Origin of the sequence: Streptomyces sp. NPDC047315, assembly GCF_040643215.1 — a bacterium.
In the GTDB taxonomy this organism is placed as follows: Bacteria; Actinomycetota; Actinomycetes; order Streptomycetales; family Streptomycetaceae; genus Streptomyces.
In genome coordinates this window covers 1-56,798 of record NZ_JBEYTZ010000009.1, presented here as the reverse complement: position 1 = coordinate 56,798, position 56,798 = coordinate 1, and the positions used below count along the sequence as shown (strand labels likewise).

The window sequence follows — 56,798 nt, the reverse complement described above, 5'->3', positions numbered from 1 at the left end:
GCAGGTCTCGTACGAGGTCAGGTCGCACGGACTGACCCTGCGCGGCCCCGACGGCGCCGGCCTGACCGCCGCCGCGCCCTGACGCCCGCGGCGCGTGGTCGAAGGCGTTCCCCGGCCACCCGCGCACTGCCGGGCCCATCCCCAATTCGGACCAGTGGTCGATCTCGCCTACACTCGGTGCCGTGCCACGTGGTGACGGTCGACTCAATCACGATCTGCTCCCCGGTGAGAAAGGCCCCCAGGACGCGTGTGGCGTCTTCGGGGTCTGGGCTCCCGGAGAAGAGGTCGCAAAGCTCACGTACTTCGGGCTCTACGCCCTCCAACATCGGGGCCAGGAATCCGCGGGCATCGCGGTGAGCAACGGCTCCCAGATCCTCGTCTTCAAGGACATGGGCCTGGTCTCCCAAGTCTTCGACGAAACTTCGCTCGGCTCCCTCAAAGGACACATCGCCGTCGGTCACGCGCGGTACTCGACGACCGGCGCCTCCGTCTGGGAGAACGCCCAGCCCACCTTCCGGGCCACGGCCAACGGCTCCATCGCCCTCGGCCACAACGGCAACCTGGTCAACACCGCCGAACTGGCGAAGCTCGTCGCCGAGCTGCCCCGCCAGGACGGGCGGGCCACCCAGGTCGCCGCGACCAACGACACCGACCTGGTGACCGCCCTGCTCGCGGGCCAGGTCGACGACGACGGCAAGCCGCTGTCGATCGAAGCCGCCGCCGCCCGGGTCCTCCCGGACGTCCAGGGCGCCTTCTCGCTCGTCTTCATGGACGAGGGCACCCTCTACGCGGCCCGCGACCCCCAGGGCATCCGCCCGCTGGTCCTCGGCCGCCTGGACCGGGGCTGGGTCGTCGCCAGCGAGAGCGCCGCCCTCGACATCTGCGGCGCCTCGTACGTGCGCGAGATCGAGCCGGGCGAGCTGATCGCCATCGACGAGAACGGCCTGCGCACCTCCCGATTCGCAGAAGCGAAGCCGAAGGGCTGCGTCTTCGAGTACGTCTACCTGGCGCGCCCGGACACCGACATCGCCGGCCGGAACGTCTATCTCTCCCGGGTGGAGATGGGCCGAAAACTGGCCAAGGAAGCCCCCGCCGACGCCGACCTGGTGATAGCGACACCGGAGTCCGGCACCCCCGCCGCCATCGGCTACGCCGAGGCCAGCGGCATCCCGTACGGCTCCGGTCTCGTCAAGAACGCCTACGTCGGCCGCACCTTCATCCAGCCCTCCCAGACCATCCGCCAGCTGGGCATCCGGCTGAAGCTGAACCCCCTCAAGGAAGTCATCCGGGGCAAGCGCCTGGTGGTCGTGGACGACTCGATCGTCCGCGGCAACACCCAGCGCGCCCTGGTCAAGATGCTCCGTGAGGCCGGCGCCGCCGAGGTCCACGTACGGATCTCGTCCCCGCCGGTGAAGTGGCCCTGCTTCTTCGGCATCGACTTCGCCACCCGCGCGGAGCTGATCGCCAACGGCATGACCATCGAGGAGATCGGCACCTCCCTGGGTGCGGACTCGCTCGCGTACATCTCCATCGACGGCATGATCGAGGCGACCACGATCGCCAAGCCGAACCTCTGCAGGGCCTGCTTCGACGGCGAGTACCCGATGGCGCTGCCCGACCCCGAGCTGCTCGGCAAGCAGCTCCTCGAAACCGAGCTCGCGGGCGGCGCCGACGCCGCCGACGCACTCCGCCGTCCGTGAAGAAACGGGCCAACGTGCCGAAGAGGCGCCGTGCCGAAGAGGCGACGTGCCGACGAGCGGACGGCCCCGCGCCGACCGCGCCGATCAGAAAGTCCTTCCCGTCATGACCACTGAGTCCACCGGTGCCAGCTACGCGTCCGCGGGCGTCGACATCGAGGCCGGCGACCGCGCCGTCGAGCTGATGAAGGAGTGGGTCAAGAAGGCCCGCCGCCCCGAGGTCCTGGGCGGCATCGGCGGCTTCGCCGGGCTCTTCGACGCCTCCGCCCTCAAGCGGTACGAGCGCCCGCTGCTGGCCTCCGCCACGGACGGCGTCGGCACCAAGGTCGACCTCGCCCGCAAGCTGGGCGTGTACGACACCATCGGGCACGACCTGGTCGGCATGGTCGTGGACGACATCGTCGTGTGCGGCGCCGAGCCGCTGTTCATGACCGACTACATCTGCGTCGGCAAGGTCCACCCCGAGCGGGTCGCCGCGATCGTCAAGGGCATCGCCGAGGGCTGCGTCCTGGCCGGCTGCGCCCTCGTCGGCGGCGAGACCGCCGAACACCCCGGCCTGCTCGGCGAGGACGACTTCGACGTCGCCGGCGCCGGCACGGGCGTGGTGGAGGCCGACCGCGTCCTGGGCGCCGATCGCATCCGTACGGGTGACGCGGTGATCGCCATGGCCTCCTCCGGGCTTCACTCCAACGGGTACTCGCTGGTCCGGCACGTGCTGCTGGACCGCGCCGGCATGGCGCTCGAACAGCACGTCGACGAACTCGGCCGCACCCTCGGCGAGGAGCTGCTGGAGCCCACCAGGATCTACTCGTTGGACTGCCTGGCGCTGATCAGGACCGCCGAGACGCACGCCTTCAGCCACGTCACCGGCGGCGGCCTGGCGAACAACCTCGCCCGGGTCGTCCCGGACGGGCTGCACGCCGTCGTCGACCGCTCCACCTGGACGCCGTCCCCGGTCTTCGACCTCGTCGGCCGGGCCGGTCGGGTCGAGCGCCTGGAGCTGGAGAAGACCCTGAACATGGGCGTCGGCATGATCGCCGTCGTACCGCAGGACTCGGTGGACGCCGCGCTCACCCTGCTCGCCGACCGCGGCGTGGACTCCTGGGTGGCGGGCGAGATCACCGAACGCGGCGAGCACACCACGGGCGCCGAACTCGTCGGCGACTACGCGGCCTGACGGCACGGCGGACGGCGGAACGGCAGCGAGCGGCGGGCCGGCGGTGAGCACGGTGGCGCGGGCGGTCGGGGCGGCGGTCGCCGACGGCCGCCCCCGGAGCCGTCCGGCTCCGGCCAGCCGCTCGGACAGCACAGAAACCCGGTCCGGGGGCTCACCCCGGGACCGGGTCGGTGGTCGTCGTCAGTGCGACGTCAAAGGGTCAGGACCACGTCAAGCGCCGCGGCGCTGCTGCGACGCGGGGCCGGACTCTTCGTCCTCGTCCCCGTCGTCGTTGTACAGGTCCGCGTACCGTGCGTACGGGTCGTCTTCCTCATCGTCCTCGAACGGCTCCGGATTCGGAGGTTGGCTCGAAGTCGATGCGCCCAGCTCATTGGCCAGTCGCGACAGGTCAGTGCTCGCGCCGCTGTTGTACTTCAGCTGGCGGGCGACCTTTGCTTGCTTGGCCTTGGCCCGGCCGCGCCCCATGGCTCGACCCCCTCGGTGACGGGGCTCGACGGCCCCAGAGTCTTGACACGCGTTCATGATGCGGAACGGACTCTCGTCGGAGAGATCCGGCCCGTAGGGCTTCAACGGTACCTGCTTCCGCGGCCATACGGTACGCCGCCCGCATGACGTGCCACGTCACAGGACCTGCGAGGCGCCCCGTCCTCGCTGGTCACCTGCGATATTAACCTCTTCTTGGCCCGCGCCCCGCCTTCCGGGTGAGTCTCGTCTCGCCGGAAGGCGGAGGATGCGCGCCGTCCCGGCCCGGGCCCTTCTAGATCTCGGCCGTCCGTCGCGCTTCCGACATGCGCTGCTCGGCGATCCGGTCGGCCGCGACGGCCGGTGGAACGCCCTCTTCATTTGCACGTGCGAATATTGTCAGCGTGGTGTCGAAGATCTTGGCGGCCTTCGCCTTGCACCGGTCGAAGTCGAAACCGTGGAGTTCGTCGGCTACCTGGATCACGCCGCCGGAGTTCACCACGTAGTCCGGGGCGTACAGGATCCCGCGGTCCTCCAGGTCCTTCTCGACGCCGGCGTGCGCGAGCTGGTTGTTGGCCGCGCCGCACACCACGGCGGCCGTGAGCACGGGCACGGTCGCGTCGTCCAGCGCCCCGCCGAGCGCACACGGCGCGTACACGTCCAGACCCTCGGTCCGGATCAGCGCCGCCGTGTCCGGGACGGCGGTCACTTCGGGGTGGCGCTCCAGGATCCGCCGCACGGCATCGGCCCGCACGTCCGTGACCACGACCTCCGCGCCGTCCTCCAGGAGGTGGTTCACCAGGTGATGACCCACCTTGCCGACGCCCGCGATCCCGACCCGGCGCCCGCGCAGCTCCGGGCTGGCCCACAGGTGCTGCGCGCTGGCGCGCATGCCCTGGAAGACGCCGTACGCGGTGAGCACGGAGGAGTCGCCGGCGCCGCCGTTCTCCGGGGAGCGGCCGGTGGCCCAGCGGGTGGCGCGGGCGACCACGTCCATGTCGGCGACGTACGTGCCGACGTCGCAGGCGGTGACGTAGCGCCCGCCGAGCGAGTCCACGAACCGGCCGTAGGCGAGCAGCAGCTCGTCGGACTTCAGCGTCTGCGGGTCACCGATGATGACCGCCTTGCCGCCGCCGTGGTCGAGGCCGGCCATGGCGTTCTTGTACGACATGCCCCGCGAGAGGTTCAGCGCGTCGGCGACGGCCTCCTCCTCCGAGGCGTACGGGTAGAAGCGGGTGCCGCCGAGGGCCGGGCCGAGGGCGGTCGAGTGGATGGCGATAACGGCCTTGAGGCCGGACGCACGGTCCTGGCAGAGCACTACCTGCTCGTGGCCGCCCTGGTCCGATCGGAAGAGGGTGTGCAGCACGTGAGCGGAGGCGCCGGTCAAGTCGGTCACTGTGGTGACTCCCGAGTACGAAGCGGCGGGTGGACTTCCCGGGGGTGGGGGAAGTCCCCCAGTGTGGGACGAGCGTAAGTCCTGGACGGGCGAAGATCAGGCCCAGTGCCCAGGATCACCCGGCTGAGGGGTGCGCGGCGCCCGCCGCGTGGAAGGATTCCCGGTATGCCTGCGGTGTCCTCGATGATCGTGCCCTACGCGACCTACCTGCGGGTCTATGAGCCCCTGGCGGCCTTCCCCGAGCCCGAGCGGGCCCACTGGGCGCGCTACGCGGACCGCGGCGGGACCCTGACCGCCCAGGACGAACTGCGCCGCTCCCTGGCGGACTTGCTGCCCACCCCGCCCGTCCCCGTGCCCGTGCACGAGAGCGGGGACGCCTTCGTCGTCGTCCTGGACGGCGAGGTGTGCGTCTGCCCCTGGCGCACCCGGCTGCGCGGCTGGCTGGCCCTGGAGGAGCTGGTGACGCAGCTGCCGGCGCCGTTGCTGGACGCGGTGCTGCCGCCGGTCGTCCGCGGGCAGGCCGCGGCGGACTGGGAGCGCTGGCGCGAACAGAACCCGGACGCCCGGCCGTGGATCCGGACGGCGGTCTGGCAGGTGCCGGTGCGCTGGTTCACGCTCTTCTCGGACGAGGAGCGGGAGTACGAGCCGGCCGGCGAAGGGTCGGGCGCGCCCGTGCTGCGCTACCGCACGCCGATGGTGCAGGCGCGACGGCGGATCGCCCGGGCGCTGAAGGCGCTGCGCGACTCCGAGGACGCGGGCCCGCTGACGTCGGGGCTGGTCGACGTGGGGAAGTGGCTGGAGGAGTTCCACCCGCGCTCGCTGGTCGAGCTGGACTACGGCGGGCTGGTGCACGCGATGACCGGCGCGCAGCTCGCGGACGACCACTCGGCGGCGGACGTCGCGGCGGGCATCGCGGCCCTGCGCTCCGGCGACGACGACGGCGCGAGCGAGGCGTACGCCCGGCTCGTGGACCGCTGGCGTGCGGTGAAGGGCCTGCAGTTCGCGAACTGAGCGATTTTGTGGATGATTGAAGCCTTTCCGGGTTCGGGCCCTAGGTCCCGATCCGGGCTTTTGCGCCAAGCGTGACGGAGTGCACTATCTGGGCCCTTGCGCCCAACGCCTACCCTCGTGTCAAAATAGGACAAGGAGTCCGGGGAGGGTTCCTTCCGCCCAAGTAAGGGCGGAACGCTCGGCATTGTGCTCTATGGGGGGTCTGGTGGCTCCTGGTCGCTCTGTGACTGATCGTCACTGTGGCGTGACTGTCCGCTATGACATGGTCCATCGGGCTTCCGCCACTGATGAACACCTCGGAGGGCAATTCCAACGGTTTGGCCGACGTGGCTGGACAGATGGTGTAGTTGTAGTGCCGAGGACAACCCGTTCGTCCTATAACCGACTCGACCCGCATCCGCCATTTCGGGCAACGCGGGTCAAGGTGCAGAATTTAGAGGAATGAACCGAGAAGGTTCGGTTCTCCCGAGGAGGCCGCTCATGACCGCTCGCACCCCTGATGCTGAGCCGCTGTTGACCCCGGCTGAGGTCGCCACGATGTTCCGCGTGGACCCGAAGACGGTGACCCGCTGGGCCAAGGCAGGCAAGCTCACGTCCATCCGTACCCTCGGTGGACATCGCCGGTACCGCGAAGCAGAGGTACGCGCCCTGCTGGCGGGCATTCCGCAGCAGCGCAGCGAGGCATAAGCCTCGCGCCGGTGGGCTGGACCTCGGTCCGCTCCCGCCGGATCCGGGCGATTCCGGGACCCCCATCCTGGTGAAGCCCACCCCATAGCTCCACATGACGCTGGACCCGCCCCAACGGGTCGTGAGTCATCCATCGCGCTGGACTCCGCCGGGTCCAGCGCGATTCCTTTTGTGCGGCCGGGGAGGCGTGCGGAACGGAGTGCGAGGGGGAGTGCAATTGCACATATTAAATTGGTCGCTCGTAAGCGGGGGCTAAAAACCCGGGTAATCAAAACCTATACGGTGACACCCGTCACATGCTGCAACCCTTGCCAACGTCCAGCGTGTCACTTCGCGAACGGGATGGAATCGGCCCGAAGTCACTCAGTGACGGGACCTTCGTCCTCGGTTTGCTCCGAGGGGTCGACGGACTCGCAGGCGAGCCGCTGGAGGTGCCGACAGGCGGGACAACGGCCCGTCAGGTGCCGGTAGCCGCGGGCGCGTGCTGCGGCGGCGAGGTGCGCGCGCAGCAGTGCTTTGACTTTGCGTGCTGGTGCCGTGGTACTCGCCGCCATCCCGACCACCTCACGTAGATGGGTACCGGCGGTTCGCGTCCGCGTCAACGCCCCGCGCACCCGCGCGGCTTGTCGACCACCGTCAGCACGCCCGCAGAGCAACGGCGGGGGTGCCCCGGGTCGCGGCGATCAGCCCGGGGGTCGACCACCGGCATCAGCCAACGACGAAGGGCCCGCCGCCTCAAAGAGGTGCGGGCCCTTCACCAACTACGTGCGGTCCTGACGGGATTTGAACCCGCGGCCTCCACCTTGACAGGGTGGCGAGCACTCCAAACTGCTCCACAGGACCAGGTTTCGCAGCTCCGAATCCTGCGCTGGGCTGCGAGAAGAGACATTACAGCAGCATCGGCCCGACAGTCGAACTCGCTCAGCGTGACCGCACGGTCACCAGAGGTCCCGCGCCCAACCTCACGGCGCCGCCGCGTCGATCGCCCTCACGATCCGCTTGTCCGAGACGGGGTGCGCCGTCCCCAGCGCGTGCGCGAAGTAGCTGACCCGCAGCTCCTCGATCATCCAGCGGATGTCGCGCACGGCCTGCGGCACCGGCCGCCCCCGCGGCAGTTGCTCCAGCAGCCACGCGTACTCGTCCTGCATCTCGTGGACCTTCTCCATGCGCGTGGTGTCCCGCTGCACCCCCGACGGCATCTGCTGGAGGCGTCGGTCGACGGCGACCAGGTAGCGCATCAGGTCCGGCAGCCGGCGCAGGCCGGTCAGGGTGACGAAACCGGGCGGCACGAGCGCGTCGAGCTGGCGGCGCACGTCCTGGACGTTCGCGAGCAGAGCCGGGCTGGTGGTGGCCTTGAGCCGGCGCTCGCACGCCTGCCAGGCCGCCAGGACCTGCTGCACCTGCGCAACCGTGCGGACCGTGGTGTCGACGAGGTCGGCGCGTACGGAGTCGTACAGCTTGCGGTAGGACTCCTCGTCCCACACCGGCCCGCCGCGGTCCGCGATCAGCCGGTCCGCCGCCGCCGTCGCGCAGTCGTCGAAGAGGGCCTGGATGGAGCCGTGGGGGTTGCTGGAGAGCGCCAGCTTCTGCTGGTTGGTGAGCTTGTCGGAGGCGAACTTCGCCGGGTTCACCGGGATGTTGCGCAGGATGAGCCGGCGCGTGCCCTGCCACATCGCGGCGCGCTGCTCCGCCTCCGAGTCGAAGAGGCGTACGGAGACGGTGTCCTTCCCGGTGCCGCCGGCCGCGTCGTCCACGAGCGCCGGGTACGCCTTCACGGGCTGGCCCGCCCGCCGGGTCTCGAAGACCTTGCTCAGGGAGCCGATGGACCAGTCCGTGAGGCCCTGGCGCTCGATCGACTCGCCGGACGGCCCCGCGGTCGCCGCAGCGGCCTTGGAGAGCGCCTGACGGGCCTTGGGGCGCAGTTGGACCCGCAGGGTCTCCAGGTCCTTCGCCTCCGCGAGCTTGCGGCGCCGCTCGTCGACGATCCGGAAGGTGATCTTCAGGTGGTCGGGCACCTTCGACAGGTCGAAGTCGTCCGGGTGCACCGGCACCCCGACCATCCGGTGCAGCTCGCGCGCCAGCGTCACCGTCAGCGGCTCCTGGAGGGGCACGGCCCTCTCCAGGAACGCCCTCGCGTAGTTCGGCGCGGGCACGTAGTGCCGGCGCACCGGCTTGGGGAGGGCGCGGATCAGCTCCATGACGACCTCTTCGCGCAGACCGGGGATCTGCCAGTCGAAGCCCTCGTCCGTGACCTGGTTGAGCACCTGGAGCGGTACGTGGACGGTGACGCCGTCGGCGTCCGCGCCCGGCTCGAACTGGTACGTCACCCGGAACTTCAACCGGCCCTGTCGCCAGGAGTCCGGATAGTCGTCCTTGGTGACCGCGCCCGCCTTCTCGTTGATGAGCATCTCGCGCTCGAAGTCGAGCAGCTCGGGCTCGTCCCGGCGCTTGTGCTTCCACCAGGAGTCGAAGTGCGCGCCGGAGACGACGTGCGCGGGCACCCGCTGGTCGTAGAAGTCGAAGAGGGTCTCGTCGTCGACCAGGATGTCCCGGCGGCGGGCCCGGTGCTCCAGCTCCTCGACCTCGGTGAGCAGCTTGCGGTTGTCCGCGAAGAACTTGTGGTGGGTGCGCCAGTCGCCCTCGACCAGGGCGTTGCGAATGAAAAGGTCCCGGGAGGTCTCGGGGTCGATGCGGCCGTAGTTCACCTTGCGCTGGGCGACGATCGGCACGCCGTACAGCGTGACCCTCTCGTACGCCATCACCGCAGCCTGGTCCTTTTCCCAGTGGGGCTCGCTGTAGGTGCGCTTGACCAGGTGCTGGGCGAGGGGTTCGATCCACTCGGGTTCGATCTTGGCGTTCACCCGCGCCCACAGCCGGCTGGTCTCCACCAGCTCCGCGGACATCACCAGCCGCGGCGGCTTCTTGAAGAGCGCGGAGCCGGGGAAGACGGCGAATTTGGCGCCGCGCGCGCCCAGGTACTCGTTCTTCGCGTCCGTGTCCTTGAGGCCGACGTGCGACAGCAGCCCGGCCAGCAGCGACACGTGGACGCTGGCCTCCGGGCCGTCCTCCTCGTTGACGTGGATGCCCATGGACCGGGCGACCTGGCGCAGCTGTGCGTAGATGTCCTGCCATTCGCGGATGCGCAGGAAGTTCAGGTACTCCTGCTTGCACATCCGGCGGAAGCTGGAGGAGCCGCGCTCCTTCTGCTGCTCGCGGACGTACCGCCACAGGTTCAGGAAGGCGAGGAAGTCGGACGTCTCGTCCTTGAAGCGGGCGTGCTGCTGGTCCGCCTGGGTCTGCTTGTCCGCGGGGCGCTCGCGCGGGTCCTGGATGGAGAGCGCGGCGGCGATCACCATCACCTCGCGCACGCAGCCGTTCTTGTCCGCCTCGACGACCATCCGGGCCAGCCGCGGGTCCACCGGCAGCTGGGAGAGCTGCCGGCCGAGCTGGGTCAGCTTCTTGCGGGGATCTTTCTGCGCCGGGTCGAAGGCGCCCAGCTCCTGGAGGAGCTGTACGCCGTCGCGGATGTTGCGGTGGTCCGGCGGGTCGATGAAGGGGAACTTCTCGATGTCGCCGAGCCCGGCCGCCGTCATCTGGAGGATGACCGACGCCAGGTTCGTCCGCAGGATCTCGGCGTCCGTGAACTCGGGGCGGGCGTCGAAGTCGTCCTCCGAGTACAGCCGGATGCAGATGCCGTCCGAGGTGCGTCCGCAGCGGCCCTTGCGCTGGTTGGCGCTGGCCTGGCTGATCCGCTCGATGGGCAGCCGCTGGACCTTGGTGCGGTGGCTGTAGCGGGAGATCCGGGCGGTGCCGGGGTCGATCACGTACTTGATGCCGGGGACGGTCAGCGAGGTCTCGGCGACGTTCGTCGCCAGAACGATCCTGCGGCCGGTGTGCGGCTGGAACACCCGGTGCTGCTCGGCGTGCGAGAGCCGGGCGTACAGCGGCAGGACCTCGGTGAACCTGTACTGCTTCTTGTTGAGGGCGTCCGCGGTGTCGCGGATCTCGCGCTCGCCGGAGAGGAAGACGAGGATGTCCCCCTTGCCCTGGCCCTGGAGCTCCTCGACCGCGTCGCAGATCGCGGTGATCTGGTCCCGGTCGCTGTCGGAGGAGTCCTCCTCCAGCAGCGGTCTGTACCGCACCTCGACCGGATACGTACGGCCGCTGACCTCGACGATCGGGGCGTCGCCGAAGTGCCGGGAGAAGCGCTCCGGATCGATCGTCGCGGAGGTGATGACCACCTTCAGGTCCGGCCGTTTCGGCAGCAGTTGCGCCAGGTAGCCCAGCAGGAAGTCGATGTTCAGGGACCGCTCGTGCGCCTCGTCGATGATGATCGTGTCGTAGGCGCGCAGCTCGCGGTCGGTCTGGATCTCGGCGAGCAGGATGCCGTCCGTCATCAGCTTGACGAACGTGGCGTCCTGGTCGACCTGGTCCGTGAAGCGGACCTTCCAGCCGACGGCCTCGCCGAGCGGGGTGCGCAGCTCGTCGGCGATGCGTTCGGCGACGGTGCGGGCCGCGATCCGGCGCGGCTGGGTGTGCCCGATCATGCCGCGCACGCCACGCCCGAGTTCCAGACAGATCTTGGGGATCTGGGTGGTCTTGCCGGAGCCCGTCTCACCGGCGACGATCACGACCTGGTGGTCCCGTATCGCCGCCAGGATCTCGTCCTTCTTCTGGCTGACCGGGAGCTGCTGCGGGTACGTGACGTCGGGTACGCGGGCGGCCCGGGCGCCGGTGCGGGCCGCGGCCTTCTCCGCCTCGACGGCGATCTCGTCCAGCACGGCCTGCCGCGCCTCGGGCTTGCGGATGCGGCGGGCGCCTTCGAGACGCCGGCCCAGCCGGTGGGCGTCGCGCAGCGAGGCCCCGGCCAGCAGCGTCTGGAGGTCGGCGAAGGAAGAAGTAGACATACGGTCTTAAGCATCGCACCCCCGGGAAACCGAGGGCGAGCGCATTTCACCGGCAGACCGGTAGTGCAGTATGGAGCGGATCATCAACGCGTTCCGATGCCCGCGCGCCGACGCCCACGGCCCGGTGCCCGTGCCCGGACGCCCACAGCCCGATGCCCGTCCTTCCGCTCGAAGGGACCGCGTGCCCATGCCGCCGCCGTTCAGCCGTGACCGCAGCCGGTCCCGTCTGTCGGCGACGTCCGCGTTCGCGCTGCTCGGGCTGGTCGTGGCCGCGCTGCTGGCCTTCTGCCCGCCACCGCCGCCCGCGCACGCCGTCGGCGACGTGGCCGGGGACCGGCCGGTGCTGACCGCGCTGGAGCAGGCGCCGGGGTGCGGGAAGGGCTCGCCGGACGGCGACCGGGGCGCACAGCCCGCCGCGCCGCCGCGCGGCGCCGTCGCGTACGAGCCGCCGCCGGCGCCGTACGTCACGCACTGCGCCGCCGCGGACCGGGTCCTGACCCAGGTGGTGCCCGGGGTGCTGCCGGACGGCCGTCCGCCGCCGCCCGCGCCCCCCTCTCCGGAGGAACTGTCGATCGTGCGCGTGTAGGCCGGGAAGTCATGCCGATGAACGACCGCTTTGTCGGGTCCGTACGGGTTTCTCCCTGACGGTCCGCGCGGCCGTGCCGGCCCCCCGTCTGCCCCTTTCCGCACTCGCCACCCTTCACCACCGTCACCCGTCACCCGTTGACGTCCCTCCGCCGCACGTCATCCAGGACTCAGGAGCACCCACCCATGTCTTCGCCCAAGCGCAACCGGAAGCCGCTGTTCATCGGCGCGGGCGTGGCCGTCGCCGCGCTGCTGCTCGGCCTCGCCTCGTACACCGCCACCCGCCCGGAGGACTCCGCACCCGAGGCGTCCGGCGCGAACCCCACCGCGTCCGGCCCGGCAGCCGAGGTAACCGTGGACCCGCAGTCCGGCGCCTACCCCGAGTTGGAGAAGCTGGCCCGCCGCGACGCCAAGGACGGGCTCGCGATCGGCCGGGCGGACGCGCCCGTCGTGATGGTCGAGTACGCCGACTTCCAGTGCGGCTTCTGCGGGAAGTTCGCCCGGGACACCGAGCCCGAGCTGATCGAGAAGTACGTCGACGAGGGCACCCTGCGCATCGAGTGGCGCAACTTCCCGATCTTCGGCGAGCCCTCCGAGAACGCGGCGCGCGGTGCCTGGGCGGCGGCCCAGCAGGGCAAGTTCTGGCCGTTCCACGCGGCCGGCTACGCCAAGGGCGCCAAGGAGAAGGGCTTCTCCGCCGACCGGGTGAAGGCGCTGGCGAAGGAGGCCGGCGTGCCCGATCTGGAGCGGTTCGCGAAGGACATGGAGAGCGAGGCCGCGAAGGCGTCCGTCAAGCGGGACCAGGACGAGGCGTACGGGCTGGGCGCGACCTCCACGCCGTCGTTCCTGATCAACGGCCGGCCGATCGCGGGCGCCCAGCCGAAGGAGACCTTCACCGACGCCATCGACGCGGCGCTGAAGGCCGCCGGCGGCAAGAAGCCGCAGGGCGCCGACGCCGGTCCCGCAGATGCGAAGGAGCCGTCCGGGCGATGACCGAAATCGGCTACCTGGCCGCCTTCCTCGGCGGCCTCCTCGCCCTGATCAGCCCCTGTAGCGCCCTGCTGCTGCCGGCCTTCTTCGCGTACTCGCTGGACTCGACGGGCCGACTGCTGGCCCGTACCGGGATCTTCTACGCGGGGCTCGCGACCACCCTCGTCCCCCTCGGCGTCGCCGGCTCGTACGCCAGCCGCTTCTTCTACGGCAACCGCGACCTGCTGGTGTCCGTCGGCGGCTGGCTGATCATCGCCCTCGGCGTGGCCCAGGTCCTGGGGATGGGCTTCGCCTCCCGTCGCCTTTCGGCCATCTCCGGCCGCATCCGCCCGACCACCGCCGCGCCCGTCTACGCCCTCGGCCTGGTCTACGGCTTCGCCGGCTTCTGCGCCGGGCCCATCCTCGGCAGCGTCCTGACGGTCTCCGCGTTCAGCGGCAGCCCGGTCTACGGAGGGCTGTTGCTCGCGGTGTACGCGCTGGGGATGGCGGTCCCGCTGTTCTTCCTGGCGCTGCTGTGGGACCGCTTCGACCTCGGCAAGCGGCGCTGGCTGCGGGGCCGCGGCTTCGCCGTGGGCCGTCTCCAACTGCACACCACGTCCCTGCTGTCCGGCCTCTTCTTCGTCGTGCTCGGCACCCTCTTCCTCGTCTTCGACGGCGCAACGGCCCTGCCCGGGCTGGTCTCCGTCGACGACTCCTTCGCCGCCGAGCAGTGGGCGAGCGAGGTGGGCGCGGCCGTGCCCGACTGGATGCTCCTGGTGGGCGTGGTGGCCGTGGTCGCGGTGGTCCTCGCGATCCGCGGCTGGCGCCGCACCTCCCGTACCGGCGCTCCCGCCGGCGAGGAGTCCTAGGGAACGACGAAGGCCCCGTCCAGGGGACGGGGCCTTCGGGTGGTGGCTGGGGCCGGGATCGAACCGGCGACCTATCGCTTTTCAGGCGATCGCTCGTACCAACTGAGCTACCCAGCCACGCAGCTCACCGAGGTGATCTGCAGCGGTCCTGACGGGATTTGAACCCGCGGCCTCCACCTTGACAGGGTGGCGAGCACTCCAAACTGCTCCACAGGACCATATTTCGCAACGCTGTGCGAGCACTAGTCTCGCACAGGCGTAGCGTGCCCCCAACGGGATTCGAACCCGTGCTACCGCCTTGAAAGGGCGGCGTCCTGGGCCACTAGACGATGAGGGCTAAGGGCCCACCTGGGCGCTTTGTCAGCGCGTCGGGGACGTGAGAAGCATATGGGATGGCGGGAGGTATCGCCAAAACGGTTTACGGATCGGGGGAACGGGAGGCCGCGGGCGGGGGCCCGGAAGGCGGGGTCGAAGGCGGCGAGGGCGCGGGGGAGGACGCTGGGGAAGACGCGGGCGAGGACGCGGGGGAGGGGCGCGCGCCCGGCTGGTTCTCCTCCGGCAGGTGCCGGCTGACCTCGGCCGTCGTCAGCCCGAGCCCGCCCAGCGTGATCTCGTCCCACGCCTGGAGCCGTTTGGTCGTACGGTCCAGGTAGAGCACCGACGCACGGACCTTCTCCGGCTTGTCGTTCTGCACCGCCCGCAGCCCGCCGCCGCCCGTGGACCCCTCGATCTTCAGCCGGGTGCCCTGCTTCAGCACCTCCACCTCGCGCCGGTGGACGTGCCCGGCGAGCGCGAGCGGGACCGTGCCGTCCGTCTCGCGGGCCGCGACCGGATTGTGGGCGACGGCCACGTCCACCGGGGTGCCGGCGCGCTCCTGGTCGCGGATGGCGGAGGCGAGGCGGATGCCCGCCATCCGCTCGGCCGGATCGCCCTGGGCGACCACCGAGCGGTCGGGGGTGAACTGCGGGTCCCCGGTGCCGGCGATGCGCAGCCCGCCGACGGTGACCGCCCGGCCCTCGTCCAGGACGTGCGCGTTCGACATCCGCTCCAGGTACGCCTGGGTGGCGCGGGAGTCGTGGTTGCCGCGGACCCACACGTAGGGCGCGTCCAGGTCGCGTATCGGGTCCAGGAAGGCGTTCTCGGCGCCGGAGCCGTGGTCCATGGTGTCGCCGGAGTCGATGATCACGTCGATCCGGTACTGCTCCACCAGCGAGGCGACGATGTGCCAGGCGGCCGGGTTCAGGTGGATGTCGGAGACGTGCAGCACCCGGATGCTGCCGGGGTCCGGGCGGTACGCGGGCAGGCTGGACGTCGCGTCGTACAGCTTGGTGACGTTGGTGACCAGCCGCGCCAACTCCTGCTGGTACACGTCGAACTCGGTGACGATCGAGCGGGCGTTGCCGACCAGCGACGGCGCGCTGGTGAGCAGCCCGGAGAACTTCGGCTCCAGGACGGACTTGGGGTTCCAGGTGGCGAAGGCGGTCACGGCGGACGCGGCGAGCAGCGCGAGCGCGAGGCCGCCGGCCGTCAGCGCGCGGCGCGGGCGCCGGTAGACGACCAGGCCGAGCGCGGTGGCGCCGGCGACGACCGCGACGCAGGAGCGCACGGCCAGCTCGGTGGTGCCGCCGACGACGTCCCGGGCGACTTCGTCGCCGAGCCGGTTGAAGCGCTCCGGCTGCTCGACGAGCGCGGTGGAGCGGGCCGGGTCGAGCCGTTCGACGTCCACGTCGAGCCGGAGCGGCGCGGTGTGCGACGCGAGGTCGAGCGAGCCGAGCGGGGAGACGTCGATCCGGGTGCCGCCGCCCAGGTCGGGGCGGAGGGCCAGGCTGGTCTCCATCGGCCCGACCGAGGTGTGGACGCTGCCGACGACGAGCAGGCCGAGCCAGCCGCCGAGCACCACGACGGCGGCGAGGCCGAGGGCCCGCAGCCAGGGGCGGCCGGGGGGTTCCCGCAGCGTCCGCGACGGCTCCCGGCAGGGCCGGCGGCCTCGGAGCCGGTCCCGGACGCGCGGCCACAGCGCGCGGGCCCGGAGCGTCCCGGGCCGCGGCCACCGGACGCGGGCTGAGCGTGCCATTGGGCCCGTATGCCCGCGGTCGGCGATCGATATGCCGCACGGGCGTGGCGAGAGGACGCCACGATCCACGAGGCGGGCCCTTAGGGCGCGGGTGGCGTCCCGGGCGGCGTACGTGACAATGGCCGGGTGCTGGATATGACGCGCGAGGAGTTCGAGGAACTGGTCGCCGAGGCGCTGGATCGGATCCCGCCCGAGCTGACGCGGCTGATGGACAACGTCGCGGTCTTCGTGGAGGACGAGCCGTCCCCCGACGACCCCGAACTCCTCGGGCTGTACGAGGGCACTCCGCTCACCGAGCGCGGCGAGTGGTACGCGGGCGTGCTGCCGGACCGGATCACGATCTACCGCGGGCCGACGCTGCGGATGTGCGAGAGCCGCGAGGACGTCGTCGTCGAGACGGAGATCACGGTGGTGCACGAGATCGCGCACCACTTCGGCATCGACGACGAGCGGCTGCACGCGCTGGGGTACGGGTGAGCCCGTCCCCCGAGCCCGCGGAGTCCTTCTCGCACGGGCCCGCGGGCGAGGCGATCGACCCGGACGTCGACCTGCACGTGCCCGCGCAGCGGGCGGAGACGGCCGGCGTCCACCTGCTGCTGGTCCTCGCGGCCGTGTCGGCGGGCGGGGCGGCCGGAGCGGTCGCCCGGTACGCGGTGGGCCGCGCCTGGCCCGTCGACTACGCCGCGGACGGCGCCGCGGCCTTCCCCTGGGGCACCTTCGGCATCAACGTGGTCGGCTCCGCGCTCATCGGCGTGCTGATGGTGCTGGTCAGCGAGGGCGGACGGACGGCGCATCCGCTGGTGCGGCCGTTCTTCGGGGTCGGGGTGCTCGGCGGGTTCACCACCTTCTCCGCGTACGCGCTGGACTTCCGCGAACTGCTGGTGCACGGGAACAGCGGCGCCGCGTACGCCTACGCGGGCGGCACGGTCGTCGGCTGTCTCGGCGCGGTGTGGCTGGCCGCGGCGCTCACCCGGTGGGCGCTGGCGCCACGGACGGCGGTCCGGTGACCTGGCTGCTGGTCGTCCTCGGCGCGGCCGTCGGGGCGCCGCTGCGCTATCTGACGGACCGGGCCGTGCAGGCGCGACACTCGTCCGTCTTCCCCTGGGGCACCCTCGCGGTGAACGCCGCCGGCTGTCTGATCCTGGGCCTGGTGGCCGGGGCTTCGGTGTCCAGCAGTACGTACGCCCTGCTCGGCACGGGGCTGTGCGGCGCGCTCACCACGTACTCGACCTTCTCGTACGAGACGCTGCGGCTGGCCGAGCGGGGCTGGAGCGGGCTCGCGGCGGCGAACGCGGCCGTGTCGGTGCTGGTGGGGATCGGGGCGCTGGCCCTGGGGGTGGAACTGGCGCGGGCGGTCTCCGGCTGACGCGCGGGCCGGGTGCGTGTGCTGGTGGCGGGCCGGGTGCGCGCGCGGGCCGGTGGGCGCGCGGGCCGGGTGCGCGCGCAGGCCCTTGGGTGCGCGGGCGTACGACCCGGGGCGCGACCCCGCGCGCGGGCGGGCGGAGCGGTCGGACATCCGATCGGCTGCGCGGTCGTGTACTCGTCAGGGAGTTCTGCGTGTCCCCCACGGGGCACCGGGAGTTGGGCAGGGAGACCTGCACACGGGAATTGGATCCCGTGCGCGGGCGTGAAACCGGTGTTCGGGCGCGGTGGTGCGCCCGGGCGCAGATCGCGCGCTCCTGTCCCCGTCCCGCTCCGGAGGTGCCCCCCGTGCGCCAGTTGCCCGCCCTCGGCCGTACGGCCGCTCACGAACGTACGGCTCCTCGCGACCGTTCCGGCTCCTCCGGCAGGTCCGGTCGCCTGGCGGTCGCGCTCGCCGCGTCGCTGGCGATCGCGGCCACGGCGGGCTGCATGAGCGTCGGCGACGACGAGCGGGCCAAGCCCGCGCCCACCCCGTCGTCCGACCGGCCGCGCACGGAGGCGGACGTGGACGGCGGGCGAGAGGACCCCCGGGCCCGGTCAGCCGCGGGCGGCGGACGGGCCGACTCCGGGAAGTCCGGCGACCGCGGGCCCGCGCCGGACGCGTCCCCGGCGCCGAGCGGTACGGCCGACGCGTCGCCCCGGCCCACCCGGGAGCCGCACCGGCCACAGCGCCCCGGTGCGCCCGAGCCGACCGGCGACGGGCGGCCCACCCCGTCCGTACCGCCGGCGACGGAGCCGGTGGACCCGCCCGTCGAGCAGCCATCCGAGCCGCCCGCCACCCCGCAGCCGCCGGACCCGACCGAACCGCCGTCGGCGTCGTCCGCGCCCGAGGTGCGTGCGGCGGCGTTGGAGATGACGGGCGTGGAGGGGTACCTGGCGCAGGCGGAGCCCGCGGCCTCGCCGCAGTTGGGGCCGGCGTGACGGGCGGTGCCCGCTCGGGGGTGCTTCCGCGCGCGGCCACCGGGGGGCCTGTAACCGGGGTCACGCGCGAGCGGTTTGCCTCGGGCGGGGGAGGGTGCGTATGGTGGTAGATCGTTTGATCCCATTGCCCGGCGCCGTAGCAGAAGCGCGCCGTGTGGCGCGTACCTCCCTAGCCGTGGCTGACCGCATCGAGGCGGTCGAATTGCGAAATCACGGAGTTTGGGCGCGTGCCGAGACTCCGGAAGGTTTCGCATTTCGCATGTCCACTTTCAGCACTGAGCACGCCGCCATGCCCGCCGAGGGCGCTGGCGAGACCGAGGGTCCCGTGACCCTGGAGACGATCGGAGCCGCTGAGGTCACCGAGGCCGCCAAGGTCACCGAGGTCACCGAGGTTGTCGAGACCGCAGAGGTCATCGAGGTCGTAGAGGTCGCGGAGACCGCTGAGGTCGTTGACACGGCTGACGCCGCTGACGCGGCCGAAGCTCCCGAGGCTTCTGAGGCCCCCGCCGCCCCCGAGACCACCTTCGCCGACCTCGGACTCCCCGAGGGCATCGTCCGCAAGCTGGCGCAGAACGGCGTCACCGTCCCGTTCCCGATCCAGGCCGCGACCATCCCGGACGCCCTGGCCGGCAAGGACATCCTCGGCCGTGGCCGCACCGGCTCCGGCAAGACGCTCTCCTTCGGCCTCCCGCTGCTGGCCACGCTCGCCGACGGCCGTACGGAGAAGAAGAAGCCCCGCGGCGTCATCCTCACCCCCACCCGTGAGCTCGCGATGCAGGTCGCGGACGCCCTCCAGCCGTACGGCGACGTCCTCGGCCTGAAGATGAAGGTCGTCTGCGGCGGCACCTCGATGGGCAACCAGATCTACGCCCTGGAGCGCGGCGTCGACATCCTCGTCGCCACCCCGGGCCGACTGCGCGACGTCATCAACCGCGGCGCCTGCTCGCTCGACCAGGTGCAGGTCGCGATCCTCGACGAGGCCGACCAGATGTCCGACCTGGGCTTCCTGCCCGAGGTCACCGAGCTGCTGGACCAGGTGCCCGCCGGCGGTCAGCGGATGCTCTTCTCCGCGACGATGGAGAACGAGATCACCACGCTGGTGAAGCGGTACCTGAACCAGCCGGTCAGCCACGAGGTCGACAGCGCCCAGGGCAACGTCACGACCATGACGCACCACGTCCTCGTCGTGAAGCCGAAGGACAAGGCCCCGGTTACCTCCGCGATCGCCGCCCGCAAGGGCCGCACCATCATCTTCGTCCGCACCCAGCTGGGCGCGGACCGGGTCGCCGAGCAGCTGCGCGAGTCGGGCGTGAAGGCGGACGCGCTGCACGGCGGCATGACGCAGGGCGCGCGCACCCGCACGCTGGCGGACTTCAAGGACGGTTACGTGAACGTCCTCGTCGCCACCGACGTCGCCGCCCGCGGCATCCACGTCGACGGCATCGACCTGGTCCTGAACGTGGACCCGGCCGGCGACCACAAGGACTACCTGCACCGCTCGGGCCGCACCGCCCGCGCGGGCCGCTCCGGCACCGTCGTCTCGCTGTCGCTGCCGCACCAGCGCCGCCAGATCTTCCGGCTGATGGAGGACGCGGGCGTGGAGGCGTCGCGGCACATCGTGGGCGGCGCCGGCGCGTTCGACCCCGAGGTCGCCGAGATCACCGGCGCGCGTTCGCTGACCGAGGTCCAGGCGGACTCCGCGAACAACGCGGCCAAGCAGGCCGAGCGCGAGGCCGCCGACCTCGGCCGGCAGCTGGAGCGCGTCCAGCGGCGCGCCGCCGAGCTGCGTGAGGAGGCGGACCGCCTGGTGGCCCGCGCCGCACGCGAGCGCGGCGAGGACCCGGAGGCCGCGGTCGCCGAGGTGACCGAGGCCGCGGGCGCGGAGCTGGAGGCCGCGGTGGAGGCGGCGACGGCCGCGGAGCGGCGCGAGGAGCGCCGTGACGACCGTCGTGACGAGCGGGGCGGTCACGACCGTGACCGCGACCGCCGCGACGACCGGGGCAACTTCGAGCGCCGGGGCCGTTCGTACGACCGCCGTGACGACCGCCGCGATGACCGTCGTGACGACCGCGGCGGCTTCCGTGGTGGCTTCCGCCGCGACGACCGTCCGTCCGGCGGTGGCTTCCGTCGTGACGACCGGCGCGATGACCGTCGTGACGACCGCGGCGGCTTCCGTCGCGATGACCGTCGGGACGACCGTGGTGGCTTCCGCCGCGACGACCGCCCGTCCGGTGGCTTCCGTCGTGACGACCGCCGTGACGACCGTCCGTCCGGCGGTGGCTTCCGCCGCGACGACCGCCCGTCCGGCGGTGGCTTCCGTCGTGACGACCGCCCGAGCGGCCACCGCGGCAGCGACCGTCCGTTCAACCGCGACCGCCGCGACGACCGCCCCTCGGGCGGCGGTTACCGCTCCGGCTCGTCGGACCGCCCGTACGGCCGCCGCGACGACCACCGCAGCAGCAACTCCGCTCCGTACGGCCGCCGCGACGACAAGCCGCGCTGGAAGCGCAACGGCTGACGCCTGACGTCCGTCCGCTGAACCCCGCAGGGCCCGCACCTCCACCCGAGGCGCGGGCCCTGCGCCGTTCGCAACCCTGTGCGATCTCGCCCATCTGGGGCGGGAGTTGGTTCCGGCAACGTCCACGAAGCGGCACCCGTGCCGCTCCTCCCGCGCTCCCAGTCACACGGCACATTTCGCGGGCCCACCGCCGCACGCACGGTGCGAGCCCTGGGGAGGGGTTATCTGTGTGTGATCGTTTCGACGTCAGACGTACGGCATCCAAGCGCTTGGTGCCATCGGCGGTCGCGGTCGCCCTGGGTGCGGGTCTGTGCACCGCGGTGACGCCGCCGGCCGTGGCCGCGACGCCCGGGCAGGCGTCGGCCGCGTCCGACGCGGTCGTACCGCCGCAGGCGCGGTACCTGCCGCGGGAGCACGCGTTGCTGGAGGCGGGCGCCACCGGCCACCTGCACACGAGGGAGGGCCACCGGGGCCGTTCCTGGACGGACCACGCGACGGGGGAGACCCGAGCAGCACCCGCGCTGTCGTGCGCGAGGCGGACGGCAAGCTGCTGCTGACCGACTTCCACCGGGGCGCGGGCGGCGCTGTGACGACGCGCGAGTTCGCCACCGTGCCCGCGGGCGCGAAGTGGGCCGTGGACAAGTTCGGCGGTGACGTCGCGTTCACGGATGCGGAAGGGGCGATCCGGATCCGCCCGGTGAACGTGCCGCGCTCCCCGATCGCGGTCGTCGAGGGCGTCGCCGACACCACCACCGCCGGCGACGCCGCGTGGAACGCGCGCTGGCAACTCAGCTGCCCCCCGGCGTCCTGGACGGTCACCGTGAAGAACGCGACGGGCGCGACCGTACGGACCCTGACGTCCGCGGACGGCTCCGGCGCGCAGATCGAAGCGGTCTGGGACACCGAGGACACCACGGGCAAACCGGCCCCGGCGGGCTCCTACACCTGGACCCTCACCGCGACCCCGCCCGACTCCACGACCCCCGCGGTGCTGCGCACGGGCAGGACCACCGTCTCCACCACGGCCCCTCGTTGACCCCGCCCGCGGGGCGCGCCGCACCGCCGGCCCGCCCCGCGAACGGCGTGGTGCCACCCGCCCGTCCCGACGCTGATCGCCACGTAGATCGGATACCCGATCGGTGCACGCGCCCGCTCCGGCTATGCTCAGGTGTGGCATGGCCGCGGGCCGTTAGCTCAATTGGCAGAGCAGCGGACTTTTAATCCGTAGGTTGTCGGTTCGAGTCCGACACGGCCCACCGCGAGCAGGGTCCGGGTGTGCGCCCGTGACCTGCAAGGAAGCGCCCCATCCGGCTGATGTCGGGTGGGGCGCTTCGGTGTGTGAGGGGTCTGTTCGCCAGCTAAGCGTGAGCGGAAGGGCTGGCGGGGCAGCCCGTGCCTGAAGGGCACGGGCCGGTGCGGCGCGGGGCGTTACTCCGCGGGGGGCCCGTGGGGCGTGGCGGGCTTGCCGTCCGGGCCGTTTGGATCCGCTGCGCCGGGGCGGTGCTGGTACTGGTCACGGAGTTCGCGTTTGAGGATCTTGCCGGCGCTCGACATGGGCAGTGCGTCGACGAAGTCCCAACTGCGGGGGACCTTGTAGCCGGCGATCAGGGAGCGGGTGTGGTTGCGCAGCTCGGCTTCGTCTGCCGAGTGGCCCGGTCGGCGGATGACGGTCGCGTGGACGCGTTCGCCCCAGTGCGGGTCCGGCAGGCCGATGACCGCCACGGAGGCGACGGCCGGGTGACGGGCCAGGGCGTTCTCCACCTCCGCGGAGTAGACGTTCTCTCCGCCGCTGACGATCATGTCCTTGATCCGGTCGACGATGAAGAGATAGCCGGCGTCGTCCAGGTAGCCGGCGTCCCCGGTGTGCATGGTGCCGTTGCGCAGGGCTTGCCGGGTCTCGTCCGGCTTGTTCCAGTAGCCGGCCATCAGTCCCTCGCCCCGGACGACGATCTCGCCGACCTCGCCGCGGGGGAGTTCCCTGCCGTCCGGGGCCACGACCCGTACGTCGGCGTGGGCCAGTGGCCTGCCGGCCGAGCGCAGCCGGGCACCGCCCGCGAGGTGGTCCTCCATGGTGAGCACGCTGACCACGGTGGTCTCCGTCTGCCCGTAGCCCTGGCTGAACCGGACGCCGGGGAACGCCTCCAGGGCGCGTTCCAGTACGGCGACGGGTATGGCGGAGGCGCCGTAGCTGATGGCGCGCAGGCTGGTCACGTCGTACGAGGTGAGGTCGGGGTGGTCCACCAGGCTCTGGATCATCGTGGGGACCAGGGCGAGATTGGTGACGCGGTGGTCCTCGACGGCGGCGAGCACGCCCTCGGCGCTGAAGGCCGGCAGGAACACGCTGGTGCCGACCATGAGGTTCTGCCCGACCCAGTTGGCGATGGCCGCGATGTGGAACAGGGGGGCGGAGACGAGCAGGATGCCGCCGGAAAGGAGGTTGCGGCCCTGGATCTGGGTGCCGAGGGCGGAGACGACCAGGGCCCGGTGGGTGACCAGGACGCCCTTGGGCAGTCCGGTGGTGCCGCCGGTGTAGACGAGGGCGGCGGGGGTGTCGCCGCCGACGCGTAGGTCGTCGACCGGTTCCGACGTGGTCACCAGGCCCTCGTAGGACACGGTTCCGTCCGGGTGGTCCCCCTCGCCGCAGTAGATCAGGGTATGCAGCTGCGGGCACCGTGCGCGCAGCTCGGGCACGAGCGGCAGGAACGCGTCGTCGATCAGGAGCACCTCGCTGCCGGAGTCCTGGAGGGAGTACGCGATCTCCGCCGGTGACCACCGGACGTTCACCGGGTTGACCATCGCGCCGGTCCACCAGGCGGCGAAGAAGGTCTCGGGGTAGCGGTCGGAGTTCATGGCGAGGATCGCCACCCGGTCGCCCTCGGCGACGCCGAGTCCACGCAGCCCTCCTGCGAGGCGTGCCACCCGGTCGGCGACCTCGCGCGCGGTCCGGGAGCGGTCGCGGTAGACCGTCATCGGAAGATCCGGGGCTTGGAGGACCGCACGGTGCAGGGACTGCGTCAAGTACATGGGGTATCCGTCCGCGGCTGGAGGACACGCGCCGTCCCGTGGATCGGGAGGCGGGCATCAATGACGTCTCGAACACCTTGAAGTGAATCAGCAGTAACACATCCATACAAGGGTTCGTGTAGCTGCGCTCTGATGACTTTGTGAAAATGCCAAATCAACTGCGACTATTGTTTCCAAGCTTCCGCAGCAAGTAAATAGGCGATAACGTCATTTGGGGTAGTCGACGCGGTGTGTCGAACCCTCGACGACGGCGCAGGCGGCGCCCGGACGGAGGTCGCGATGGACAACGAGGACGAACGGCCCGATCTGACGCGGGTGCTGAGCTCCACGACGCCGGACGGGACCCTGGTCCTGACCCTCCACGGGCCGAAGCGGCGCAACGCGCTGTCCATGCCGACCGTGGCCGAGCTCGACGCGGCGCTCGATCGGGCCGTCCAGGACGAAGGCGTACGCGTGGTCGTCCTCACGGGCTCCGGCAGCCACTTCACCGCCGGGGTCGACCTGAAGGCGTCGTCGTTCGGCGACGACGAAGGCGGCACCGCGCCGGTCACCCCCGTCCCCGGCCTCGACGCGATCCACCGGACGCTCGACAAGCTGTATCGACTCCCCAAGCCGACCATCGCCGCCGTGGAGGGCTGCGCCGTGGGCGTCGGCTGGGGCTTCGCGCTCGCCTGCGACCTGACCATCGCTGCGAAGAGCGCCTTCTTCCAGGCGCCGTTCACCGCGATGGGGCTCGTCCCGGACGGTGGCTGCGCCTGGTTCCTCACCCAGGCGATCGGAGTGCGCCGTGCGGCGGAGCTGCTCCTGCACGCCCAGCGGCTCGACGCCACCCGCGCCGAGCACCTCGGCCTGGTCAACCGAGTGGTCGGCCCCGGGCAGGCGGCGGAGGAGGCGCGCGCCGACGCCGCGCGACTGGCGACCGGCGCGCAGGACGCGCTCCGGCTGACCAAGCACGTCCTGCGCGCGGCCGAACGCACCCCCGGCTACCGCGACTTCCTGGACGTCGAACGGGTCACCGCCGCTCTCGCCCTGCGGGGGCCCGAACCCCGCGAGGGGGTCAGGGCCTTCCGCGAGGGACGCAGGCCCGACTTCGGCGGCGCGTGACGCCCGCCGCGTCGGGGCACGGCCTCCTGGGGGAGCGCGATCGCGAAGCCGGCGCCGATCTCGTCGAACAGGCCGAAGCAGCGTGCTCAGTACGCCGGCGTCACCCGCCAGGGACGCCTCTCCCGAGGCGACGGCGTCGGCCAGTCCGGTGATGCCGCCGAGCGCGGCGGCGTACCGCTCGGCCTGCCCGGTCGGCGGGCGCTGCCACAGGTGGGCCGGGTTGCCGTCGTACCAGCCGAGGTAGCGCTGGTAGATCGCCTTCACGTTGTGGCTGATCGAGCCGTAGTAGCCCCGGACCCTCCACTGCGCACCCAACTCGCCCGGGAACTCTGCCAGTTCCTCGGCGATCTACGGTCCGGTCAGGCCGCGGTTCATCAGCCGTACGGTCTGGTCGTGGAGGTGCGCGTAGGCGTCGCGCTGCACCGCGAGCGCCGAAGTGGTCACCGTGGCCGTGGGTGTAGACGACGGCTTTGACGGCGCGCTCGCCGCGATGGCGCCGATAGAGCTCAAGGCCGGCCGCCGCGGGCTCCGCGCTGGTGAGCGGGTCGATGACGACGACACCGCTCTCGCCTTCCACCACCGTCATCACGGAGGCGTCCAGACCGCGGAGTTGGTACCCGCCCGGCACGACCTCGAACAGGCCCTGGACCGCGTTGAGCCGGCTCTGCCGCCACAGGCTGGCGTGGACGGATTCCGGCGGGTCCTCGTCGAGGAACGCCCACTGGTCGTTGTCCCACACCACCCGCCCCCGCGCGTCCCGGACGACACCGGGCTCCAGCCGGGCGATCAGCGTCCCGTCTCGGCGGCGTCGCGTTCCGACTCGCTTGGGTCGTGGGTTAGGCGGGCTTTGGTGTCGGGGTGCAGCAGGTGTCCTCGTTCTGGGAGGTCTGGGAGGTCTGGGAGGTCTGGGAGGTCTGGGAGGTCTGGGAGGTCTGGGAGTTCTCGGGGTTCTGGGGGTTCGCGGGCGGGGTGCCCTTTTCCATTCGGGCGGCGTCGGCCTTGACGACGTAGACCTCCCAGGGCTCCCGGCCGGGGCCGTGGATCCAGACCTTGTCCTGGAGGGCGTAGCAACAGGAGGTGTCGTTCTCCTCGAAGGTGGCGAGGCCGGCCTCGGTGAGGCGGGTGGTGGCTGCGGTGACCTGGGCGGTGGAGGTGACTTCGACGCCGAGGTGGTCGAGGCGGGTGTCCTGGTCGGGGTCGCCTTCGATGAGGACGAGCTTGAGCGGGGGGTCGACGACGGCGAAGTTGGCGTAGCCGGGGCGGCGCTTGGCAGGGGCGACGCCGAACAGCTTGGTGTAGAAGGTCACCGATGCTTCGAGGTCGGCGACGTTGAGCGCGAGCTGGACACGGGACACGGCGAATCTCCTCGGAAGGCCTGTATCGACGTTCATCGATGTCTTGTGCTTTCGAGCTTGCCCCTTGGATTGAAATTCGTCAACATAGAAGAATGTCGAATCAAGAGCTTGAGGTGCTCGGTCGGGACGCCGGAGCGGAGGGCTGCTGCCCGGGGCTGCTGTCCGCGCCGCTGGACGAGGAGCAGGCGGTCGTGCTGGCGAAGGTGTTCAAGGCGCTGGGGGACCCGGTGCGGCTGAGGCTGTTGTCGATGATCGCCTCCCGGGCCGGCGGGGAGGTCTGCGTATGCGATCTGACCCCGGCGTTCGACCTGTCGCAACCGACGATCTCCCACCATCTGAAGCTGCTGCGGGAGGCCGGGCTGATCGCTTCCGAGCGGCGCGGGACGTGGGTGTACTACCGGCTGCTGCCGGAGGCCACCGACCGCCTCGCCGGGATCCTGACCCGCCCCGGGGGCGAGCCCCTGCCCGCCGCCGGGGCCCGGTGCGGATCCGTCGGAGCCGACGCGTGAGCGCTTCGGCCGCGCCGGGGCAGGTGGCCGCGCGGATGTCGTTCCTGGACCGGTACCTGGCGCTGTGGATACTCGCGGCGATGGCCGCGGGGCTCGGGCTCGGGCGGCTCGTCCCCGGTCTCGGGGACGCTCTCGCCGGGGTGACGGTCGCGGGGGTGTCCCTGCCGATCGCGCTCGGGCTGCTGGTGATGATGTACCCGGTGCTGGCGAAGGTCCGCTACGACCGCCTCGACGCCGTCACCCGCGACCGGCGCCTGCTGCTGTGGTCGCTGGTGCTGAACTGGGTCGTCGGTCCGGCGTTGATGTTCGCGCTGGCGTGGATCTTCCTGCCGGACCTGCCCGAGTACCGCACCGGACTGATCGTCGTCGGCCTCGCGCGCTGCATCGCCATGGTGGTCATCTGGAACGACCTCGCCTGTGGCGACCGCGAGGCAGCAGCCGTGCTCGTCGCCCTCAACTCCGTCTTCCAGGTCCTGGCCTTCGGCCTGCTCGGCTGGTTCTACCTCGACCTGCTGCCCGGCTGGCTCGGCCTCGCCACCGGCGGACTGGACGTCTCCGTCTGGGAGATCGCCCGAGCCGTCCTGGTCTTCCTCGGCGTCCCGCTGGCCGCCGGGTACCTCACCCGCCGCATCGGCGAGAGGGCCCGGGGGCGCGACTGGTACGAGAGCCGCTTCATCCCCCGCGTCGGGCCCTTCGCCCTCTACGGGCTGCTGTTCACCGTCGTGGTCCTCTTCGCCCTCCAAGGCGACGCGATCACCTCCAAGCCGTTGGACGTCGCCCGGATCGCCCTGCCCCTGCTGGTGTACTTCGCCCTCATGTGGGCCGGGTCGATGGCGCTGGGGCGCGCGGTCGGACTCGACTACCCGCGGGCGACGACCCTGGCGTTCACCGCGGCGGGCAACAACTTCGAACTGGCCATCGCGGTCGCCATCGCCACCTTCGGAGCCGGCAGCGGACAGGCGCTCGCCGGAGTCGTCGGCCCCCTCATCGAAGTTCCCGTCCTCATCGGCCTCGTCCACGTCGCCCTCGCCGCGCGCCGCTACTTCCCCGACAGGGCGGCGACCGGCGCGGCCACCACCCCCGAGGGGAGCACCGCCCGTGCCTGACCTGACCTCCCGCAGGCCGTCCGTCCTGTTCGTCTGCGTCCACAACGCGGGCCGCTCCCAGATGGCCGCCGCCTTCCTCACCCACCTCGCCGCAGGTCGCGTCGACGTCCGCTCCGCCGGCTCGGCGCCCGCCGAGCACCTGAATCCGGCCGTCGTCGAGGCCATGGCGGAGAAGGGCATCGACCTCACCGGGCTCACCCCCAAGCTCCTCACCGTCGACGACGTCCGCGCGTCCGACGTGGTCATCACCATGGGCTGCGGCGACACCTGCCCCGTCTTCCCCGGCACCACCCATCTCGACTGGCGACTCGAGGACCCCGCCGGACGGGGCCTGGACGCCGTCCGGCCCATCCGCGACGAGATCGAGCGGCGCGTCCAGGAGTTGATGGCCGAGATCGGGTGCGGGTGACCCGGGCGGCGCGTCGCCCTGCGCTGTTCGGCGGGTCCGCCTTGCCCTGGAAATCGAACACGTTATCTAATTCAAGCCATGAGCAGGCACCTCTTTCCCGCTGACCTCCTGGAGACCCAGATCGCTTGGTACGTCGTGTACGGGCAGCTCGCCGCCGCTTCGTCGGTGTACGGCGTGGCTGCTCACCGGCGGCGGCTGCTCCAGCTGTCGTCCCGGATCGCCGGGCATCCGTACTGGCTGAGCCCGGCGGGGACGCCGGCGGCGCGGGTGGCGCTGAAGGAGGCGGCGCGGGAGCTCGCGGGTGTCGGCGGTGCGGGAGGTCCGGAGGGCCTGGGGTGCGGGAACCCCCGCTGACGGGTGTCAGCGGGGGTCTCTGCGGGGCGGGTCAGCAGCTCGTCGAACAGGAGCAGCAGTTGGCCCGTACGCGGACGTCGTCGATGACCGGGCCCCATGCGCCTCCGATGGTGCTCGCGAAGGCCAGCGTGGAGGTCGTGCCCGTGGCCACGAAGGTGAACTGTCGGTTCACGTAGCCCATGTTGGTGGTGGACTTCCCGGTGATGTCGAAGGAGAAGTCCTGGAAGTTCTGGCCGTCGACGAGGGCCCGGCCCGTCTTCAGTGCCGGGCCGGCGGCGGTGTTGCCGGCGAGTGCGTAGGAGACGGTGTACGTCGTGCCGGGCACGGTCGTGAAGGTCTGCGAGACCGTCCCGGCCGACGTGCCGTTCAGGTCGACGGACTGATCGCCCTCCGCGGCCTGCCAGAACCCCGCGCCGATCAGGTCGACCGTGCCGCCGGTGACCTGCCAGGGGCCGATGGCCTGCCCGGTGGAGTACGTCGTGAACGAATTGGCCGGCGCCTTCGGATACTCGAAGCTGCCGTCGTCGAAGCGGCTGACGGCCGCCGCGTGTGCCGGGGTCGTCAGGGCCGCGCCGACGCCGGCGAACAGGACGGCCGAGGCGACGGCGGCGGTGCAAGCGCGCAGGAGTTTCATGGGTCCTCCGTGGTCCTCCGAGAATTCTTGCCGGGGCCGGACGGCTCGGCGGGTTGAATTTCCCGTTAATCGGCCCGGAGGCCAAGCCTGATGTGACGGCGCATGATGGTGTGGCCGATGAAACGGAAGCCCCTGTGCGCCTGTTTGGTCGGCCCTTTCCCCTACCCGCGCGCCCCGGTCATAAGTCCTGGTGGGGATGGGTGTGGCGGCGGTTCGATTTCGCATTTAATGAGGTGCGGAGTTGAGAAAACGATACTCCGCTCTGATGTGCGTAAGAAATGGCAACCTTATTCGGTTGGAGAATGCGGCCCCGCCGCGCGGGGGGATCGCGGCGGAGCCTGGACTGCTTCTTGGGAAACGGAAGCGGCCCTGACGGGCTGCTGCCCCGGGTGTGCGTCGGCATGCGCTCCGAAAGCGCCTTGATCACGCCATTCCGCGGCGTGATCCTGATGGTGATACGTGCCGCGTAGTACGTGCTGCGTACTATCGCCGCCATGCGCACTCACGACGCCCAGACGCTCGTGCTCTCCGTGCTCGCCGACGGGCCCCTGCACGGTTACGCCATCAACACGGCCATCGAGAAGCTCTCCGGCAACCGCCTCGGCGCCGGCAGCCTCTACGGCGCGCTCGCCCGCCTGGAGGCCAAGCAGTTCGTGGAGGCGCTGGAGGGGGAGGGGCGTCAGCGGCCCTTCCGGCTGACCGGCCGGGGGCGGCGGGAACTGGCGCTCCAGGCGAGGTCCATGGCCCGGGTCAGCGAGCACGTCTTCGAGTCGATCGTGCCGGACGACGTCCACTACCTCGACCGGGTGGCCGCGTCCGACACCGGCCGCTCGTACAAGCGCGTCGTGCTGCACGCGCTCGGGGCGCGGCCCGGTCACACCGTGCTCGACCTCGGCTGCGGTCCGGGTACGGACCTCGGCACGCTGGCCGACGCGGTCGGCCCCGCGGGCGCGGTCGTCGGCGTCGACGCCAGCCGGGAGATGGTCGAGCGCGCGCGGGCGCGGCACGAAGGCGCTCAAGGGGCTGAAGGGGACAGAGGGGCTGAAGGGGCGGCTGGCGTCCAGGTGTTGCTGGGCGACGTCCAACGGTTGCCGCTGGCGGACGCGAGCGTCGACCTGGCGCGTACGGACCGGGTGCTCCAGCACGTCACGGACCCCGCGCAGGCGCTCGCGGAGGCGCGTCGCGTCCTGCGGCCGGGCGGGCGGCTGGTGATGGCGGAGCCCGACTGGGACTCGCTCGCGGTCGACCACCCCGACCTCGACGTCGTCCGCGCGTACACGCGGCACATCACGGACCGGATCGTCCGCAACGGCGTCATCGGGCGGCAGTTGCCGCGGCTCGCGGAGGCGGCGGGGTTCGAGGTGCCGGTGGTGGTGCCGGTGACGTCGGTCTTCCGGGAGGTCGGCGCGGCGGACGCGGTGCTGGGGCTGGAACGGAACACGCGGCGGGCGATCGCTGCGGGGTTCCTCACGGGGGCGGAGGGGCGGTCGTGGCTCGCGGCGCTCGGGGGTGCGTCCCCGTTCTTCGCGTCGGTGACGCTGTACGTGGTGGTGGCCGAGCGCGGTGGTGGCTGAGCGGCCCATTGTGCTTTGACAGCTGAGTGACGGGCAGGACATGTCCGCCGTCTCCCCGCGGGAGCGTTGGTCTCCGAGGGCCGGTGGCGGGCTTGTCGCGCAGTTCCCCGCGCCCCTCGGGGCTCATGCCTGCGGGCGCGGGGAAGCGGCGGCTTGGGGCTACGGCGCCGGGGTGAAGGTGACCTTTTGGCTGGGGCAGCCCGCTGCGAGTTGGTACAGCCTCCGCTGTTCTTCCTCGTCGATGGACAGGCCCCAGCGGAGCTTGGTCGCCAGCCATTCGGAGGTGTAGCGGCACAGGGCGTCCGCGGCCGGCGGGAGCCATTCCGCGGGGTCCTGGTCCGCCTTGGAGCGGTTGGACTTGCCCGTGACGGCGATCAGGGAGGACGCCTGGCCCTGGTCGTTGGCGTACGCCTCGCGGCGCGCCGCCGTCCAGCCGTACGCGCCGGAGTCCCACGCCTCGGCGAGCGGCACCATGTGGTCGATGTCGAGTCCGGAGGCGGCGTTCACCACGGTGTCGTCGTAGTACGACCACCAGGAGCCGCCGGTCAGGGCGCACCGCGCGCCGACCGTCGGGGCTTCGACGGCCTCCGCGATCAGGACCTCGTGGCGGGTGTTGCAGCCGTCGGTCGGGTTGAGTCCGGCGTTCCAGTGCTTGAACTTGTCGCGGGAGTAGCCGGTCCGGCTCTCCGTCGCGACGGGCAGCCGGTTGACGGCCACGGCGAGGGACAGGCTCTCGGCCGCGCGCGCAGAAGACACAGAAGACGCAGAAGGCGCCGCGGCAGGGGCGACGGAGGTGGAGGTCGAGGTGGCAGGAGCTGGCGCGGCATCAGGCGCCGCGCCCGCCGGGGCCGTCGCGGCGGCGAGGGGGAGGAGGGCGAGTGCGGTGGTCACGGTGACGCGTGTCAGGTTGATGATCACATCAATCTGACTACGCGGCGTTCGCCCTTCTGCGGTGCTATGAATCGACTCACTGGGCCGGACGGGCGTATCCGTTCACCCCAGAAACGTTCCAGCGCCCCGGGTCACCCCTCCGCACCGCCACCGCCCCCGTGACCCGCCGCCCCCCGCGGACGTTCTCCCGGCATGACCAAGACCAAGCGCATCCTCGCCGCCGTCGCCCTCGCCGCCGGCGCCTCCGCCCTCTCCGTCTCCGGTGCCAGCGCGACCGGCCACGCCGACGGGACGACCGCCACCGACGCCACTTCCCTGAGCCAGCTCGACCAGCTCGGCGAGCTGAACCAGCTCAACCAGCTGATGGAGGTCCCCAACCAGCTCGCCCCGCTGCTCGACCCCGTCACCCAGCTCGTCGGCGCCGTCCAGTCATAAGCCGCAGGTCAGAGCGGTCACGGCACCCGCACGCCGGCCGCTCAGGACCTCCCTCAGTACCTCCTCAGCACCTCGTCGGAAGAAAATCCCAGAAAATCTCCCGGGCCGTGTAGAGAACCCGTCATCGGCTCCGACGTCTCCTGTGAGAGTTGCCCACCAGGGGCAGCCGAAGGGGAAGAACCCCCGCGTCACGAGGAGCGAACATGAAGTACTTGGTGATGATCCAGGGCAACCAGGCCGCGCACGAGGCCATGACGGGCAAGCCCTCCCCCGGCTACCCCGCGTGGAACGAGCAGGACATGCAGGCCATGTTCAGCCACATGGGTGCCCTCAACGACGACCTCGCCGAGAGCGGTGAGCTCGTCGACGGCAACGGCCTCGCCGAGCCGGCCGAGACCCGTCACGTCCTGGCGGGCAAGGACGGCAAGCCCGTGATCACGGACGGTCCGTACGGGGAGACGAAGGAAGTCCTCGCCGGCTACTGGGTGCTCGACTGCGCGAGCCTGGAGCGGGTGACCGAGATCGCCGCCCGTGCCGCGGCCTGCCCCGTGCCCGAAGGAACCCTCTGCTCGCCGATCGTCATCCGGCCCATCATGGAGGCCCCGGAAGCCTGACCGCACCGCACCACCCCCGCACCGCCCCGGATGCCGGGCCGGAGTCCGGACCGGAAGCCCCCGGCCCGCCGCCCGGACGTCGCACGGCCGACCGCTGTCGGTGGCCTGTGATACGTACGACCACATGAGCAACACGAGTCGTACTCCCACGATCGAGGACCTGCTGCGCCATCACGCGCCGCAGGTCCTCGGTGCGTTGGTGCGCCGTTACGGGCACTTCGACCTCGCCGAGGACTCCGTCCAGGAAGCGTTGCTCGCCGCCGCCCAGCAGTGGCCCGACGCCGGCACCCCGGACAATCCGCGCGGCTGGCTGATCAGGGTCGCCGCCCGCCGGCTGACGGACCTGCTGCGCGCCGAGGAGGCCCGCCGCCGTCGGGAGGAGAGCGCCGCGCAGCTCGCCCCGCGCGACGCCTTCACCGCACCGCCGCCCGGCGACGACCGCGCCCCCAGCGAGGACGACACCCTCACCCTGCTCTTCCTGTGCTGCCACCCCGATCTGACGCCGGCCGCGCAGCTCGCCCTGACGCTGCGCGCCGTCGGCGGCCTGACCACCGCGGAGATCGCCCGTGCGCACCTCGTCCCCGAGGCGACGATGGCCCAGCGCATCAGCCGGGCGAAGCTGAAGGTGAAGGAGGCGCCGTTCCGTCCGCCCGGGCGCGCCGACCGCGACCAGCGGCTGGCCGCCGTGCTCCAGGTGCTGTACCTGATCTTCAACGAGGGCTACACGGCGACGTCCGGCGCCCGGCTGCACCGCTCCGACCTGGCGCAGGAGGCGATCCGGCTGACCCGACGGGTACGGCTGCTGCTGCCCCGCGAGGGCGCGGTGACCGGGCTCCTCGCGCTGATGCTGCTCACCGAGGCCCGCGCCGCGGCCCGTACCGGGCCCGACGGCGAGATCGTCCCGCTCGACGAGCAGGACCGGACGCTGTGGGACCGGGCCGCCGTCGCCGAAGGCACCGCGCTGGTCGAGGAGGCGCTGGCGCAGGGGCCGGCCGGGGTGTACCAGCTCCAGGCGGCCATCGCCGCGCTCCACGACGAGGCGGCGAGCGCGGACGCCACGGACTGGCCGCAGATCCTCGCGCTGTACAACCTGCTGGTGGAGATCGCGCCCGAGCCCATGGCCGAGCTGGGGCGCGCGGTGGCGGTGGCGATGGTGCGCGGGCCCGAGGCGGGGCTCGCCGAGGTCGAGCTGCTGGCCGACCGGCTCGGCGGACACCACCGGCTGGACGCGGTCCGCGCCCATCTGCTGGAGCGCGCGGGAGACGCGGCCGGCGCGCGCGAGGCGTACCGGCTGGCGGCGGAGCGGACCCTCAGCACGCCCGAGGCGCGCTACCTCCGGATGCGCGCCGACCGCCTCGCCCCCCTCGACACCTGACGCCGGCCAGCCGAGCCGGGGCTGCCTTTTGTCCGGCTTGACCTTTACGCAACGTCAAGTTCTACGGTTCAGGTCATGGAGTGGTCGATCCAAGAAGTCGCCCGCCGCGCCGGTACGACCAGCCGCACCCTGCGGCACTACGGGGACGTCGGGCTGCTGGAGCCGTGCCGGGTCGGTGCCAACGGCTACCGCTACTACGGCCCCGAAGAGCTGGTGCGCCTCCAGCGCATCCTGCTCCTGCGCGAGCTGGGGCTCGGGCTGCCCGCCATCGCCGAGGTGCTGGCCGGGCAGCGGGACACGGCCGCCGCGCTCCGCGCCCACCTCGGGCTGCTGGAGCTGGAGCGCGAACGCATCGGGCGACAGATCGCCTCGGTGCGGACCACCCTGCACAAGACCGAACGAGGGGAGGAACTGATGGCTGAGGACGTGCTCGACGGCTTCGACCACACGCAGTACGAGCAGGAGGTGACCGAGCGCTGGGGCACGGACGCCTGGCAGCGCAGCGACCGCACCTGGCGATCGCTGAGCGGGCAGGAGCGCCGGGACCACCAGCGCGCCCACGACGACATCGCCCGGGACTACGCGCGGGTGCTCCAGGCCGGGCACCCGGCCGACGGCGAGGTGGCGCAGGAGGTCACCCGGCGGATGTACGCGTGGCAGTCCCTGATGGGCGCCCCGTCGAAGGCGCACTTCGCCGGGCTCGGCGAGATGTTCGTCGCCGATCCGCGCTTCGGGCGCAACTACGACCGGCACGGCGAGGGCACGGCGGTCTTCGTACGGGACGCGATGGCGGCGTACGCGGAGCGACACCTCACCGACTGAGGCCCCCGTGATCACCGCCTGAGCCCCGGGGTCCCCCGCCGGCGGGGGACCCTTGGTCGCGAGCACTGCTCCGGATGGCGTAGAGTTGTGTTCACCGACGCGGGGTGGAGCAGCTCGGTAGCTCGCTGGGCTCATAACCCAGAGGTCGCAGGTTCAAATCCTGTCCCCGCTACTGAAGACCGTGGCCCGGCACTCGATCGAGTGCCGGGCCATCGTCGTTTCCCGGCCCCTTCCCGTCTCCCCGCACCCGCTCACCCACAGGAGGCGTCCCCCGGCCGGCCCAGCCGGCTCGCCGTCCCCGCCCGCCGGCCCGAGGCTGAGGGGGGAGGAGAGCATCCGTGGCGGAGGAAGAGCGGAACAGCTTCGGTGCCCGGCGCTTCGCGCGGATGCTGCCGGCGCTGATGATCATCGTCGGGGTGGTCTACGACCTGTCGACCCCGGGGAAGTTCACTGCGGTGCCGATGTTCACGGCCGCCCCGCTGATCGCCGCCCCGTTCTTCTCGTGGTCGGTCACGCTGGCGACCGGCGCCTTCGCCGTGCTGACCGAGCTGGCCCTGGACATCTACAACCACTCGATCGGGCAGACCCAGGCGTACACCGAGCTGACCACCGTCTTCACCGTCTCCGTGCTGGCGCTCTTCATCAACCGGGTCGTGGCGCGCAGCAATGAACGGCTGGCCTCCGCCCGGGTGATCGCCGAGACCGCGCAGCGCGCCGTGCTGCCCACCCCCGCCGAGGAGATCGGCGGGCTGCGGATCGCGGCCCGGTACGAGGCGGCGCTGGCGGACGCGTTCATCGGGGGCGACCTCTTCGCGGTGCAGGACACCCCGCACGGGGTGCGGCTGGTGGTCGGGGACGTACGGGGCAAGGGGCTCGGCGCGGTGGAGGCGGTGGCCGTGCTGATCGGCTCGTTCCGGGAGGCGGCCGAGCAGGAGCGCGCCCTGGAGGGGGTGGCCGAACGGCTGGAGCGGGCGCTGAACCGGGAGGCGGGGCGGCGGGGCGAGGGAGACGTGGACTCCTTCGAGGGGTTCGCGACCGTGGTCATCGCGGAGATCCCGCACGGCGGGGGCGTCGTGCGGCTGGTGAACCGCGGGCACCCGGAGCCGCTGTTGCTCCGCGACGACGGGCGGTTGGGGCGGCTGGAGCCGGGCGAGCCCGCGCTGCCGCTCGGGATGCACGCGCTGGGGCAGTGGCCGGACCGGGTGGACGAGCACCCGATGCCGCCGGGGGCGACGCTGCTGCTCTACACCGACGGGCTGTCCGAGGCGCGGGATGCGTCCGGCGCCTTCTACGAGCCGGACGCCCGGCTCGTCGGGCGCGTCTTCCCGGGCCCGGGGGAGCTGTTGGACGCGCTCATCGACGACGTCCGCCGGCACACCGGGGGCGGCTCCACGGACGACATGGCGCTGCTGGCGGTCACCCGGCCCGCCGGAGCCGCGGCGGTCGACGTCGCGTCGAGGGTCCACGCAGCGTAGTCGAACGACTGCTCGGAGCACGCCATGTGACGTACTGTCAGGGTCATGGCAGGGGCGTGGTGCGGGCTAAACCTCGTTCGGGCCGCTCAAGTCGCCCGAATCCGGCCGCTTGTGTCCCGGTTGGTTCCGCGATCATCGTTAACGATCATGGGGACCGGCTTGGAATCCGGGACCCGTGTCTATTAACGTTCGATAACGCAGCGCGGTCGTCCCAGTCGCCGTCAGGGCGACGCCGTGCGCACGCGCCGAATCCCGCAAGGGAACCGGGGAACCACCTCTTGGGGTGAATCGGATGCTTCGCAGCCTGCGAAGCGTTCCGTAGGAGACCTTCCTGCTCCGAACCCGTCAGCTAACCCGGTAGGCGAGAAGGAAGGAAAGGAGTACGCCTCAGTGGCGTCCAACAGCCCTGCCCCGGAAGCTCCTGCCGGGTCCTCCAGGACCGGTGCCTTCAGCGAAAACGGGGCCGAGCGCTCGTACGGCGAGTGGAACCCCAGCGCGGAGACCGTCCTTCCGTCCCGCGGTCGCCACCGCGTCCTGCGCCAGCAGCGCAGGGCCTTCGCCCGTAGCTCCACCGTCCTCGGCGTCGGTGTGATCGCGGCGGTCGGCGCGGGTGGCATCGCCACCGCCCAGAACAAGCCCCCGGTTTCCATCTCCCTCCCCGACGGCCTCGGGGGCGGTGACGACAAGAACGACGACCCGTCCGGCGACGACCAGTCCGGCGAGGGCGCCAACGAGCTGATGGCGATGGGCGCCACCGCCGAAGGCGGCGCCGGCGAGGCGCTCCGCTCCCGGATCCTCCAGCAGGCCGAGCAGCAGCAGGCCCAGGCCGAGGCCGCGAAGCAGGCCGCCGCCGACAAGGCCGCGAAGGAGAAGGCCGAGAAGGAAGCCCAGGCCAAGGCCAAGGCGAAGGCGGAGGCCGAGAAGAAGAAGGCCGAAGCAGAGGCCAAGGCGAAGGCGGAGGCCGAGCGCAAGGCGAAGCTCGCGAAGATGTTCGCGCTGCCGCTCTCCTCGTACAGCATCTCGGCGACGTACGGTCAGTCCGGCTCCATGTGGTCCTCCGGCCAGCACACCGGCCTCGACTTCGTCGCTTCGGCGGGCACCCCCCTGAAGGCCGTGGGCGCCGGTACGGTCAAGTTCGCGGGCTGGTCCGGCCCGGCGTACGGCTACCAGGTCATCCTGGAGCTGAACGACGGCACCGAGATCATGTACGCCCACATGCAGACGGTCGGCGTGAGCGCGGGCCAGAAGGTCGTCGCGGGCGACGGCGTCGGGCGCGTGGGCGCCACCGGCAACGTCTCCGGCGCGCACCTGCACATGGAGGTTCAGACCCCGGGCGGCGCCACCATCAACCCGGCGTCCTGGCTGCAGAGCAAGGGCCTCAGCGTCTGATCAGCAAGTCCCGCCGAGCCCTGAGCTGAGCTTTGGGCTCGACGACGGCCGCGACGACGGCCGCGACGAGCGGGTGGCGGCTTCCGCGCACTCCTGAGTTCCCGAAGTGCGGGTTCGTGCGCCCCCAGCCGCCGGTTGCCGCGGCTGCCGGCCGTGCCGTACGCCGTCATCAGCATCGTCGTCGCCGCCGTCCCCGAATCGCCGATGGCCCTGGTGTCACCCCCCGACGCCAGGGCCGTCGGTCTCTTCTTCCGGAGTGGCGTCCCCGCGTCATGCGCGGTACGGGTTGTAGCCCTCGTAGTCCCGGTACGGCGGGGGCACCCGGACCGCGCCCGTCGCGCGTGCCGCGTACGTCAGCGCGGGGCTCGCGACGTCCTTGCGCCGCCACATGTGGTGCAGCAGCTCCTGCTCCCGTGCGACGAAGTCGGGGTCGACCGTGCCGCGCTGCGCCCGGTGGCGCAGGAAGGCGAGCGAGGTCGCGAAGCGCTGGTACTCCGACACCGCGTGCGCCGCTGCCGCCCCCTGCGTGCGCCGGGCGAAGTCACGGGCCGCGGTGCGCGCCCTCATGGAGGCCAGCGCCGTGGGCTCGGCGGACGCCAGCCAGCCGGCAGCCGCGTACGCCGGCAGCGCGGTGGACACCGTGCGCAGCTCCCGCTGCCGGGACCAGATCGTCAGCCAGGTGAGCAGGGCGAAGACCGGCACCATGATCAGCGCGTACACCGCGTAGAAGCCGAACGGGCCGAGCATCGACGTCGATCCGTTCCACAGCGCGTGCATCCCCATGGCCAGGACGAGCCCCAGCAGCGGCAGGGCGGTGCGGCGGAACCTGCGCCGTCGCGCCGCCAGCGCGGCCAGCCCGAAACCGATGCCGGTGAGCACCGTGAACAGCGGATGCGCGAAGGGCGACATGACGATCCGCACGAAGAACGTCGCCGCCGTCATCGACTCGAAGCCCGCCGAGCCCGTCGACTGGTCGTCGTCGAAGGCCCGGCCGAGGTAGAGGATGTTCTCGGTGAAGGCGAAGCCGGTCGCGGTGAAGCCGGCGACCACGACGCCGTCGACCAGGCCGGTGAAGTCCCGTCTGCGGAAGAAGAAGAGCAGGAAGACCGCGGCGGCCTTGGCGCTCTCCTCGACGACCGGCGCCACCACCGTCGCACCGAGCGTGTCCGCGCTCGACGGATCGGCGGTGGCGGTGGCTATCCAGCGGGCCGCGAAGGTGTTCGCGGTGAGCGCCACCAGGGCGGCGGCGAACGCGCCCCAGGCGAACGCGAAGGCGAGGTGGCGCCAGGGGCCCGGCTCCACCCGGTCCAGCCAGCGGAACGCGGCGAGCAGCAGCGGAACGGGCAGGGTGGCGAGCCCGAGGCCGACGAGGAAGCCCCGGGTGCCCGTCTGCTCCCGCACCAGCGCGAGGATCACCAGGCCGCACAGGGCCAGCAGCGTGATCAGCCCGCCGACGCGGAGCGCCCTGCTGCGCCACAGCCGGGAGGCGCGACGGGGCGCGTAGCGCCAGCGGGAGCGCTCGGGCAGCGCGTCGAACACCGGCTGCGGCGCGTACGCGGGCAGCGGCGGCTGCGCCTCGACGGGCGCGGACCGGGGCGGGGACGACGGCTCGGACACCCGACGACCCTAGCGAGGACCACTGACAGCCGGCGACGCGGAATCGGCTCGGATCAGGCTCGGGACCGGCTTCCCGTGACCGGGAAGGGGCTTGTCAGACGGGCTCGGGGCCGGCGGTGGGCGCGGGCGTGGCGGTGGGCGCGGCGCGGCGGAAGAGGAGGTCCCGTACCACGTGCCCCTTGTCCAGGCCCTGCCCCTCGAACCGGGTACGGGGCCGGAAGTCGGGCCGCGGTGCGAATCCGTCGTCGGCGCAGGCGTTCTCGAAGTCCGGGTGCGCCGAGAGCACCTCCAACATCTGCTCCGCGTACGGCTCCCAGTCCGTGGCGCAGTGCAGCACCGCGCCGGGCTTCAGACACCGCGCGGCCAGCGTCAGGAACTCGGGCTGGATCAGCCGGCGCTTGTGGTGGCGCTTCTTCGGCCAGGGGTCGGGGAAGTACACCCGCATCCCGTCGAGCGCGCCCGGCGCGAGCTGCTCGCGCAGCAGGATGATCGCGTCGCCGTTGGCCACCCGGACGTTCGTCAGGCCCTTCCGCTCGGCGAGGGCGAGCAGATTGCCCTGGCCGGGGGTGTGCACGTCGACGGCGAGGATCCCGGTGCGGGGGTCGGCCGCGGCCATCTCGGCGGTGGCCTCGCCCATCCCGAAGCCGATCTCCAGGACGACGGGCAGCCCGTCGAACATCTCGGGGAGGTCGAGGACCTGCCGGCCGTCGATGTCCAGCCCCCAGGCGCCCCACAGCCGCCGCAGGGCGTCCTCCTGCCCCGTGGTCACCCGGCTCCGCCGCGGCTGGAAGCTCCGGATCCGCCGCTCGTGGTGCGACCCGGCGGGGTCGGCGGCGGGGCCGCCGGGAAAACGGGGCCCGCTCCGCTCGCGGGTCGGGGCGGGGGGCTGGGGCTCTGGGGTGTGATGACGCAGCTTCGACACAATGCGCCAATCCTACGACCCCCCGCGCCCTGCGCCCGTGCCGCGCCTGTGCCGCCCGCGCCCTGTGCCCTGCGGACCAGCGCCCCTGAAAGACCCGCACTCCCGCTTTGCCGAGGAACGTAGATCAGCGTCTGCGGCCTGGTCCGTGGCTTGTCGCGCAGTTCCCCGCGCCCCTGTTTCGCTTCCCCCGTCAGTCTTCTGCGGGCCGGGGCAGGAGGTTTTAGGGCGCTGGGGTCCCCCCCCACGCCCTCTGGGCGTAGGTGGGGGTGCCCCCGTGCCCGCAGGGCACAGGGGGAGGAACTGCGCGAACAGTCACAGAGGGGTCGCAGGACGCCGAACCACCGCAGTCGGCACGGCAGGGCGCGGGGTTGCAGGGGCGCGGGCCGCTACAAGTGGGCCCGGGCGCGGGTGGCTATCGCGCGGCCGATGGGGAGGGACGCCGTCGCCGCCGGCGAAGGCGCGTTCAGCACGTGCACCACCCTCCCCGACTCCCGGATCAGGAAGTCGTCCACCAGCGCCCCGTCCCGCCGCACCGCCTGCGCCCGCACCCCCGCCGGCACCCGCCGCAGCCCGCCTTCCGGCACCGCCGGCAGCAGCTCCCGCACCGCCGCCGTGAACGCCCGCTTCGACAGCGAGCGCCGCAGCTCGCCCGCCCCGTACCGCCAGTGCCGCCGGGCGATCTGCCAGCTGCCGGGCCAGGCCAAGGTGGCCGCCAGCTCGCGCGGGCGCACCACGCCCCAGCCGTACCCCTCGCGGGCGAGCGCCGGCACCGCGTTCGGGCCGACGTGGACGTGGTCGTCGAGGCCGCGGGTCAGATGGACGCCCAGGAACGGGAACGCCGGGTCCGGCACCGGATACACCAGACCCCGCACCAGCGAGGGGTCCGCCAGCTCGTAGTACTCACCCCGGAAGGGGACGATCCGCACCCCGGGGTCGTCCCCGGCCAGCAGGGCCAGTCGGTCGCTGTGCAGCCCCGCGCAGTTCACCATCACCCGGGCCCGCACGACCGCTCCGGACGCGGTGCGGACCGCGACGCCCCAGGGCCGCCGGTCCACCGCGACGACCTCCTCGCCGCACCGGATCCGGGCCCCGGCCGCCTGCGCCGCCGCGCCCAGCGCCCGGGCGACCGCGGCGAAGTCGCACACGCCCGTCGTGCCGACGTGGATCGCGGCGAGGCCGCGCACCTGCGGTTCGTACTCCGTGATCTGCGCCGGTCCCAGCTCGCGCACCGGGATGCCGTTCTCCCGGCCGCGCTGGACCAGGGCGTGCAGCCGGGGCAGCTCGTCGCGCCGGGTGGCGACGATCAGTTTGCCGGTGACCCGGTGCGGCAGGTCGTGCTCGGCGCAGAACTTCACCATCTCGGCCGCGCCGCGCGTCGCGTACCGGGCCTTGAGCGAGCCGGGGCGGTAGTAGATCCCGCTGTGGATCACGCCGCTGTTGCGGCCGGTCTGGTGGCGCGCGGTGGCCGGCTCCTTCTCCAGGACGACGACGCTGGTGCCGGGTGCCGAGCGCGTGAGGGCGTACGCCGTCGACAGCCCGACTATCCCGCCGCCGACCACCAGCACGTCGCAGTCGAAGCCGATCTCGGTCCGCCCGTTCCCCCTGGTCCTCGTAGGCACCGCGCCACCTCCCACCCCGATGGTGCACCCGACCACTGACAGTGCCGCCGGTGCGGCGGGTCGAGTGCACCCGTGACCACGCCCTGCGGACCGCGGCCCGCTACGCCGGGGCGATCAGCAGCGGGCGCGCCCGCTCCCGCAGCTCCGCCACCCGCGGCTCGTCCCCGTACGCCTCCAGCCGGTGCAGCAGGTCCCGTACGTACTCCGTGGTGCGCGCCGAGGAGATCCGGCCCGCGACCTCGACGGCCCGGGTGCCCGCGGCGCACGCCGCGTCCAGGTTGCCCGACTCCAACTCGGCGAAGGCGCCGACCACCAGCCGCAGCCCGTGCGACCTGACGAACTCGTCCGTCGGCCGCGACAGCGCCTGCTCGGTGAAGCGGCGCACCGCCCGCGGCGAGCCGAGGTCGCGGTAGCACTCGGCCGCGTCCGCAGCGAACCGGTCGTAGGTGTAGAAGCCCAGCCAGCTCGGGTCCTGGTCACCCTCGCGGGCCCGCTCAAGCCAGCCCTCCGCCGCCTTCAGGGCGGCACCCGCCGCGGGCGCGTCGTTCGCCTTGGCGTGCGCCCGCGCCTCCACCAGCCGGAAGAAGCTCATGGTGCGCGCCGTCGCGAGCCCCCGGTTGCGCTCCAGGGCGGCCTGCGCCAGGTCGACGCCCTCGTCCGCGAAGCCCCGGTAGATCGCCTGCAGCGCCATGGACGCCAGTACGTATCCCCCGAGGGGCACGTCGGCCGCCGCGCGCGCGAGGCGCAGCGCCTGGATGTAGTAGCGCTGTGCGGCCTCCTGCTGGCCGGTGTCGAAGGCCATCCACCCGGCCAGCCTGGTCAGTTCCGCGGTCGCGCCGAACAGGGCCCGGCCGACCTCGTCCGAGTACCAGCCGAGGAGCAGGGGCGCCGCGTCGACCCGTAGGCATTCGGGGACCATGGACGAACGCCAGTCGCCGCCGCCGTACTTGGAGTCCCAGCGGCGGGCGTCCTCCGCGGCCTCGCGGAGCTTGCCCACGTCGCTGTGGCCCACGCGGGTGGGCACCTCGTCCGGGGAGACCGGGCCGCCGCCCTCGACGCCCGGGGCGCCGCCCTCCGGCGGCATGCGCTCCACCGAGGCGTCGGCGGGTGTTATCAGCCAGCGGGACGTGGGGGTGGCGTAGGCGCTCACCGCGAAGGAACCGGCCAGGGACTGCCAGATCCCGCCGCTGCCGGCTCGTCTGCCGGCTAGATCCAGCCGGTAGAGGTCGGTGGCCGATTTCACGGCCGCGCGTACGTCGCGGGGGAAGGCGAGCCCGACTTCGGGGGCCGGGTCGGCGTCGGCGAGGCCGATCTCGTGCAGCGGCACGGGGCGGCCGAGCTTGGAGCCGATCGCGGCTGCGATGAGGTGGGGCGCGGCGCCCTGCGGCACCATGCCCTTCGACACCCAGCGGGCCACCGACGTCTTGTCGTAGCGCAGGGTCAGACCGCGCTGCGCCCCGAGGTCGTTGACGCGCCGGGCGAGCCCGGCGTTGCTGATTCCCGCGAGGGCGAGAACGGTGCCGAGCTTTTCGTTCGGCCCGCGTTGCTCCCTGGACATGCGCCACCCCTCGACACACAGACGGCCGCCGCGTCACCCGTCCGGCGCACGGCATTCGTACCGGGTCCTCACCCACGACCACGTCCGGAGCACGGCTGCCCACCCCGCTCCCGGGCCCGGTTGCAAAAGCGCCTGGCCGAGCCCATCGGAATATGCCCATCGGTTCAGAACATCAGTAAACCCAGCGTAGTTCGCCGGATCCCGACCGTTAAGGGGCGGTGTTCCGGATGGCGGGAAAGTTGTGCGTGGCGATTCGGGCCGGTGGGGACGCACGGTGAACACGCCACTGTTGGCGGATGGTTGCCATGGGCTTGCGGTCCTCCGGCGGACGGTGCGTGGTCGGTGGGCGGTCCGTTGGTGCTCGGTCGGCGGGCGGTGCGGCGAGCCGTGTGGCGGGCGTTGCGGCGGCGCGCCCCCGTGCCGCCTCTGCGCTACGGCCGTGCTGCCCCCGTGCCGCTGCGTGCCGTGCGCGCTCCCGCACTGCTCCGGGCGTTCGCCGTCCCGTGCCGGGCGTGCTCCCGTTGTGTGGCCGTGCGCCCGCCCGTGCGCTCTCGCCGGGGGCTGGGGCGAGCGCTTCCATGAAAGGCGCGTGGGTCGGCCCGCTGCGTACTGGACCCAGCGGGCTGGGGGACACCGCCGCCTTCAATCCCCGCGGGCGGCGGACGGTCCGGGAGGCGTGCGGCGCCTCCCGGACTGTCGCTCGTGCCGGGCCCGCGCCGCACCGCCCGTCGTACCGCCCGGCGCACGCGCGTCGTACGCCGTACCGCACGCCCGTCGCACGCCCGTCGCACTCCGGTCCACCCGCCCCGCCGCACGACCCCGCCCCGCGCGCCCACCAGGGAATCGGAGTCCGTCCGGCCCGGGCCGAGGCCCCGGTCCGAGATCGGATCCGCGACCGAGCGCGGTCGGATGCCCGGTCGACGCGCGCCGCAAGCACGTCGGATGCGCGTTGGATACGAGGAGGAGCCCGCCGAGCTCCAACTCACCTCGAAGCGGGGCGAAGTGCCCCGTACCGGCGGCAGCGTCACGGGCCGCCGCAGCGGGCGATCCGGACGGTCATCGACCGGTCCGGAAGCTCTCCGTGCCCACGGAGGGTTGTCCACCCCTTCATGAGAATGGCCGGATATCGACTGTCCCTCTCATGCCGTTTGTCCGTCTATGAGGCCGGCGTGATGTCGCTGCCGTCCCGTGATGCCCCACCAGACCCCCGCTGCCACCGGCTCCTTCACTTTTTGCGCGTGCGACCCGGGGCCCGTTCGTTGCGTCTCCTTCGTGGCAGCATGTTCCCGAACGACCCGGGTTCGGCACCCGGTTGTCCACAGCTTGTGGAGGCGAAACGGCGATGCGGTGGTTGGTCGGCTGGAGCAGTGTCGCCGCGAACTTCGGAACGGCGGGGGCCGTCGGCGCCGCCGACGAGGGACGCTCGGTCCAACCCGTCGGCTCCCAACTCCTGTGGGGCGACCCCGACCCCCTCTGGGCCGTCGGCGACTGGCGGCCCGACGAGGTCCGGGTCGTCAGCATCGACGAGTCCACCAAGATGGCCGTGCTCGGCTGCTGCGCTGCCTCCGACGCCGAGTTGCGCGCCGGACTCCTCTCCGCCCGCGGCGGCGCCCTGCGCCATCTGACGGCCTGGCCCGGCAGCTACTCCGCGGTCGTCCGCTCCGGCCGCCGCATCACCGTCCTCGGCGACCTCGCCGGCGCCCGCCCCGTCTTCCACACCCCGTGGGAGAACGGCACCGCCTACGCCACCGCCGCACTCCCCCTCGCCGACCTCATCGGCGCCCAACTCGACATCGGCCACCTGGCCGCGGTGCTGGCCTGCCCCGAGACCCCGGAGGCGCTGCGGGACTCCACTCCGTACGAGGGCGTCAAGCGCATCCCGCCCGGCCACGTCCTGATCCTGCGCGAGGGCTCCCGCGAGATCACCGGCTACGAACCCGTCGCCTCCCTCGCCGTCACCGGGCCGCAGGTCGACCCCGACCGCGCGGTCGAAGGCGTGCGCGACGCCCTCGTCGAAGCCGTACGCGCCAGGCTCACCGCACCGCGCCACGCCCCGCAGACCATGCCCCCGGACCCCGGCCCGGTGCCCGGCATGGGCCCCGCCGACCGGCGCGCCCGCCGCGGCGCCCCCGCCCCCGGCATCGGCGCCGACCTCTCCGGCGGCAGCGCCTCCGCCACCCTCGCACTGCTCGCCGCCGGGCTCCCGGGCGTGCCCGGCACGATCGTCGGCAGCGGCACCGGCGCCGGGACGCGCCTCCTCGCCGTCACCTTCAACGACCTCACCGAACCCGGCATCGAGCCGGAGTTGGAGCGGGCCCGCGCCATGGGCGCCAACCCGCGGCTGCACCACGTGGTCGTCCCGGCCGGGGAAGAGGGCCTGCCGTACGCCCGCCTGGACAACGGCCCCCTCACCGACGAACCCGCTCCCTGCCTCGTCACCGCCGAACGCCACCGGGTGCGCCTCGCGTCCGGCAGCGCCGACCACCTCACCGGCGCCGGCGCCCGCCAGGTGCTCGACGCCCACCCGGCCCGCCTCGCCGACCTGCTGCTGGACCGAAGACGGCGGCACCTGCTGCGCCCGGTCACCGCGCTCGCCCGGGCCGAAGGCCCCTCGCCGCACTCCCTGTTCGTACCGCTCCAGGTCTATCGCGCCGCGCGCCGCCTGGCCCGTACGCCGTACCGCACCGGCCTCGAAACGGCGGCCGACCGACTGCTGGAGGCCGGCCGCAGCGGATCCCCCGACGCCCGAAGGGCGTGGGGGGACCCCCACGGCTCCGACGGCACCAGCCCCCTGGACGCCTCCCTCGCCGCGCTCACCTGGTCCCGCCCCGGGCCCGCGGTGCGCTGGCTGACGGGGGAGGCACTGGCCGAAGTATCGGTTCGTCTGATGAGCGCCGCGACCCGGCCCGTCTCCGTCCAGCGGCCCGGGGAAGCCCGTGCCCGCGCGGCCCTCGCCCGGCACGCCTTCGACCACCGCATCCTGGAGCAGGCCGCGGAGGTCCGCAGCCAGCGCGTCCACGCGCCCTTCCTCGACAACCAGGTCGTACGCGCCTGCCGCGACCTGCCCGAGGCGCTACGGGTGCGGCCCGGCGCACGCGCGGACGTCCTGCGCTCGGTCCTCGCCGGCGCCGGCGTCCACGACCTGCCGTCCGGCTGGGGCGCCCTGCCCGGGCAGACGACCTCGGTCGCGGTCGCCCGCAAGGGGCTGCGCGCGGCGCTGCCGACGCTGCTCGCCCTCTTCGACGCACCGCTGCTCGCGGACGCCGGGCTGATCGAGGCCCGCGTCGTCCGCAAGGCGCTGCGCGCGGCGTCCGACGGGGAGCCCGTGCCGCTCGACGGCATCGCCGACCTGGTCTCCACCGAGCTGTGGCTGCGCCGGCTGCTGTCGCGGCGCGGCACCTGCTGGACGGGGAGCGCGGCGCCCCGGCAGCGCGCGGTCGCCGCGGGCGTACCGCCCCGCCCCTCGATCCGCTCCTGACGCCCGGCGTTCCTCGGGCAGTGGCAGTGGCAGTGGCAGCGGCCGGGGACGGGGACGGGGACGGGGAGCGCGGCGCGTCAGCTGCACGCGATCCGGGAGTCCGCCCACGCGCCCAACGTCATCTCGCTCCACGGCGAGTGCGGCTCCACCACCAGGCGCAACTGCTTGCGCCCGGCGAGGGAGACCTGCACCGGCACGGCCGGGTCCTTCCCCCGGATGACGGGGGAGCGCCACAGCAGTGCCCCGTCCCCGTAGACGGAGAACCGCATCTTGCCGAGCCCCAGCGTCAGATCGTCCACGCCGGCCTTCGCCGCGTAGGAGGTGCACGGGCGATTGAGCTCGATCGTCACCGAGGAGCGCGCCCGCACGGTCACCCCGTGGCTGTAGCGCTCCCCGCCGATCTTCAGCCCCCACCGCTGCCAGATCCAACTGCTCTGCCCCAGCACCACCTCGGGCCCGGTGTGGTCGCCGAAGGCGCTGTACTGGAGCCGATTGACCTGGTACACCCGCGGCTCGGGCTTCGGCTTCGGCCGCTCCTTCGGCGGGGTCGGCTTCGGCGTCGGCGTCGGCTTGGGCGTGGGCTTGGGCGGCGTGGGCTTCGGCGGGGTCGGCTTCGGAGTCGACGGCGCCGGCTTGGGCGGCGGCTTCGGCTTGGCCGAGGGCTTGGGCGCCGGCGGTACGGGCTTGGGCGGCGGCTTCGGCTTGGGCGCGGGCGGCTTCGGATCCTGCGGCGGCGCCGGTACGAGCGGCTGCACCGTGGGCGGCTTCGCCTCGGGCTCCGGGGCCTTGGGGCTCCCGGAGAACGCCCACACCAGCCCGGCCGCCGCGGCGACGGCGACCGCGGCCCCGATGCCGACCTTCGCCGGCGCGCCCAGCCCCTCGGACGCCGCCGCGCCGCCGGCGGCCCCGGCCGAGGCGCCGGCGCCGCCGCTGGTGGCGGCTGCGGCGGCCCCGGCACCCGCGGCTCCCACCGCACCGCCGGCGACCACCCCCGCGGCCTTGAGCGCATAGCCCGCCGCGAACCAACCGATGACCGCGACCGGCAGCAGCGCCGGGATGCTGGCGTTGACGTGCTGGAGTTCACCGGCCGCGAGCCGGCACTTCGCACACTCCTCCAGGTGCTTGCGCAGCCCGCGCTCGGCCCGCATCCGCAGCCCGCCGCGCGCGTACGCGCCGAGCCGGTCGGCGTACCGGGCGCAGTCGCCCCCGGAGGTGAGGGCCGAGCTGACGTGGGCCTGGAGGTACGCCTGCTTCAGACCCTCGCGGGCCCGGCTCGCGAGCACCGCCGTGGCGTTCGCGGTCAGCCCGAACAGCGGCGCGACCTCGCTGGGCGACTCCTCCTCGACGGTCGTGTGCCACAGCACCGCCTGCCAGCGCTCCGGCAGCGACCGGAACGCCTGCATCGCCAGAGACCGCTCGGCCTCGTGCATCGCCCGGACGTCCGCCCCGAGCTCCGTCGTCCCCCCGGCGGCGCCGTCCGAACTGCGCGACGCCTCCGCGGCGAACAGCGCGAAGTCCTCGACGAGCTGCTCCCGCTTCGCGCTCTTCGTCCAGGTCGCGGCCACCCGCCGGACCGTGGTCAGCAGATAGGCGCGTACGGCGTGCTCCGGCCCGGCCCCGCCGCGTACCGCCTGCAACGTCCTCGCGAACACCTCGGCCGTCAGGTCGTCCGCGGTGTGCGAGTCACGGCAGCAGGTGCGCGCGTAGCGCAGCACGGCATCGGAGTGTCGACGGAACAGCTCCTCGTACGCGCTGTTGTCCCCGCTGCGCATCCGCTGCACCAAGTCGGCGTCTGACGGCGGCAGTTCGCGCGGCGGAGGCAGTACGGATCCGGTGCTCCCGCCCTCGCGCTGCGGCGGCACGGCATGGCCCTCCGCCCCCGGCGCACCGCCGGGCGAACCACCCGTACGAGTGCCGCCCGCGGTGTTTGCCGTCCCCGAAACGGAGTCCGCCCAGCTGGCGTCCTCCGCGTCGTCCGCCCTGACTCCGTTGGTGCCCTGGGGCGGAACCGAATGGCCGCCCGCGCCGGACTCGGGCTGCGCCGCCGAGCCGGCGGGGTCCGAGGCTTCCGGCGGTGCCGAAGGCCCGGCCGGACCGGTCGGCCCGGCTGCGCCCGTCGATCCGGCTGCGCCCGTCGCGTCCGCGGAGCCGGCCGGATCGACCTGGCCCGGCAACCCCGGCGCCCGGGACGACCCCGGCCGCGCGCCACCGGGCCCACCCTGCCCGGGCACCTGCCGGGACGGCGTGCCGCCGCCCTGCGCGCCGTCCGCACCGCCGAGCGATTCGTCCCGCTCGTCACCGCTCATCGAGGAAGCCCTCGTTCATCGCGGACGCTCCCGTCAGCACCCTCAGACACGAACACCGGGCCAGCGTGCCACACGGCGACAGCGGGCACGGACCTCCGCCTTTGCCAACCACTCATCTGGGGAGTTCTGTCGAAACCGTGCGCTATCCATCGGCGATTAGTGTAATACTCAACGACCTACGTCCTGGGCGCGATCGGCCGCACGACGGGCTTCCCGGCGGCGCGGGTGGGCGTCCAACGGGCGGCCGTGGCAAGGGCGTTGACGACGCACCCCGCCACCGTCCGTCAGCCGGGCGCCCGGACCGCTACCGAGGCCGCAGCCCCTCCAGCAGGATGTCCAGCAGTCGAGCCGAGGCGGCGGCCTGCTGCGCGGCGTCCGGCAGCGAAGGCGCCGCCGTGGCTATCACCAGCAGGACGTCCGCGACGGTCACGTCACCGCGCAGCTCGCCCGCAGCCCGCGCCCGGTCGACCAACTGCCCCACGACCTCCAACAGCTCGGCCGTGCCCGCGTCGTCCAGCTCGTGGGACGAAGGAGAACGCGGCCCCACCACCCTGAGCTCGGGAGCGCCCGACACCGGCCCGCCGGCCACCGGGCCGCCCGACGGCTGCACCCCGGCCCGCTGCTGCGGCACCCGGGTCTCGTCCCGCCCGTCCCCAGACACACCGGCCACACCGGATGCACCCGGCACACCACCGGACCCGTCCGCCGAGCCCACGGCCCCCTGCGGACCGCCGACGCCCTCCGACCCCTCCAACCCCTCAGACTCCTCCGAGCGCACCCGCACCCGCAGCACCTGCGGCGGCAGCAGCCGCCCCGCACCGGAGGCCACCGAGGTCCGCAAGAAGCGCGCCAGCGCGGACCAGGGCTCGTCCTCCTGCCGCAGCGCGGTGCGCGCCTGCTCGGTCAGCCGGGAAGTCTCCTCCTCGGCTATTCGCCGCACCAACACGTCCTTGCTGGGGAACCGGCGGTACACCGTCCCCACACCGACCCGGGCCCGACGCGCCACGTCCTCCATCGGAGCGCCGTACCCCAGCTCGCCGAAGACCTCCCGCGCCGCACGCAGGACGTGCTCCAGATTGCGCTGGGCATCCACCCGCAGGGGCGCCGAACGGGTGCCACCACCCGCTCCCGCCCGTCCGCCACTCCCGTCCGCGCCGAGATGAGCACCGTGCACGCCGGGTGTGCCGTGTACATCAGTGACAGGCGGAACGGCGGCCTGCCAATGCGAATCCTGAATGGTCATACGTGTTCCCCCGGTCACTGTGTCTCCCCCCGGAGACCTCCCCACCTGGTCTGCCGGCGGCGCCTTGACCACGCACCCCGACGAGGTACGAACATAGTTGAGCCCGGGTCAATTCAGAAGGGGGTAGTTCCGCACGGAGCGCCCCCCGATCGGAGCAAGGACCGGAAGCCCCCCGTTTGCGCACCCGCCCGCCACCCCCTTCGCCACCCCTGACCTGGGCACCTTCCCCGGTCCCGGCGAACCGCGGAGTGTACGGCAGCACCACACCTCCGGTCACACAATTTGCCGGGCCTGTGGACAAACGCCGAGGACCGATGCGTCATGGGATGGTGACGGCTGCTAACTCCCGGGGCGCGGCCCCCGGCACCCCGCCGACCGGGCGCCCCACCGACCCGGCGCGCGGCACGCGCATCCTCGTCGTCGGCGGCGGCTACGTCGGGCTGTACACCGCGCTGCGCCTCCAGAAGGAACTGAGACACGAACTGTCCCGCGGCACGATCGAGGTCCTGGTCATCTCGCCCAACCCCTATATGACGTACCAGCCGTTCCTCCCCGAGGCCGCCGCCGGCTCCATCTCCGCCGCCCACGTCGTGGTCCCCCTGCGGCGCCTGCTCCCCCACTGCACCGTCCTCGTCGGCGAGGTCACCGCCGTCAGCCACGCCAAGCGCACCGCCACCGTGACCACGCTCGCCACCGACGAGGAGGGCACCGGCGCCGTCGAGGTCGGCTACGACGAAGTGGTCATCGCGCCGGGATCGATCTCCCGCACCCTGCCCGTGCCCGGCCTCGCCGACCACGGCATCGGCTTCAAGACCGTCGAAGAGGCCATCGGGCTGCGCAACCACGTCATCGAACAGATGGACATCGCCTCCTCCACCCGCGACCCCGCCATCCGCGACGCCGCCCTGACCTTCGTCTTCGTCGGCGGCGGCTACGCAGGCGTCGAAGCGCTCGCCGAACTGGAGGACATGGCCCGCTACACCGCGCGCTACTACCACAACATCAAGCCGCAGGACCTGAAGTGGATCCTCGTCGAGGCCACCGGACGCATCCTGCCCGAGGTCGGCGAGGAGATGGGCCGCTACGCCGTCCGCGAGCTGCGCGCCCGGAACATCGACGTCCGCCTGGACACCAGACTCGAATCCTGCGAGGACCGGGTCGCCGTCCTCAGCGACGGCAGCCGCTTCCCCGCCCGTACGGTCGTGTGGACCGCGGGCGTCAAACCGGCACCGCTGCTCGCCGCCACCGACCTCCCGCTCAACGGCCGCGGACGGCTGCGCTGCACCGCCGAACTCGCCGTCGCCGGCGTCGAACACGCCTGGGCCGCCGGGGACGCCGCGGCAGTCCCCGACCTCACCTCCGACGACCCCGACGCCACCTGCGCCCCCAACGCCCAGCACGCCCTGCGCCAGGCCAAGGTGCTCGCCGCCAACGTCGCGGCGTCCCTGCACGGCCGGCCCCTCAAGCAGTACGCGCACAAGTACGCCGGATCCGTCGCCTCCCTCGGCCTCCACAAAGGCGTCGCCCATGTGTACGGTCGCAAACTCAAGGGATACCCGGCGTGGTTGATGCACCGCGTGTACCACCTCAGCCGCATGCCCACCTTCAACCGCAAGATGCGCATCCTCGCCGAGTGGACCCTCGCTGGCCTGTTCAAGCGGGAAATCGTTTCACTCGGCTCCCTGGAACACCCCCGTGCCGAGTTCGAACTCGCCGCCGGTGGCCGCCCCGGCACCAACGGCGGCCACGCCCCGCCCGCCGGCCCCCCGACCGGTCCGAACACCGCACCCGGCCCGAACACCGCACCCGAAGCACCGGACGACGACCGCGGAAAGACCTGACGGGCCATGCGCCGGACCCCCGGCAGCCGCCCGGACGACACCCGCTGTCAGTCCGTACGGTCACACTGGACGTGTGACCATAGGTGGGCTCACATTTGCACAGAGTGACCCTCGTGACCCTTGGCTACCACCATTGAGGCTTGAAAGTCAGTGAACTTCACGCGTTGGAGCTCAAGGCTCCCCGGGACACAGCGCCGCGCCGCAGCGCGAAGGACCGACCGCGGGATCTCCTCCTCTGCCCGCCCGCCCCAGCGCGGGGAGAGCAGAGCGGACGACACCGACCGAAGCGCCGACCGCGGCAAGGACCGCGGCCCGGCCCGCACCAAGGGCAAGGGCCGCGACGCGACCGGCCCCGGGGACGAGGACGAGCGGTCCGGGAGCGACACCCGCGGTGAGGGCTCCGTGCCCGCCGCCCGCGGCAGCCTGCTGCGCCCCGCCCGCCTCCGCCCCGTCTTCCGTACGGGCACGGGTCCGGACGCCCCCGCCGCGCAGGAGGCCGACGCCACCGCGCCGCCCGCCGCGCCCGCCCCGGAGGACTTCGCCGTACGCGACCTCCTCGGCCGCATCCCCGGCCTCGTCGCCCTGCTGTACGGCCCCGACCACCGCATCGCGTACGTCAACGACGCCTACACCGCCGCCTTCGGCCCCCGCCCCGTCGGCGGAGCCGCCGCCGACGTCTGCCCCGAACTGGCCGCACTCGGCCTCTCCCCGCTCATGGACCAGGTCCTGCGCAGCGGCACGCAGCGCACGGTCAAGTCCCGCAAGGCCCCGGACGGCCGCTCGTACACCCTGACCTGCCTCCCCGTGGACACCCCGACCGCGCCCCGGGCACCGCAAGCCGCCGGTGCCCCCACCGGGCTGCTGGTCTTCGCCACCGACGTCACCGACCACGCCGAAGCCGCCGAACGCCTGCGCGCCAGCGAGCGCCGACAGCGCGCCGCGGCCGTCACCCTCCAGCGCTCCCTCCTCCCGCAGGAGCTGGAGCAGCCCGACGACCTCAACGTCGCCGCCACCTACCAACCCGGCGGCGAGGACGCGGCCGTCGGCGGCGACTGGTATGACGTGATCACCCTCGGCGGCGGCCGGACCGCCCTCGTCATCGGCGACGTGATGGGCCGCGGCGTGCGCGCCGCCGCCGTCATGGGCCAGCTCCGCACCGCCGTCCGCGCCTACGCCCGACTTGACCTGCCGCCGCACGAGGTCCTGCAACTGCTGGACGGACTTGCCTCCGAGATCGACGCCAGCCAGATCGCCACCTGCGTCTACGCGGTCCACGACCCGAACGAAGGCCGGCTCGTGTACGCCTCCGCCGGCCACCTCCCCGTCCTCGTGCGCCACGAGGACGGCACGGTCCACCGCGCCGAGGACCCCACCGGCCCGCCCCTGGGCACCGGCGGCTGGCTCCACTCGTCCGGCACGATCGACCTCCCGCCCGGCTCCAGCGCCGTCCTCTACACGGACGGTCTGGTCGAGCGGCGCGACGAGGACATCGACGAAGGCGTCGCCGCGCTCGAACGAGCGCTCTCCGGCGCCACGGGCACCCCCCAGGTGGTGTGCGACCGACTGATCCGCGCCATGCACATCACCGCGGAACACGACGACGACGTGGCCGTCCTGGTCGTCCAGCACCCGGTGCGCACCGGTCCGGCGGCCGAGCTCTTCCACAACGCCGCCCTCGACCTCCTCGGCGGCGTCGAGGCCGCCCCGCGCGCCCGGGCCTTCGCCTCCGGCGTTCTCGCGTCCTGGCGCTTCTCGCCCGAGCTGCACGACCTCGGCGTGCTGGCGGTCAGCGAACTCGTCGCCAACTCCCTCCAGCACGGCGCCCCGCCCATGCGTCTACGGCTGCGCCGCACCGACCGCAGGCTGATCGTCGAGGTCACGGACGGCGACGACCACCTCCCGCGCCGTCGGCGGGCGGAAACGGAGGACGAGGCGGGCCGCGGAATCTCGATCGTCGCGGCCATCGCCTCGTCCTGGGGGAGCCGCCGCGTACCGGGCGGCGGCAAGTCGGTCTGGTGCGAGTTCGCACTCCCCAGACCCGCCTGACCGCGGTCAGGCGGCCGTGCCCACCTTCTCGGCGGGCTCGACCGGCGGCCTGTACTGCGCCACCACGCGGGTGGTCGCCGCCAGCGACGGCTGGTCCTGCACCGGTGTGAGCTGCCGCGCCAGCCGCAGCGCCAGCACCGTGATCGCCAGCGAGAACAGCACGAACGTCACGATGTACGGAGCGTGCAGCGCGGCACCCATGGGCCCGCCGATCGCCGGCCCCAGCGCCAGTGCCAACTGCTTGACCAGCGCGAACGCCGAGTTGTACTGCCCGACCATGGACTCCGGGGCGAGATCGACGACCAGCGGCGCCACGGTCGGCGCGAGCATCGCCTCACCGAGTCCGAACAGCGCGTACGTCGAGATGAACGCGGCCGTCGCCATCGCCTGGCTGGTCGCGCCCAGGCCCGCGTAGCCCGCGGCGGCCCAGCCGACCGCCCAGATCAGCCCCACCGCGGCGATCACCCGCGTCCTCTTGTACCGGTCGACGTACTTCAGGATCACGAACTGCGCGATGCCGATGACCGCGGTGTTCGCCGCCAGGGCCGTGCCGAACATCGACGGCTCGATGCCGGCGGCCTCGGTGCCGTACGCCGAAAGGCCCGACTCGAACTGTCCGTACACGGCGAAGAAGAGGATGAAGCCCAGGACGAGCAGCTTCACCATCGCCTTGTTCTCCAGCAGCACCTTGAAGCCGTTGCCCTTGGCGCCGTGAGCCGCGGCGCCGGGAGCGCGCGCCGGCCGGGCCAGCTTCACCGTCAGGATGATCCCCGCCAGCACGAGGAACATGACGGCCTCGATGCTGAACAGCAGGGTGAAGGTGCTCGCCCGGCTCTTGTCGACGATGTTGCCGCCGATCAGACCGCCGACGCCCAGGCCCACGTTCTGCAGGAAGAACTGGAAGGCGAAGGCGCGCGTCCGGCTGGTGGCGTCCGACGCCCAGACGATCATCGTCGCCAGCGCGGGCTGCGTCACCGCGGTGCCCGCACCGAGCAGCGCCGCCGACAGCAGCACGGTCACCGTGTGCTGGGACAGCCCGAACAGCAACGCGCCGAGCGACGCCACCACGGACGCCCCCACCAGCACGGGCTTCGGCCCCCGGCGGTCGATCACCCGTCCGACGAACGGCAGGGCGATCAGTGCGGCCAGGGCGAAGACGCCGATGACGATGCTGCCCGTCGTCGACCCGAGGTCCCGTACGTACGCCACATAGATGTACAGAAACGGAACCGTGAATCCGAGTCCGAACGCGCTCAGCGCGCTGCCTGCCTGGATCCGGCGCATGGCCGCGCCCATCTCCCTGGTCACACTCACCTGCCTCGTTAGCCTTGAAGGGATGAAGCCTGAAGACTTCGAACATAAAGTTAGAGCCTTAACAGTACATGTCGAAGGACTTCAATGCCAATGAACGGCGTGCGATACTGCGGCGTATGCCTAGCGCGAGCCCCGAGGGCCAAGCAGTGACCGGTCAGGACCCGATCCAGCAGCCGATCCAGGAGCCGACCTTGGAGCCGACCCTGGACGAACAGATCGCCGCCTACCAGCGCGAATTCGGCGATCTCGACCCCCAGGTCGAGCAGGTCGTCTCGGCCCTCGGCCGTCTCAACCGCCGCATGAACGTCGCGTACGGCCGACAGGTCGCGGATCTCGGCATCAGCAACGCGGAGTGGGAGGTCCTCAAGACCCTCGTGCTCGCGGGCGCGCCCTATCGGATGGGACCCGGCGAGCTGGCCAAGCGCCTCGGGCTGACGCCGGCGGCGATGACCCACCGCATCGACCGGATGGCGGGCGAGGGCCTGGTCACCCGCGACCGCGACGAGAACAACCGCGTCCGCGTCATCGTGGAGCTGACGGACGAGGGCCGTGCGAAGTGGCAGGAGGCCATGCGCATGGCGAGCGACTTCGAGGGCGACCTGCTCCAGGACCTCTCGGCGAAGGAGAAGGGCATCCTCGGCGAACTCCTCATCCGCGTCCTTCGACGGGTGGAGCACACCCAGCCGGACGCGGGCGGTCGACTGACCGACCTGGACTGAAGCTCCGGAGCCGTCGCGGGCGCCAACTGGGCGTCCGTACGGGCCGGAACCGGGCGTGGCGCGCAGTCGTCGGAGGAAGTTGACACCCTCTTCATCCGCCCGTAAGGTTCTTCGAGTTGTCACGGCACCGGAACGGTTCTGCGACAGCCACTCCCGCCGCTGATGCGGCAATCAAAACTCTGCACGATCTCCCACCCGGGATGATTTCGGCATGCCGAAATCTGTTTCGAACGACTCGATTATGAGTCGGGGAAGAAATCCGCTAGAGTTTTGAACGTCGGAAGGGCCGAGAGGCCGGGAAGACAAAAACCCCGAGTTTCGACCGGGAATCAGGCCCGAAAGGATCTGATAGAGTCGGAAACGCAAGACC

At 72.3% G+C, this 56,798-nt stretch carries 47 protein-coding genes, 6 tRNA genes, 1 pseudogene and 1 riboswitch (1 of these 55 running past the window's edge); of the genes and pseudogenes, 33 read left to right on the top strand and 21 right to left on the bottom strand.

Annotation, left to right across the window (positions count from 1 at the left end; all coding sequences use genetic code 11):
- From ABZ842_RS12455 to purM, 3 genes are all read left to right on the top strand, one after another.
- Positions 1–82: the 3' portion of an META domain-containing protein gene (locus ABZ842_RS12455; RefSeq protein ID WP_361536023.1), read on the top strand. 755 nt of this gene lie to the left of the window's left edge; 82 of the gene's 837 nt are visible here — the last part of the coding sequence; its start codon lies beyond the left edge, outside the window; its stop codon occupies positions 80–82.
- 100 nt (positions 83–182) lie between these two features.
- Positions 183–1,700, top strand: a complete 1,518-nt coding sequence (gene purF / locus ABZ842_RS12450; RefSeq protein ID WP_361536021.1) for an amidophosphoribosyltransferase — start codon at positions 183–185, stop codon at positions 1,698–1,700.
- Between the two features lie 103 nt (positions 1,701–1,803).
- Positions 1,804–2,874: a phosphoribosylformylglycinamidine cyclo-ligase gene (gene purM, locus ABZ842_RS12445; RefSeq protein ID WP_361536019.1), complete on the top strand. Its 1,071-nt coding sequence runs from the start codon at positions 1,804–1,806 to the stop codon at positions 2,872–2,874.
- A 210-nt stretch (positions 2,875–3,084) separates the two neighbouring features.
- Here purM and ABZ842_RS12440 read toward each other — a convergent pair whose 3' ends face one another.
- Positions 3,085–3,339, bottom strand: a complete 255-nt coding sequence (locus tag ABZ842_RS12440; RefSeq protein WP_361536017.1) for a DUF3073 domain-containing protein — start codon at positions 3,337–3,339, stop codon at positions 3,085–3,087.
- Between the two features lie 292 nt (positions 3,340–3,631).
- The gene (locus tag ABZ842_RS12435; protein ID WP_361536015.1) at positions 3,632–4,732 is read right to left on the bottom strand and encodes a Glu/Leu/Phe/Val dehydrogenase dimerization domain-containing protein; all 1,101 of its coding nucleotides are present in this window, start codon (positions 4,730–4,732) and stop codon (positions 3,632–3,634) included.
- 165 nt (positions 4,733–4,897) lie between these two features.
- Between ABZ842_RS12435 and ABZ842_RS12430 the strand changes: the two genes are divergently transcribed.
- Together ABZ842_RS12430 and bldC are read left to right on the top strand one after the other, a co-directional pair.
- Positions 4,898–5,743, top strand: a complete 846-nt coding sequence (locus ABZ842_RS12430; RefSeq protein WP_361536013.1) for a hypothetical protein — start codon at positions 4,898–4,900, stop codon at positions 5,741–5,743.
- Between the two features lie 480 nt (positions 5,744–6,223).
- On the top strand, positions 6,224–6,430 hold the full coding sequence (gene bldC / locus ABZ842_RS12425) for a developmental transcriptional regulator BldC (protein ID WP_003949541.1): 207 nt from the start codon (positions 6,224–6,226) through the stop codon (positions 6,428–6,430).
- Positions 6,431–6,789: 359 nt separating this feature from the next.
- Here bldC and ABZ842_RS12420 read toward each other — a convergent pair whose 3' ends face one another.
- The 3 genes from ABZ842_RS12420 to hrpA all read right to left on the bottom strand — a co-directional run bounded on the left by ABZ842_RS12420 (position 6,790) and on the right by hrpA (position 11,337).
- Positions 6,790–6,984: a DUF6274 family protein gene (locus tag ABZ842_RS12420; protein WP_361536011.1), complete on the bottom strand. Its 195-nt coding sequence runs from the start codon at positions 6,982–6,984 to the stop codon at positions 6,790–6,792.
- 214 nt (positions 6,985–7,198) lie between these two features.
- A tRNA-Asp gene (locus ABZ842_RS12415) sits at positions 7,199–7,273 on the bottom strand.
- Between the two features lie 119 nt (positions 7,274–7,392).
- Positions 7,393–11,337 (bottom strand): ATP-dependent RNA helicase HrpA, encoded by a 3,945-nt coding sequence (hrpA, locus tag ABZ842_RS12410; protein WP_361536009.1) that lies wholly within the window; start codon positions 11,335–11,337, stop codon positions 7,393–7,395.
- Between the two features lie 187 nt (positions 11,338–11,524).
- Between hrpA and ABZ842_RS12405 the strand changes: the two genes are divergently transcribed.
- The 3 genes from ABZ842_RS12405 to ABZ842_RS12395 all read left to right on the top strand — a co-directional run bounded on the left by ABZ842_RS12405 (position 11,525) and on the right by ABZ842_RS12395 (position 13,760).
- The gene (locus ABZ842_RS12405) at positions 11,525–11,923 is read left to right on the top strand and encodes a hypothetical protein (protein WP_361536007.1); all 399 of its coding nucleotides are present in this window, start codon (positions 11,525–11,527) and stop codon (positions 11,921–11,923) included.
- A 185-nt stretch (positions 11,924–12,108) separates the two neighbouring features.
- Complete coding sequence (locus tag ABZ842_RS12400) at positions 12,109–12,915, top strand: DsbA family protein (RefSeq protein ID WP_361536005.1); 807 nt, start codon at positions 12,109–12,111, stop codon at positions 12,913–12,915.
- On the top strand, positions 12,912–13,760 hold the full coding sequence (locus ABZ842_RS12395) for a cytochrome c biogenesis CcdA family protein (RefSeq protein WP_361536003.1): 849 nt from the start codon (positions 12,912–12,914) through the stop codon (positions 13,758–13,760). Before ABZ842_RS12400 ends, ABZ842_RS12395 begins: the two co-directional genes overlap by 4 nt.
- 40 nt (positions 13,761–13,800) lie before the next feature.
- On the opposite strand, the gene ABZ842_RS12390 is transcribed toward ABZ842_RS12395, so the two are convergent.
- From ABZ842_RS12390 to ABZ842_RS12375, 4 genes are all read right to left on the bottom strand, one after another.
- Positions 13,801–13,877, bottom strand: a tRNA-Phe gene (locus ABZ842_RS12390).
- Positions 13,878–13,903: 26 nt separating this feature from the next.
- Positions 13,904–13,978, bottom strand: a tRNA-Asp gene (locus tag ABZ842_RS12385).
- Positions 13,979–14,024: 46 nt separating this feature from the next.
- A tRNA-Glu gene (locus tag ABZ842_RS12380) sits at positions 14,025–14,097 on the bottom strand.
- An 81-nt stretch (positions 14,098–14,178) separates the two neighbouring features.
- Positions 14,179–15,834, bottom strand: a complete 1,656-nt coding sequence (locus ABZ842_RS12375; protein ID WP_361536001.1) for a metallophosphoesterase — start codon at positions 15,832–15,834, stop codon at positions 14,179–14,181.
- Positions 15,835–15,960: 126 nt separating this feature from the next.
- On the opposite strand from ABZ842_RS12375, the gene ABZ842_RS12370 reads away from it, so the two are divergent.
- From ABZ842_RS12370 to ABZ842_RS12335, 8 genes are all read left to right on the top strand, one after another.
- On the top strand, positions 15,961–16,311 hold the full coding sequence (locus tag ABZ842_RS12370) for a metallopeptidase family protein (protein ID WP_361535999.1): 351 nt from the start codon (positions 15,961–15,963) through the stop codon (positions 16,309–16,311).
- A complete protein-coding gene (locus tag ABZ842_RS12365; protein WP_361535997.1) occupies positions 16,308–16,841 on the top strand; it encodes a CrcB family protein in 534 nt (177 codons plus the stop codon). The genes ABZ842_RS12370 and ABZ842_RS12365 overlap by 4 nt, the downstream gene beginning before the upstream one ends.
- Entirely contained in the window at positions 16,838–17,200 is a 363-nt protein-coding gene (gene crcB, locus ABZ842_RS12360; RefSeq protein ID WP_361536382.1) for a fluoride efflux transporter CrcB, read from the top strand. The genes ABZ842_RS12365 and crcB overlap by 4 nt, the downstream gene beginning before the upstream one ends.
- A 344-nt stretch (positions 17,201–17,544) precedes the next feature.
- Positions 17,545–18,177 (top strand): hypothetical protein, encoded by a 633-nt coding sequence (locus tag ABZ842_RS12355; RefSeq protein ID WP_361535996.1) that lies wholly within the window; start codon positions 17,545–17,547, stop codon positions 18,175–18,177.
- 259 nt (positions 18,178–18,436) lie between these two features.
- Positions 18,437–20,695: a DEAD/DEAH box helicase gene (locus ABZ842_RS12350; protein ID WP_361535994.1), complete on the top strand. Its 2,259-nt coding sequence runs from the start codon at positions 18,437–18,439 to the stop codon at positions 20,693–20,695.
- Positions 20,696–20,967: 272 nt separating this feature from the next.
- Positions 20,968–21,252, top strand: coding sequence for a hypothetical protein (locus ABZ842_RS12345; protein ID WP_361535992.1), 285 nt, complete (start codon positions 20,968–20,970; stop codon positions 21,250–21,252).
- Positions 21,222–21,731 (top strand): FlgD immunoglobulin-like domain containing protein, encoded by a 510-nt coding sequence (locus tag ABZ842_RS12340; RefSeq protein ID WP_361535990.1) that lies wholly within the window; start codon positions 21,222–21,224, stop codon positions 21,729–21,731. The genes ABZ842_RS12345 and ABZ842_RS12340 overlap by 31 nt, the downstream gene beginning before the upstream one ends.
- Before the next feature lie 147 nt (positions 21,732–21,878).
- Positions 21,879–21,951 (top strand) — tRNA-Lys (locus tag ABZ842_RS12335).
- Between the two features lie 172 nt (positions 21,952–22,123).
- On the opposite strand, the gene ABZ842_RS12330 is transcribed toward ABZ842_RS12335, so the two are convergent.
- On the bottom strand, positions 22,124–23,719 hold the full coding sequence (locus tag ABZ842_RS12330) for a long-chain fatty acid--CoA ligase (protein WP_361535988.1): 1,596 nt from the start codon (positions 23,717–23,719) through the stop codon (positions 22,124–22,126).
- Positions 23,720–23,998: 279 nt separating this feature from the next.
- On the opposite strand from ABZ842_RS12330, the gene ABZ842_RS12325 reads away from it, so the two are divergent.
- Complete coding sequence (locus ABZ842_RS12325; protein WP_361535986.1) at positions 23,999–24,823, top strand: enoyl-CoA hydratase-related protein; 825 nt, start codon at positions 23,999–24,001, stop codon at positions 24,821–24,823.
- 153 nt (positions 24,824–24,976) lie between these two features.
- Here ABZ842_RS12325 and ABZ842_RS12320 read toward each other — a convergent pair.
- A pseudogene (locus tag ABZ842_RS12320) lies at positions 24,977–25,613 on the bottom strand (alkyl sulfatase dimerization domain-containing protein); the annotation flags it as partial.
- A gap of 46 nt (positions 25,614–25,659) precedes the next feature.
- Positions 25,660–26,178 carry an ArsI/CadI family heavy metal resistance metalloenzyme gene (locus tag ABZ842_RS12315; protein ID WP_361535984.1) on the bottom strand — a complete coding sequence of 173 codons (519 nt, stop codon included), beginning with the start codon at positions 26,176–26,178 and terminating at the stop codon, positions 25,660–25,662.
- A gap of 92 nt (positions 26,179–26,270) precedes the next feature.
- On the opposite strand from ABZ842_RS12315, the gene ABZ842_RS12310 reads away from it, so the two are divergent.
- The 4 genes from ABZ842_RS12310 (at position 26,271) to ABZ842_RS12295 (ending at position 28,556) form a co-directional block, all read left to right on the top strand.
- Positions 26,271–26,687 (top strand): metalloregulator ArsR/SmtB family transcription factor, encoded by a 417-nt coding sequence (locus tag ABZ842_RS12310; RefSeq protein WP_361535982.1) that lies wholly within the window; start codon positions 26,271–26,273, stop codon positions 26,685–26,687.
- Positions 26,688–26,722: 35 nt separating this feature from the next.
- Positions 26,723–27,793, top strand: coding sequence for an ACR3 family arsenite efflux transporter (gene arsB / locus ABZ842_RS12305; RefSeq protein WP_361536380.1), 1,071 nt, complete (start codon positions 26,723–26,725; stop codon positions 27,791–27,793).
- A gap of 1 nt (position 27,794) precedes the next feature.
- The gene (locus tag ABZ842_RS12300; protein ID WP_361536378.1) at positions 27,795–28,202 is read left to right on the top strand and encodes an arsenate reductase ArsC; all 408 of its coding nucleotides are present in this window, start codon (positions 27,795–27,797) and stop codon (positions 28,200–28,202) included.
- 78 nt (positions 28,203–28,280) lie between these two features.
- Positions 28,281–28,556 (top strand): hypothetical protein, encoded by a 276-nt coding sequence (locus tag ABZ842_RS12295; protein WP_361535980.1) that lies wholly within the window; start codon positions 28,281–28,283, stop codon positions 28,554–28,556.
- 31 nt (positions 28,557–28,587) lie between these two features.
- Here ABZ842_RS12295 and ABZ842_RS12290 read toward each other — a convergent pair whose 3' ends face one another.
- Complete coding sequence (locus ABZ842_RS12290; RefSeq protein ID WP_361535978.1) at positions 28,588–29,190, bottom strand: choice-of-anchor C family protein; 603 nt, start codon at positions 29,188–29,190, stop codon at positions 28,588–28,590.
- Positions 29,191–29,684: 494 nt separating this feature from the next.
- On the opposite strand from ABZ842_RS12290, the gene ABZ842_RS12285 reads away from it, so the two are divergent.
- Positions 29,685–30,764, top strand: a complete 1,080-nt coding sequence (locus ABZ842_RS12285) for a methyltransferase domain-containing protein (RefSeq protein ID WP_361535976.1) — start codon at positions 29,685–29,687, stop codon at positions 30,762–30,764.
- A 159-nt stretch (positions 30,765–30,923) separates the two neighbouring features.
- On the opposite strand, the gene ABZ842_RS12280 is transcribed toward ABZ842_RS12285, so the two are convergent.
- A complete protein-coding gene (locus tag ABZ842_RS12280; protein WP_361535974.1) occupies positions 30,924–31,520 on the bottom strand; it encodes an HNH endonuclease family protein in 597 nt (198 codons plus the stop codon).
- A gap of 327 nt (positions 31,521–31,847) precedes the next feature.
- Between ABZ842_RS12280 and ABZ842_RS12275 the strand changes: the two genes are divergently transcribed.
- From ABZ842_RS12275 to ABZ842_RS12245, 7 genes are all read left to right on the top strand, one after another.
- Positions 31,848–32,090 carry a hypothetical protein gene (locus tag ABZ842_RS12275; RefSeq protein ID WP_361535972.1) on the top strand — a complete coding sequence of 81 codons (243 nt, stop codon included), beginning with the start codon at positions 31,848–31,850 and terminating at the stop codon, positions 32,088–32,090.
- A 203-nt stretch (positions 32,091–32,293) separates the two neighbouring features.
- A complete protein-coding gene (locus tag ABZ842_RS12270) occupies positions 32,294–32,704 on the top strand; it encodes a YciI family protein (protein ID WP_361535970.1) in 411 nt (136 codons plus the stop codon).
- 124 nt (positions 32,705–32,828) lie between these two features.
- A complete protein-coding gene (locus tag ABZ842_RS12265; RefSeq protein ID WP_361535968.1) occupies positions 32,829–34,079 on the top strand; it encodes a sigma-70 family RNA polymerase sigma factor in 1,251 nt (416 codons plus the stop codon).
- Between the two features lie 75 nt (positions 34,080–34,154).
- Positions 34,155–34,901: a MerR family transcriptional regulator gene (locus ABZ842_RS12260; protein WP_361535966.1), complete on the top strand. Its 747-nt coding sequence runs from the start codon at positions 34,155–34,157 to the stop codon at positions 34,899–34,901.
- Between the two features lie 98 nt (positions 34,902–34,999).
- A tRNA-Met gene (locus ABZ842_RS12255) sits at positions 35,000–35,073 on the top strand.
- A gap of 166 nt (positions 35,074–35,239) precedes the next feature.
- The gene (locus tag ABZ842_RS12250) at positions 35,240–36,376 is read left to right on the top strand and encodes a PP2C family protein-serine/threonine phosphatase (RefSeq protein WP_361535964.1); all 1,137 of its coding nucleotides are present in this window, start codon (positions 35,240–35,242) and stop codon (positions 36,374–36,376) included.
- Positions 36,377–36,609: 233 nt separating this feature from the next.
- Positions 36,610–36,755, top strand: a riboswitch (cyclic di-AMP (ydaO/yuaA leader).
- Positions 36,756–36,766: 11 nt separating this feature from the next.
- Positions 36,767–37,765 (top strand): M23 family metallopeptidase, encoded by a 999-nt coding sequence (locus tag ABZ842_RS12245; RefSeq protein WP_361535962.1) that lies wholly within the window; start codon positions 36,767–36,769, stop codon positions 37,763–37,765.
- 270 nt (positions 37,766–38,035) lie between these two features.
- Here ABZ842_RS12245 and ABZ842_RS12240 read toward each other — a convergent pair whose 3' ends face one another.
- The 4 genes from ABZ842_RS12240 to ABZ842_RS12225 all read right to left on the bottom strand — a co-directional run bounded on the left by ABZ842_RS12240 (position 38,036) and on the right by ABZ842_RS12225 (position 43,481).
- Positions 38,036–39,382: a PrsW family intramembrane metalloprotease gene (locus ABZ842_RS12240; RefSeq protein ID WP_361535960.1), complete on the bottom strand. Its 1,347-nt coding sequence runs from the start codon at positions 39,380–39,382 to the stop codon at positions 38,036–38,038.
- A 94-nt stretch (positions 39,383–39,476) separates the two neighbouring features.
- A complete protein-coding gene (gene trmB, locus ABZ842_RS12235; RefSeq protein WP_361536376.1) occupies positions 39,477–40,295 on the bottom strand; it encodes a tRNA (guanosine(46)-N7)-methyltransferase TrmB in 819 nt (272 codons plus the stop codon).
- 395 nt (positions 40,296–40,690) lie between these two features.
- Entirely contained in the window at positions 40,691–41,923 is a 1,233-nt protein-coding gene (gene lhgO, locus ABZ842_RS12230) for an L-2-hydroxyglutarate oxidase (RefSeq protein WP_361535958.1), read from the bottom strand.
- Positions 41,924–42,023: 100 nt separating this feature from the next.
- On the bottom strand, positions 42,024–43,481 hold the full coding sequence (locus ABZ842_RS12225) for an MFS transporter (RefSeq protein ID WP_361535956.1): 1,458 nt from the start codon (positions 43,479–43,481) through the stop codon (positions 42,024–42,026).
- A 1,342-nt stretch (positions 43,482–44,823) separates the two neighbouring features.
- Here ABZ842_RS12225 and ABZ842_RS12220 point away from each other — a divergent pair.
- Positions 44,824–46,959: an asparagine synthase-related protein gene (locus ABZ842_RS12220; RefSeq protein ID WP_361535954.1), complete on the top strand. Its 2,136-nt coding sequence runs from the start codon at positions 44,824–44,826 to the stop codon at positions 46,957–46,959.
- Positions 46,960–47,036: 77 nt separating this feature from the next.
- Here the strand turns inward: ABZ842_RS12220 and ABZ842_RS12215 are convergent, their stop codons facing one another.
- Together ABZ842_RS12215 and ABZ842_RS12210 are read right to left on the bottom strand one after the other, a co-directional pair.
- The gene (locus ABZ842_RS12215; RefSeq protein ID WP_361535952.1) at positions 47,037–49,265 is read right to left on the bottom strand and encodes a sigma-70 family RNA polymerase sigma factor; all 2,229 of its coding nucleotides are present in this window, start codon (positions 49,263–49,265) and stop codon (positions 47,037–47,039) included.
- A 304-nt stretch (positions 49,266–49,569) separates the two neighbouring features.
- Complete coding sequence (locus tag ABZ842_RS12210; protein ID WP_361535950.1) at positions 49,570–50,508, bottom strand: helix-turn-helix domain-containing protein; 939 nt, start codon at positions 50,506–50,508, stop codon at positions 49,570–49,572.
- A gap of 326 nt (positions 50,509–50,834) precedes the next feature.
- Here ABZ842_RS12210 and ABZ842_RS12205 point away from each other — a divergent pair, with 326 nt between their 5' ends.
- Both ABZ842_RS12205 and ABZ842_RS12200 read left to right on the top strand, forming a co-directional pair.
- On the top strand, positions 50,835–52,349 hold the full coding sequence (locus tag ABZ842_RS12205) for an FAD-dependent oxidoreductase (RefSeq protein ID WP_361535948.1): 1,515 nt from the start codon (positions 50,835–50,837) through the stop codon (positions 52,347–52,349).
- Between the two features lie 150 nt (positions 52,350–52,499).
- Complete coding sequence (locus tag ABZ842_RS12200) at positions 52,500–54,395, top strand: SpoIIE family protein phosphatase (RefSeq protein ID WP_361535946.1); 1,896 nt, start codon at positions 52,500–52,502, stop codon at positions 54,393–54,395.
- Between the two features lie 6 nt (positions 54,396–54,401).
- Here ABZ842_RS12200 and ABZ842_RS12195 read toward each other — a convergent pair whose 3' ends face one another.
- Positions 54,402–55,679: an MFS transporter gene (locus ABZ842_RS12195; RefSeq protein ID WP_361536375.1), complete on the bottom strand. Its 1,278-nt coding sequence runs from the start codon at positions 55,677–55,679 to the stop codon at positions 54,402–54,404.
- 146 nt (positions 55,680–55,825) lie between these two features.
- Here ABZ842_RS12195 and ABZ842_RS12190 point away from each other — a divergent pair, with 146 nt between their 5' ends.
- Positions 55,826–56,428 (top strand): MarR family transcriptional regulator, encoded by a 603-nt coding sequence (locus ABZ842_RS12190; RefSeq protein WP_361535944.1) that lies wholly within the window; start codon positions 55,826–55,828, stop codon positions 56,426–56,428.
- Positions 56,429–56,798 lie beyond the last annotated feature (370 nt).

Coding starts and splice junctions, on each gene's coding strand:
- ABZ842_RS12275 (WP_361535972.1), top strand. CDS start 31,848: ATGACCAAGACCAAGCGCATCCTCGCCGCCGTCGCCCTCGCCGCCGGC.
- ABZ842_RS12215 (WP_361535952.1), bottom strand. CDS start 49,265: ATGAGCGGTGACGAGCGGGACGAATCGCTCGGCGGTGCGGACGGCGCG.
- ABZ842_RS12310 (WP_361535982.1), top strand. CDS start 26,271: ATGTCGAATCAAGAGCTTGAGGTGCTCGGTCGGGACGCCGGAGCGGAG.
- ABZ842_RS12400 (WP_361536005.1), top strand. CDS start 12,109: ATGTCTTCGCCCAAGCGCAACCGGAAGCCGCTGTTCATCGGCGCGGGC.
- ABZ842_RS12190 (WP_361535944.1), top strand. CDS start 55,826: ATGCCTAGCGCGAGCCCCGAGGGCCAAGCAGTGACCGGTCAGGACCCG.
- purM (WP_361536019.1), top strand. CDS start 1,804: ATGACCACTGAGTCCACCGGTGCCAGCTACGCGTCCGCGGGCGTCGAC.
- ABZ842_RS12225 (WP_361535956.1), bottom strand. CDS start 43,481: ATGTCCAGGGAGCAACGCGGGCCGAACGAAAAGCTCGGCACCGTTCTC.
- ABZ842_RS12205 (WP_361535948.1), top strand. CDS start 50,835: ATGGTGACGGCTGCTAACTCCCGGGGCGCGGCCCCCGGCACCCCGCCG.
- ABZ842_RS12270 (WP_361535970.1), top strand. CDS start 32,294: ATGAAGTACTTGGTGATGATCCAGGGCAACCAGGCCGCGCACGAGGCC.
- bldC (WP_003949541.1), top strand. CDS start 6,224: ATGACCGCTCGCACCCCTGATGCTGAGCCGCTGTTGACCCCGGCTGAG.
- ABZ842_RS12210 (WP_361535950.1), bottom strand. CDS start 50,508: ATGACCATTCAGGATTCGCATTGGCAGGCCGCCGTTCCGCCTGTCACT.
- ABZ842_RS12325 (WP_361535986.1), top strand. CDS start 23,999: ATGGACAACGAGGACGAACGGCCCGATCTGACGCGGGTGCTGAGCTCC.
- ABZ842_RS12375 (WP_361536001.1), bottom strand. CDS start 15,834: ATGGCACGCTCAGCCCGCGTCCGGTGGCCGCGGCCCGGGACGCTCCGG.
- ABZ842_RS12430 (WP_361536013.1), top strand. CDS start 4,898: ATGCCTGCGGTGTCCTCGATGATCGTGCCCTACGCGACCTACCTGCGG.
- ABZ842_RS12420 (WP_361536011.1), bottom strand. CDS start 6,984: ATGGCGGCGAGTACCACGGCACCAGCACGCAAAGTCAAAGCACTGCTG.
- ABZ842_RS12440 (WP_361536017.1), bottom strand. CDS start 3,339: ATGGGGCGCGGCCGGGCCAAGGCCAAGCAAGCAAAGGTCGCCCGCCAG.
- ABZ842_RS12330 (WP_361535988.1), bottom strand. CDS start 23,719: ATGTACTTGACGCAGTCCCTGCACCGTGCGGTCCTCCAAGCCCCGGAT.
- ABZ842_RS12265 (WP_361535968.1), top strand. CDS start 32,829: ATGAGCAACACGAGTCGTACTCCCACGATCGAGGACCTGCTGCGCCAT.
- ABZ842_RS12405 (WP_361536007.1), top strand. CDS start 11,525: ATGCCGCCGCCGTTCAGCCGTGACCGCAGCCGGTCCCGTCTGTCGGCG.
- ABZ842_RS12350 (WP_361535994.1), top strand. CDS start 18,437: ATGTCCACTTTCAGCACTGAGCACGCCGCCATGCCCGCCGAGGGCGCT.
- ABZ842_RS12290 (WP_361535978.1), bottom strand. CDS start 29,190: ATGAAACTCCTGCGCGCTTGCACCGCCGCCGTCGCCTCGGCCGTCCTG.
- ABZ842_RS12295 (WP_361535980.1), top strand. CDS start 28,281: ATGAGCAGGCACCTCTTTCCCGCTGACCTCCTGGAGACCCAGATCGCT.
- ABZ842_RS12220 (WP_361535954.1), top strand. CDS start 44,824: ATGCGGTGGTTGGTCGGCTGGAGCAGTGTCGCCGCGAACTTCGGAACG.
- ABZ842_RS12195 (WP_361536375.1), bottom strand. CDS start 55,679: ATGCGCCGGATCCAGGCAGGCAGCGCGCTGAGCGCGTTCGGACTCGGA.
- ABZ842_RS12395 (WP_361536003.1), top strand. CDS start 12,912: ATGACCGAAATCGGCTACCTGGCCGCCTTCCTCGGCGGCCTCCTCGCC.
- hrpA (WP_361536009.1), bottom strand. CDS start 11,337: ATGTCTACTTCTTCCTTCGCCGACCTCCAGACGCTGCTGGCCGGGGCC.
- arsB (WP_361536380.1), top strand. CDS start 26,723: ATGTCGTTCCTGGACCGGTACCTGGCGCTGTGGATACTCGCGGCGATG.
- ABZ842_RS12285 (WP_361535976.1), top strand. CDS start 29,685: ATGCGCACTCACGACGCCCAGACGCTCGTGCTCTCCGTGCTCGCCGAC.
- ABZ842_RS12260 (WP_361535966.1), top strand. CDS start 34,155: ATGGAGTGGTCGATCCAAGAAGTCGCCCGCCGCGCCGGTACGACCAGC.